52 protein-coding genes (1 of these 52 running past the window's edge) are annotated in these 56,387 nt (G+C 69.7%); 25 read left to right on the forward strand and 27 right to left on the reverse strand.

Annotated features, from left to right (window positions below; translation table 11 throughout):
* The 3 genes from PV734_RS42120 to glgB form a co-directional block, all read left to right on the forward strand.
* A partial coding sequence (locus PV734_RS42120) for an alpha-glucosidase C-terminal domain-containing protein (RefSeq protein WP_319294724.1) occupies positions 1-139 on the forward strand: 139 nt, incomplete at its 5' end.
* A 99-nt stretch (positions 140-238) separates the two neighbouring features.
* Positions 239-1,696, forward strand: coding sequence for a maltokinase N-terminal cap-like domain-containing protein (locus PV734_RS42125; protein ID WP_319098019.1), 1,458 nt, complete (start codon positions 239-241; stop codon positions 1,694-1,696).
* A gap of 67 nt (positions 1,697-1,763) precedes the next feature.
* The gene (gene glgB / locus PV734_RS42130; RefSeq protein WP_319294683.1) at positions 1,764-4,313 is read left to right on the forward strand and encodes a 1,4-alpha-glucan branching enzyme; all 2,550 of its coding nucleotides are present in this window, start codon (positions 1,764-1,766) and stop codon (positions 4,311-4,313) included.
* Positions 4,314-4,395: 82 nt separating this feature from the next.
* Here the strand turns inward: glgB and PV734_RS42135 are convergent, their stop codons facing one another.
* From PV734_RS42135 to PV734_RS42165, 7 genes are all read right to left on the reverse strand, one after another.
* Positions 4,396-5,112, reverse strand: coding sequence for an NPCBM/NEW2 domain-containing protein (locus PV734_RS42135; RefSeq protein ID WP_319098022.1), 717 nt, complete (start codon positions 5,110-5,112; stop codon positions 4,396-4,398).
* A 235-nt stretch (positions 5,113-5,347) separates the two neighbouring features.
* Positions 5,348-6,265 (reverse strand): S-4TM family putative pore-forming effector, encoded by a 918-nt coding sequence (locus tag PV734_RS42140; RefSeq protein ID WP_319098023.1) that lies wholly within the window; start codon positions 6,263-6,265, stop codon positions 5,348-5,350.
* A gap of 157 nt (positions 6,266-6,422) precedes the next feature.
* Complete coding sequence (locus PV734_RS42145) at positions 6,423-8,507, reverse strand: hypothetical protein (RefSeq protein WP_319294684.1); 2,085 nt, start codon at positions 8,505-8,507, stop codon at positions 6,423-6,425.
* Between the two features lie 260 nt (positions 8,508-8,767).
* Positions 8,768-10,213: a cytochrome gene (locus tag PV734_RS42150; protein WP_319294685.1), complete on the reverse strand. Its 1,446-nt coding sequence runs from the start codon at positions 10,211-10,213 to the stop codon at positions 8,768-8,770.
* A 108-nt stretch (positions 10,214-10,321) separates the two neighbouring features.
* Positions 10,322-12,622, reverse strand: coding sequence for a HelD family protein (locus PV734_RS42155; protein ID WP_319294726.1), 2,301 nt, complete (start codon positions 12,620-12,622; stop codon positions 10,322-10,324).
* Between the two features lie 139 nt (positions 12,623-12,761).
* A complete protein-coding gene (locus PV734_RS42160) occupies positions 12,762-13,094 on the reverse strand; it encodes a thioredoxin family protein (RefSeq protein WP_319098026.1) in 333 nt (110 codons plus the stop codon).
* Positions 13,091-13,519 (reverse strand): MerR family transcriptional regulator, encoded by a 429-nt coding sequence (locus PV734_RS42165; RefSeq protein WP_319098133.1) that lies wholly within the window; start codon positions 13,517-13,519, stop codon positions 13,091-13,093. The genes PV734_RS42160 and PV734_RS42165 overlap by 4 nt, the downstream gene beginning before the upstream one ends.
* Before the next feature lie 156 nt (positions 13,520-13,675).
* On the opposite strand from PV734_RS42165, the gene PV734_RS42170 reads away from it, so the two are divergent.
* Entirely contained in the window at positions 13,676-14,677 is a 1,002-nt protein-coding gene (locus PV734_RS42170; protein WP_319294686.1) for an NAD-dependent epimerase/dehydratase family protein, read from the forward strand.
* 60 nt (positions 14,678-14,737) lie between these two features.
* Entirely contained in the window at positions 14,738-15,220 is a 483-nt protein-coding gene (locus PV734_RS42175) for an ASCH domain-containing protein (protein WP_319098029.1), read from the forward strand.
* A gap of 30 nt (positions 15,221-15,250) precedes the next feature.
* On the opposite strand, the gene PV734_RS42180 is transcribed toward PV734_RS42175, so the two are convergent.
* Positions 15,251-17,008, reverse strand: a complete 1,758-nt coding sequence (locus PV734_RS42180) for an MFS transporter (RefSeq protein ID WP_319294687.1) — start codon at positions 17,006-17,008, stop codon at positions 15,251-15,253.
* Positions 17,009-17,213: 205 nt separating this feature from the next.
* On the opposite strand from PV734_RS42180, the gene PV734_RS42185 reads away from it, so the two are divergent.
* Complete coding sequence (locus PV734_RS42185; protein ID WP_319098031.1) at positions 17,214-17,831, forward strand: TetR/AcrR family transcriptional regulator; 618 nt, start codon at positions 17,214-17,216, stop codon at positions 17,829-17,831.
* A 324-nt stretch (positions 17,832-18,155) separates the two neighbouring features.
* Positions 18,156-18,665 carry a hypothetical protein gene (locus tag PV734_RS42190; RefSeq protein WP_319098032.1) on the forward strand — a complete coding sequence of 170 codons (510 nt, stop codon included), beginning with the start codon at positions 18,156-18,158 and terminating at the stop codon, positions 18,663-18,665.
* A gap of 606 nt (positions 18,666-19,271) precedes the next feature.
* Here the strand turns inward: PV734_RS42190 and PV734_RS42195 are convergent.
* Entirely contained in the window at positions 19,272-20,702 is a 1,431-nt protein-coding gene (locus PV734_RS42195) for a cation:dicarboxylate symporter family transporter (protein WP_415924361.1), read from the reverse strand.
* A 214-nt stretch (positions 20,703-20,916) separates the two neighbouring features.
* On the opposite strand from PV734_RS42195, the gene PV734_RS42200 reads away from it, so the two are divergent.
* Together PV734_RS42200 and PV734_RS42205 are read left to right on the forward strand one after the other, a co-directional pair.
* Positions 20,917-22,764, forward strand: coding sequence for a sensor histidine kinase (locus PV734_RS42200; protein ID WP_319294688.1), 1,848 nt, complete (start codon positions 20,917-20,919; stop codon positions 22,762-22,764).
* The gene (locus tag PV734_RS42205) at positions 22,761-23,477 is read left to right on the forward strand and encodes a response regulator (protein WP_319294689.1); all 717 of its coding nucleotides are present in this window, start codon (positions 22,761-22,763) and stop codon (positions 23,475-23,477) included. Before PV734_RS42200 ends, PV734_RS42205 begins: the two co-directional genes overlap by 4 nt.
* Positions 23,478-23,508: 31 nt before the next feature.
* On the opposite strand, the gene PV734_RS42210 is transcribed toward PV734_RS42205, so the two are convergent.
* Entirely contained in the window at positions 23,509-24,072 is a 564-nt protein-coding gene (locus tag PV734_RS42210; RefSeq protein WP_319294690.1) for a hypothetical protein, read from the reverse strand.
* Positions 24,073-24,240: 168 nt separating this feature from the next.
* On the opposite strand from PV734_RS42210, the gene PV734_RS42215 reads away from it, so the two are divergent.
* The 3 genes from PV734_RS42215 to PV734_RS42225 are packed head-to-tail and all read left to right on the forward strand — an operon-like array spanning position 24,241 to position 27,357.
* Positions 24,241-25,638, forward strand: a complete 1,398-nt coding sequence (locus tag PV734_RS42215; RefSeq protein ID WP_319098038.1) for an extracellular solute-binding protein — start codon at positions 24,241-24,243, stop codon at positions 25,636-25,638.
* A 35-nt stretch (positions 25,639-25,673) separates the two neighbouring features.
* Positions 25,674-26,522: a sugar ABC transporter permease gene (locus PV734_RS42220; RefSeq protein WP_319098134.1), complete on the forward strand. Its 849-nt coding sequence runs from the start codon at positions 25,674-25,676 to the stop codon at positions 26,520-26,522.
* Position 26,523: 1 nt separating this feature from the next.
* Positions 26,524-27,357, forward strand: a complete 834-nt coding sequence (locus PV734_RS42225) for a carbohydrate ABC transporter permease (RefSeq protein WP_319294692.1) — start codon at positions 26,524-26,526, stop codon at positions 27,355-27,357.
* A 12-nt stretch (positions 27,358-27,369) separates the two neighbouring features.
* On the opposite strand, the gene PV734_RS42230 is transcribed toward PV734_RS42225, so the two are convergent.
* On the reverse strand, positions 27,370-29,526 hold the full coding sequence (locus tag PV734_RS42230) for a tetratricopeptide repeat protein (RefSeq protein ID WP_319098040.1): 2,157 nt from the start codon (positions 29,524-29,526) through the stop codon (positions 27,370-27,372).
* A gap of 126 nt (positions 29,527-29,652) precedes the next feature.
* On the opposite strand from PV734_RS42230, the gene PV734_RS42235 reads away from it, so the two are divergent.
* Both PV734_RS42235 and PV734_RS42240 read left to right on the forward strand, forming a co-directional pair.
* Positions 29,653-30,519, forward strand: a complete 867-nt coding sequence (locus tag PV734_RS42235; protein WP_319294694.1) for a 5'-methylthioadenosine/S-adenosylhomocysteine nucleosidase — start codon at positions 29,653-29,655, stop codon at positions 30,517-30,519.
* 187 nt (positions 30,520-30,706) lie between these two features.
* A complete protein-coding gene (locus tag PV734_RS42240; RefSeq protein ID WP_319294727.1) occupies positions 30,707-32,620 on the forward strand; it encodes a tetratricopeptide repeat protein in 1,914 nt (637 codons plus the stop codon).
* 84 nt (positions 32,621-32,704) lie between these two features.
* On the opposite strand, the gene PV734_RS42245 is transcribed toward PV734_RS42240, so the two are convergent.
* Positions 32,705-33,142: a PPOX class F420-dependent oxidoreductase gene (locus tag PV734_RS42245; protein WP_319098044.1), complete on the reverse strand. Its 438-nt coding sequence runs from the start codon at positions 33,140-33,142 to the stop codon at positions 32,705-32,707.
* 535 nt (positions 33,143-33,677) lie between these two features.
* Between PV734_RS42245 and PV734_RS42250 the strand changes: the two genes are divergently transcribed.
* Entirely contained in the window at positions 33,678-34,367 is a 690-nt protein-coding gene (locus PV734_RS42250; protein WP_319098045.1) for a helix-turn-helix transcriptional regulator, read from the forward strand.
* A gap of 84 nt (positions 34,368-34,451) precedes the next feature.
* On the opposite strand, the gene PV734_RS42255 is transcribed toward PV734_RS42250, so the two are convergent.
* Positions 34,452-35,477, reverse strand: coding sequence for an ATP-dependent 6-phosphofructokinase (locus PV734_RS42255; protein WP_319294696.1), 1,026 nt, complete (start codon positions 35,475-35,477; stop codon positions 34,452-34,454).
* A gap of 256 nt (positions 35,478-35,733) precedes the next feature.
* Here PV734_RS42255 and pta point away from each other — a divergent pair, with 256 nt between their 5' ends.
* The 3 genes from pta to pyk all read left to right on the forward strand — a co-directional run bounded on the left by pta (position 35,734) and on the right by pyk (position 40,657).
* On the forward strand, positions 35,734-37,839 hold the full coding sequence (gene pta / locus PV734_RS42260; protein ID WP_319098047.1) for a phosphate acetyltransferase: 2,106 nt from the start codon (positions 35,734-35,736) through the stop codon (positions 37,837-37,839).
* Positions 37,836-39,065 (forward strand): acetate kinase, encoded by a 1,230-nt coding sequence (locus PV734_RS42265; RefSeq protein WP_319294698.1) that lies wholly within the window; start codon positions 37,836-37,838, stop codon positions 39,063-39,065. Before pta ends, PV734_RS42265 begins: the two co-directional genes overlap by 4 nt.
* Before the next feature lie 161 nt (positions 39,066-39,226).
* Positions 39,227-40,657, forward strand: coding sequence for a pyruvate kinase (pyk, locus tag PV734_RS42270; RefSeq protein WP_319098051.1), 1,431 nt, complete (start codon positions 39,227-39,229; stop codon positions 40,655-40,657).
* 68 nt (positions 40,658-40,725) lie between these two features.
* Here pyk and PV734_RS42275 read toward each other — a convergent pair whose 3' ends face one another.
* Both PV734_RS42275 and PV734_RS42280 read right to left on the reverse strand, forming a co-directional pair.
* Positions 40,726-40,917: a hypothetical protein gene (locus PV734_RS42275; protein WP_319098053.1), complete on the reverse strand. Its 192-nt coding sequence runs from the start codon at positions 40,915-40,917 to the stop codon at positions 40,726-40,728.
* A gap of 9 nt (positions 40,918-40,926) precedes the next feature.
* Positions 40,927-41,778 (reverse strand): helix-turn-helix transcriptional regulator, encoded by an 852-nt coding sequence (locus PV734_RS42280; protein ID WP_319294700.1) that lies wholly within the window; start codon positions 41,776-41,778, stop codon positions 40,927-40,929.
* A 281-nt stretch (positions 41,779-42,059) separates the two neighbouring features.
* Between PV734_RS42280 and PV734_RS42285 the strand changes: the two genes are divergently transcribed.
* Positions 42,060-42,572 carry an ATP-binding protein gene (locus PV734_RS42285; RefSeq protein ID WP_319098055.1) on the forward strand — a complete coding sequence of 171 codons (513 nt, stop codon included), beginning with the start codon at positions 42,060-42,062 and terminating at the stop codon, positions 42,570-42,572.
* Between the two features lie 624 nt (positions 42,573-43,196).
* Here the strand turns inward: PV734_RS42285 and PV734_RS42290 are convergent.
* From PV734_RS42290 to PV734_RS42315, 6 genes are all read right to left on the reverse strand, one after another.
* Positions 43,197-43,580 carry a hypothetical protein gene (locus PV734_RS42290; protein WP_319098057.1) on the reverse strand — a complete coding sequence of 128 codons (384 nt, stop codon included), beginning with the start codon at positions 43,578-43,580 and terminating at the stop codon, positions 43,197-43,199.
* A gap of 44 nt (positions 43,581-43,624) precedes the next feature.
* Positions 43,625-43,846 carry a hypothetical protein gene (locus PV734_RS42295; protein ID WP_319098059.1) on the reverse strand — a complete coding sequence of 74 codons (222 nt, stop codon included), beginning with the start codon at positions 43,844-43,846 and terminating at the stop codon, positions 43,625-43,627.
* Positions 43,847-44,051: 205 nt separating this feature from the next.
* Complete coding sequence (locus PV734_RS42300) at positions 44,052-45,404, reverse strand: hypothetical protein (RefSeq protein ID WP_319098060.1); 1,353 nt, start codon at positions 45,402-45,404, stop codon at positions 44,052-44,054.
* A complete protein-coding gene (locus tag PV734_RS42305) occupies positions 45,394-46,014 on the reverse strand; it encodes a DUF6114 domain-containing protein (protein ID WP_319098061.1) in 621 nt (206 codons plus the stop codon). The genes PV734_RS42300 and PV734_RS42305 overlap by 11 nt, the downstream gene beginning before the upstream one ends.
* Before the next feature lie 134 nt (positions 46,015-46,148).
* Complete coding sequence (locus tag PV734_RS42310) at positions 46,149-46,790, reverse strand: DUF6230 family protein (protein ID WP_319098062.1); 642 nt, start codon at positions 46,788-46,790, stop codon at positions 46,149-46,151.
* A 685-nt stretch (positions 46,791-47,475) separates the two neighbouring features.
* Positions 47,476-48,453 (reverse strand): tetratricopeptide repeat protein, encoded by a 978-nt coding sequence (locus PV734_RS42315; protein ID WP_319098063.1) that lies wholly within the window; start codon positions 48,451-48,453, stop codon positions 47,476-47,478.
* 181 nt (positions 48,454-48,634) lie between these two features.
* Between PV734_RS42315 and PV734_RS42320 the strand changes: the two genes are divergently transcribed.
* The gene (locus tag PV734_RS42320; RefSeq protein ID WP_319294702.1) at positions 48,635-49,252 is read left to right on the forward strand and encodes a TetR/AcrR family transcriptional regulator; all 618 of its coding nucleotides are present in this window, start codon (positions 48,635-48,637) and stop codon (positions 49,250-49,252) included.
* Between the two features lie 3 nt (positions 49,253-49,255).
* Here the strand turns inward: PV734_RS42320 and PV734_RS42325 are convergent, their stop codons facing one another.
* The 4 genes from PV734_RS42325 to PV734_RS42340 all read right to left on the reverse strand — a co-directional run bounded on the left by PV734_RS42325 (position 49,256) and on the right by PV734_RS42340 (position 50,997).
* Positions 49,256-49,594, reverse strand: coding sequence for a DUF3817 domain-containing protein (locus PV734_RS42325; RefSeq protein ID WP_319294704.1), 339 nt, complete (start codon positions 49,592-49,594; stop codon positions 49,256-49,258).
* 88 nt (positions 49,595-49,682) lie between these two features.
* Positions 49,683-50,192 carry a MarR family transcriptional regulator gene (locus tag PV734_RS42330; protein WP_319098069.1) on the reverse strand — a complete coding sequence of 170 codons (510 nt, stop codon included), beginning with the start codon at positions 50,190-50,192 and terminating at the stop codon, positions 49,683-49,685.
* Positions 50,193-50,326: 134 nt separating this feature from the next.
* Complete coding sequence (locus PV734_RS42335; protein ID WP_006377603.1) at positions 50,327-50,620, reverse strand: MTH1187 family thiamine-binding protein; 294 nt, start codon at positions 50,618-50,620, stop codon at positions 50,327-50,329.
* On the reverse strand, positions 50,617-50,997 hold the full coding sequence (locus PV734_RS42340) for a DUF3817 domain-containing protein (protein WP_319098071.1): 381 nt from the start codon (positions 50,995-50,997) through the stop codon (positions 50,617-50,619). The genes PV734_RS42335 and PV734_RS42340 overlap by 4 nt, the downstream gene beginning before the upstream one ends.
* Positions 50,998-51,250: 253 nt before the next feature.
* Between PV734_RS42340 and PV734_RS42345 the strand changes: the two genes are divergently transcribed.
* From PV734_RS42345 to PV734_RS42360, 4 genes are all read left to right on the forward strand, one after another.
* Entirely contained in the window at positions 51,251-51,883 is a 633-nt protein-coding gene (locus PV734_RS42345) for an AIM24 family protein (RefSeq protein ID WP_319098136.1), read from the forward strand.
* Between the two features lies 1 nt (position 51,884).
* A complete protein-coding gene (locus PV734_RS42350) occupies positions 51,885-52,535 on the forward strand; it encodes an AIM24 family protein (protein WP_319098072.1) in 651 nt (216 codons plus the stop codon).
* A gap of 38 nt (positions 52,536-52,573) precedes the next feature.
* A complete protein-coding gene (locus tag PV734_RS42355; RefSeq protein ID WP_415924362.1) occupies positions 52,574-53,329 on the forward strand; it encodes an AIM24 family protein in 756 nt (251 codons plus the stop codon).
* A gap of 92 nt (positions 53,330-53,421) precedes the next feature.
* Positions 53,422-53,898, forward strand: coding sequence for a MarR family winged helix-turn-helix transcriptional regulator (locus PV734_RS42360; RefSeq protein ID WP_319294707.1), 477 nt, complete (start codon positions 53,422-53,424; stop codon positions 53,896-53,898).
* A gap of 63 nt (positions 53,899-53,961) precedes the next feature.
* On the opposite strand, the gene PV734_RS42365 is transcribed toward PV734_RS42360, so the two are convergent.
* The gene (locus tag PV734_RS42365) at positions 53,962-55,380 is read right to left on the reverse strand and encodes a sensor histidine kinase (protein ID WP_319294709.1); all 1,419 of its coding nucleotides are present in this window, start codon (positions 55,378-55,380) and stop codon (positions 53,962-53,964) included.
* Complete coding sequence (locus tag PV734_RS42370; RefSeq protein WP_319098079.1) at positions 55,377-56,042, reverse strand: response regulator transcription factor; 666 nt, start codon at positions 56,040-56,042, stop codon at positions 55,377-55,379. Before PV734_RS42370 ends, PV734_RS42365 begins: the two co-directional genes overlap by 4 nt.
* Before the next feature lie 135 nt (positions 56,043-56,177).
* Here PV734_RS42370 and PV734_RS42375 point away from each other — a divergent pair, with 135 nt between their 5' ends.
* A protein-coding gene (locus PV734_RS42375; RefSeq protein ID WP_319098080.1) for a PepSY domain-containing protein crosses the window boundary here: on the forward strand, positions 56,178-56,387 show its start. The gene runs 420 nt beyond the window's last position; the window shows 210 of its 630 coding nt (coding positions 1-210); its start codon is at positions 56,178-56,180; its stop codon lies off the right edge, out of view.

Consider the following 56,387-nt stretch of genomic DNA (forward strand, 5'->3'; position numbering starts at 1 on the left):
CGCCCACCCGGTCGAGCTGATCGGCGGAGTACGCTTCCCCGCCATCGGCGAGCTCCCCTACCTCCTCACCCTCGCCGGCCACGGCTTCTACTGGTTCCGTCTGCGCAACGACGCGAAGGACGTGCAGGACGCCACGTAACGTGGCCGTACGTGCCGAACCCCGGCGGGCCGGTTTCTCCCGTCCCGCCCGGGGCACGCATCAGTCACACTCCGCCCCACGGGGAAAGGACGCGACGCCATGTCGGAAGCCGCCACCCGCTCCGCCACGACAAGTCCGGACCTCCTCGCGTCCCTCGAACCACTGCTGCGCGAATGGCTGCCGAGACAGCGCTGGTTCGCCGGCAAGGGACGCCCGGTCACCGACTTCTCCCTGGTGGCGGCCACCGAACTGCTGCCCGCCACCGCTCAGGCGGGCCTGTACCACCTCCTCGTACGCGCCCATCAGCCCGCGCTCCAGGGCCCGGGAGACTGCTACCAGCTCCTCATAGGCGCGCGCGAGGCCCTGCCGCCCAGGCTGGCGCCCGCGCTGATCGGACACGTGGACCGGGGCCCGCTGACCGGGCGGACGGTGTACGACGCCCTGTACGACGCCCGGCCCGCCGAAGTGCTCCTGGAGGCGATGCGCACCCGAGCGCGGATCGGTGCCCTGCGCTTCGACCGGGACGGTGACGGTGACGACAAGGGCGGCGCCGGGCCCGACGGGGAAGGCGACATACCGGCGGGGCTGGCGGCCCGGATGGTGACCGCGGAGCAGTCCAACTCGTCGATCGTCTACGGCGACACGTTCATCCTGAAGCTGCTCCGCAGGGTCGCACCGGGCGTCAACCCCGACCTGGAACTGCCCCTGGCGCTGGCCCGCGAGGGCTGCCCCCGGGTTCCGGCCCCGGTGGCGTGGATCTGCGCCGACGCCGCCGGGACGACCGGCCTCGATCCCGATCCGGATCCCGACGCGGAGACGAGCGCCGAGGACCGTTACGTACTCGGTGTCCTCCAGCCCTTTGTGCGGGGTGCCGCCGACGGCTGGGAGCTGGCGTTGCGCGAGCTGGCCAAGGGGGAGGACTTCAGCGCGGAGGCACGAGCGCTGGGGCGGGCCACCGCCGAGGTTCACATGGCTCTCGCCCGCGCGCTGCCCACGGTGACCATGGGCCACGCGCAGCTGAGCCCGCTGGTCGACGGCATGATCGAACGCCTGGACGCGGCGGTCCAGGCGGTACCGGCACTCCACCCGTACGCGCCCGGCCTGCGCTCGGCCTACGAGGCGCTGGCCGACCTCGCCGCCGAGGGCCAGACCTGGACGGCGCAGCGTATCCACGGCGATCTGCACCTCGGACAGTGCCTGCGTTCGCCGTCCGGGGAGTGGTCGCTGATCGACTTCGAGGGCGAGCCGTCCAAGCCCCTCGCGGAACGACGGCTGCCACAACCGGCGGTACGGGACGTCGCGGGCATGCTCCGCTCCTTCGACTACGCGGCCCACTCGATCCGCCCCCGGCTGCCCGACTGGGCGGCGGTGTGCCGGGCCGCGTACTGCACCGGGTACGCGGAGACCGGCGGCCGGGATCCGCGTACCGATCCCGTACTGCTGCGGGCGTACGAGACGGACAAGGCGGTGTACGAGGTGGTGTACGAGGCACGGCACCGCCCCGACTGGCTTCCGGTTCCGATGTCGGCGATACACCGCCTGGCCGCACCCGACTGACCCCCGCGCGTCACCCCGCCCCGCCTCAGCTCTCTCGCCCTGCCTCACCTCCGAAAGGCCCCCGCCCGTGACCCCGCACTCCCCGTCCAGCGGCTCGAAGAACCCGAAGAAGAAGACGTCCTCGAAGAAGGACCCCGGGAAGAAGGACGCCGGGAAGAAGGCGGCGAAGCGGGCGGCGAAGGAGTCGGTGACGGAATCGGTGAAGAAGTCGGTGAAGGAGAACGAGACCACACCGGAGACAGAGCCGGTGACGGAGCCGGGCCCGGTGACGGAGCCGTCCGCCTCTCAGCCCGTCGAGGCCACTCCGATCGAAGTCGCGCCCGTCGAAGTCGCGCCCGTCAAGGCGGCTCCGGTCGGGGCCGCCCCTGTCGAAGTCGCCCCGGTCGAGGCCGCTCCCGTCGAGGTCCCGCCGAAGGAGACCGCTCTGCTCCCCTCCCCCGCTCTGGACGCCGTCGACCGGGAACGGCTGCTCGCCGGCACGCACCACGACCCGCACTCCGTCCTGGGCGCGCATCCGCTCCCCGGCGGGGTCGCCTTTCGGGTGCTGCGGCCCTACGCCGACTCGGTGACCGTCGTGGCCGGGGATCTGCGGGCCGACCTGCACGCCGACGGAGACGGTTTCTTCTCGGGCGCGCTGCCCCTGCGGGGCGTCCCCGAGTACCGGCTCGTCATCGCGTACGAGGAGCAGGTGCAGGAGACCGAGGACGCGTACCGGCTGCTGCCCGCGCTGGGTGACCTGGACCTGCATCTGATCGGCGAGGGCCGGCACGAGGAGCTGTGGCGGGCGCTGGGCTCGGAGCCGATGACCCACCAGGGCGTCACCGGCACCCGTTTCGCCGTCTGGGCGCCGAACGCGCGCGGGGTACGGGTGATCGGGGGCTTCAACTTCTGGGACGGTACGGCGTATCCGATGCGCTCCCTCGGTGGCACCGGGGTGTGGGAGCTGTTCGTGCCGGGTGTCGGCGAGGGCGAGCTGTACAAGTTCGAGATCACGCGCGCGGACGGCTCGAAGACGCAGCGCGCGGACCCGATGGCCCGCCGGACCGAGGTCCCGCCCAACACGTCGTCCATCGTGCACAGTTCACACCACGAGTGGGAGGACGCGGAGTGGCTGGCACGCCGGGCGGAGGTCCCGGCGCACGAGGCCCCCCTGTCGATCTACGAACTCCATCTGGCCTCCTGGCGCCCCGGCCTGACATACCGTCAACTGGCTGAGCAACTCCCCGCCTACGTGCGGGACCTGGGCTTCACGCACGTGGAACTGATGCCGGTGGCGGAGCATCCCTTCGGTGGCTCGTGGGGCTACCAGGTCACCGGGTTCTACGCACCCACGGCCCGGCTGGGCACACCGGACGACTTCAAGTACCTGGTGGACGCCCTTCACCGGGCCGGGATCGGCGTACTGATGGACTGGGTTCCCGCCCACTTCCCGCGCGACGACTGGGCGCTGGCCGAGTTCGACGGCCGCCCGCTCTACGAGCACGAGGACCCGTTGCGTGCCGCCCACCCCGACTGGGGCACCCTGGAGTTCGACTTCGGACGGCGAGAGGTCCGCAACTTCCTTGTGGCGAACGCCGTTTACTGGTGCCAGGAGTTCCACATCGACGGCCTGCGGGTCGACGCGGTCGCCTCGATGCTCTACCTCGACTACTCACGCGAGCCGGGCCAGTGGACCCCGAACGAGCACGGTGGCCGGGAGAACCTGGACGCGGTCGCCTTCCTCCAGGAGATGAACGCGACGGTGTACCGGAGGGTCCCCGGGGTCGTGACGATCGCCGAGGAGTCGACGGCCTGGGACGGCGTCACCCGGGCCACGCACCACACTGGCCCCGGCGGTTTCGGCGGGCTCGGCTTCGGTCTGAAGTGGAACATGGGCTGGATGCACGACTCGCTCGGCTACGTCCAGCACGACCCGGTCCACCGCAAGCACCACCACCACGAGATGACGTTCTCCATGGTGTACGCGTACAGCGAGAACTACGTCCTGCCGATCTCCCACGACGAAGTCGTCCACGGCAAGGGTTCCCTGGTGTCGAAGATGCCGGGCGACTGGTGGCAGCAACGGGCGACCGAGCGGGCCTACCTGGCCTTCATGTGGTCCCACCCCGGCAAGCAACTCCTGTTCATGGGCCAGGAGTTCGCCCAGGGCGCGGAGTGGTCCGAGGCCCATGGTCCAGACTGGTGGCTGCTCGACCCCGCGTACGGCGCGGAGCCGGACCACAGGGGCGTACGGGACCTGGTCCGCGACCTGAACACGGTGTACCGCGACACCCCGGCCCTCTGGCAACTGGACACGAACCCCTCGGGCTTCGAGTGGCTGGTCGGGGACGCGGCCGAGGACAACGTCTTCGCCTTCGTCCGCTACGACGCGGAGGGCACTCCGCTCCTGTCGATCAGCAACTTCTCCCCCGTCGTCCGCGACGACTACCGCATCGGCGTCCCGGACACGGTCCCCGCCTGGCACGAGACCCTGAACACGGACGCGTCCCGCTACGGCGGCGCCGGCATCCACAACCCCGACCCGCTCAAGCCCGACCCCCAGTCCTGGCACGGCCGCGCGGCCAGCATCCGCGTAACCCTGCCCCCGCTGGCAACGGTGTGGCTGCGCCCGGCGTAGCCCCTGCCGCCGCTGCCACCCGTCTTCCCGTGCCGACGCCGTACCGGCGATGGCACGGGAAGGACGCCGTTCAGAACGACATTCAGGAGGTCAGGACCGCGTCGCCGAGGCCGCTCGTCGTCGCGGAGCGGTTCGGATCGCCCGATTTCACCAAGGCGCAGGTGATCCTGATCTGGTCCTGGCCGGTGATGTCGACGGAGAGATCGGCGGTGTCACTGGAGCGGAACTGCACCGCGTCGGCGATCTGTCGCCCCGAGGAGTCGAACACCTTGATCGCCGCCACGGAGCCGATCGCGTTGTCCGCGTCGGACGGGATGCCGAGGGTGGCTTTGAGACGCTTGTAACTGCTCACGTCGTACGTGACGCTGTCGGAGCTTGAGCTGTCGCAGCCGAGCCTGACGCTGTTGGGGTGGTTGGTGCCGAGCATCAGCACGGGGCTGGGATCGTAGTAGCCCGTGTAGGTAACGGCGTTGAGGTCGGAGAGGAAGCTCTGCGCCGGGCGCACCGACGAACCGTCCGTCGGCTCGGGGTTCTCCCCGTCCACCGAACCGTTCTCACTCTCGCCCGCGCCCGCGAGCGGCGACGTCGGGGTCGCATCCGGGGTCGCCGTGACCGTCTCCGTGGCCCGCACGGTCACCGTCGCGGTCGGCTGCGGGGAGTCGGCCTGGTAGTTCTTCTCGCTCACCCGCCCCGTGAAGTAGCCGGTGGCGATGGTCAGAACGCTCACGACGAGCAGTTCCACCCAACGGGGCCCGATCCGCCAGCGGGAACGGGTCGGCTGCTGCTTTTCGAGCTTCACGTGGTCTCCCCTGTTCGTCCGGCCCGGTGGGGACAGCGCGGCGGAGAGCGTTCACCGGCTCCACCCCACGAAGCCCGCTCGTCATCCGCAGCCACACGCGAGCCGAGGTGCCTCACCCTAGGGCGGGCATGAGCGGGCCGGGTCGCGTTCACCAGGCCTTCCGCCGCCAGTGGGAGCGCGCATCACTAAAGGGGGCGCGCAAATGCAGCGCACACCCCCGGGTGATCGACTCCGGTCAGGGCGTGGGGTCGGCGGCCGTTCGGTCCAGTTCCCGCATGGCCCGCACGAAGTCCTCCCGGTCCGAGGTCTGGAACCGGCGGAAGAACCAGTCGGGCACCCGGACCTGCCCGAGCCGGGTCTGAAGCAGCACGTCCTGTCCCTGCCGGGCGAGTTGGAGCAGCCCGGGGACGTCCGCGGCGGGCCGCCCACGCGAGACGTGCTCGCGCATCGCGGCCAGGAGCACCGACTGCGCGTGCTCGCGGGCCCCGGCCGTGTCCCGCTGGGCCGCGACGGTGTCCAGTCCGAGCAGCAGCAGTCCGAGCGAGGGAACGAACCAGTGGAGCAGCAGTTCGGACACGGTCATCGACCGCGCCAGACCTGTCGCGACGCCCGCCGTGGTCCAGAGCGCCAGCGCGCACGAGACGGTCGTGGCGTAACGGCGGCGCACCCGGGCGCCCCAGCCGAGCGTCTGCAGCTGGCAGGCGAAGACGTCCAGCGGGCGGCTCAGCGCGGTGGCCTCGAAGAAGTAGTCGTGCAGCCGCGACTCCGAAGCCGTGTACCGGCGGGCCACCCGGCCCACCTCCTCGGCGGGTGGCGCGGTACCGCCGGCGAGGACGGTGTTCCACGGGAGTCCGAGCAACTGGACGTCGAACTTCTCCTGGAGCAGAGCGGCGCGCCGCATCTCCCCGCGCCCCCACAGCCGGGCACCCGCCGCGTACGCGAGCGCCCACACCAGGCCGAGCAGGGTGCCCGGTGTCCTGAGGACGGGTGCGAACACACCCGCCACCCCCACGGCGGCGAGAAGCACCGAGAGCGAGACGTGCGCCGAGGCGAGCCGCTTGGCCCGGCGGTGCGACACGGAGGCCGCCTTGAGGAGTATGAGCAGGTCGGGATCGTTCTGCCGCTCGAAAATGGGCGTGTTCGATACCGCCACGGTTTCCCCCGATCCGCTGACGCGCCGCCGTGTGCGCGCGGCCAGTGTGCGCGGCGGTCGGCCCGACGGCGTATCGACCGGGTACCGACCGCGTGAGCAGTCATGCCCAGCCGTCGCCGCGGACATGCGCGGGACCCACGGGCGGCGGACGGCAGACCTACAGGTCCCACACCTCAAGCCGCCCCTCGGTGCTGAGCATCGCGATCAGGGTGCCGTCCCGGGCGATGGCGACGTCCGCGCAGGTCCCGGACTGACGCAGCTGGATGCCACCGTCGACGGTCTGGATGGACAGTCGCCCCCGCCTGAGCCAGAACAGGGTGCCCGCCTCGGTGCAGAGCAGGCGCATCCACTTCGCGCCGAGCGCCTCGCGTGCCTCCCGGTCGGCGAGCTTGCGGCGATACACCTCCTGCCCGTTCTCGGTGCTCCACACGACGACCTCCTCGAAGGTGACACACCCGACGTGACTGCCGGACGAGGAGACCGCGAGCTGGAGCCCGGGATCAGGGGTCAGCGCCTGCAGGATCCCGTTCCTGAGGTGCGGAATGCTGTTGGCCACGCTCAACCGGAGCGGCTCGCGGCCCCGCCGGTGGATGTGCACCTCCCGCGCGCGGGCCATGGCGACCACCGAGGCATCGACACTGACCGCGCTCGCCGCCATCGAGGGCGGACAGGGCAGTGCCTCGATCTCCGCCCCGTCCTCGAAGCCGCGCACGGTCAGGTGCTTCCTGTCGTGGGTGGCGAACACGTCCCCACCACTGGTGACCAGGAAGTGGTCGGTGTCCAGCAACGGAACCGACGGAGCGCGGAACGCCCCGCCCCGCTGCGGGAAGTGCACGATCTCCAGCTCCTTCGGGCGGGCCACCACCACGCTGTGCGTCAGGGAGGCCACCAGCGACTGATGGCCCATCCGCTGCCGGGGCGAGCGTCCGCCGGTCCCGGGCAGCGGGTCTCCGGAGACGGTCCAGCGCCGGACGCCGCCCTCGCTGTCGACGACCACCACTGTGTGGTCGGGGCCGAATCCGATGACCGAGCGGTCGTCGGACACCCCGGTCTCCGTCTGCCACCGCTGCCGCCGGGGCTCCTGATCCGGCACGAAGCCCGGTGCCCGGCCACTCCTGGTCGAGCCCGCGTGCCTGAAACCGGGCACGGTGAAGGAGTCCCGGCCCGGCTCCAGGGCCGGTGGCGGGGCCTCGGCACCGTGCTCCCGGCTCCGGGCCAGCACCTCGCCGCCCGCGTGTGCCGCGAGCCGCGCGAACCACGTACGGCCGGCTTCACTGATCTTGGTGTACGTCGTGAACCGCAGGGCCGCCGCCGTCAGCGAGAGCAGGAACTGCAGGTCCCAGGGGTCCTCCCAGCCGGCCATCGCCGCGCGGGCGGTGTCGCGCACGGCCGCCACCCGGGTCGCCGCGCCCGGAACGATGTCGGCGCGATGGTCGGCATCCGGGTCGACGACGAACCGGAGCAGCGCGTGCCTCTGGTCGGGCGGCAGTTCCTGCGGGTGGTTCACGTGGGGCAGCAGAGCGGAGAGAAGCAGGGTGGCGACATCCCGACCGAGATCCGCTTCCCCGCTGAAGGTGCACAGGTCGATGAGGAGGTACTTGTGCGGCTGCACCACCTTCTCCAGGCTCGGAACGAGGATGTTGTCGAGGTGGAGGTCCCCGTGGCCGAGCCCCCGCAGGACCGGCACCGTCGGGTCCGCGAACGCCGGGTGCCCACCCTTGACCAGCAGGTACGGATTGGGCAGCCGCATACCGTCGCTGTAGACCCAGGGCGGCGAGGGGGCGAAGAGGCGCAGGTCTCGGCCGAACGCCTGGAGGGAGCCGCCGCCCGTCCACACGTCTCCCAGTTCGCCGTGGAGAAACTCCGACACTGTCATCCGCACGGGTACGGCGTGCCGCAGGGCAGCTTCGTTCCACTCGGCCAGCAGTCCCCGGACGACCGCCTCGACGACCTGGTTCTGCTCCTGTCGGGGAAGGGATCCCGCAGGGGCGACGTCCCGCAGACTGCCGCCGGCGACCTCCTGGAACATCACCGTTTTGCCGCCGGGAAGGTCTGCCGGCGGATACGGCTGGCCGACGAGGTGCGCCTTTGAGAACGTGTCCACGGCATCCAGTGCCGCCGCATGGGCGGACGCCTCTCGGCCCGGCGCTCCAGCGGGAATCACCTTGAGGACGAGTTGCCGGGGCGGAGGCGCGATGTGGACCACCTGGAGCACCGCGCCGGTGTAACTGCTGCCGGGCATGGTCCACAACGGCCGTCTCAGACGAAACTCGGACCACCCGTACTCCTCACCCTGGCGCAGGAGTTCATCGACAACCTCCTGCCCACAGGTGTTCCGGATCCACGTGATGTCATCGGACGGGATATGCGGCACGAGCAGCCCTTCGACACGGAGGCTTCGGACGGCGGGGAGGTAGTCAGCCTGCCACGGTGAGGAACGCGTGAGCGCGGTATCGGTTGAAACGTCCGCCGGAAAACCACCCCACAGCGCGCACCCGTACCTCACCTCCCCCCGAACATCAACCTCCGCAAAGCCCCCAACAGCCCCTTCACCTGCCGGTCTCCACCAGATCCCACCACCGCCACCACGCCGCCGCCCGTCTCCCCCGGTCCGCTCCCCGCATCCGCACCGACTCCCCGCTCCGCCCAACCCCCGCTCCCGCCCGCGCTTCTCTGCAGCTCATACCGAACCGGCAACAAGCGCAGCCCCCGTACCACCGGCCCCGACCGCCACGGCAACTGGTCTGCCGGCAGTGTGAGTTCGGCCTTGGCAAGGTGGTCGAAGATGCGTCCCACGGCCGTGCTCACGATCATGCCGCCCAACTCCCGTGCCGCGCTGGGGCACTGATGCGGCCCGGCTCCCCACCCCAGGTGCGCCCGTGTGCTCACCGCCGAACCGACCAGGTGGGACGCCCCGATCGCCATCAGGTCCCCGTGCGCCGCCGCGGCCGACGGCGAGACGATGTCCCCGGCCCTGATCCAGAAGTTCCCCAGCGCCACATCGCGCGCGGCGAACCGGAAGCACATGTTGGCGACCGGCGGATTCGCCAACGCCGCCCGGTTCACGGTCTCCCCGAGCTGGCCGGCCGACAGACTGCGCCGTACCGTCGCGTTCCCCCGCAGCACCTCAAGGAGCGTGTTCAGCACCATGTTCCCGGTGATGTCGTTCAGGTACACGGCGTTCATGAACAGCTCACGCCCCAACTGCTCGTCCGAGAGCTCCGGGTCGGCCAGCAGCATGTACGACGTCAGGTCGTCCCCGGGCCGCGCCCGCCGGTGCGCCGCCAGCCGTGTCATCGCGGCCAGCGCCCGTCCCGTGGCCGGCCCGGCGTCGGGTCCGCCGTCCAGCATCCGCCACAGGTCCATGACCAGCTCGTCCCCTAGCTCCACAGGGCACCCGAACAGCTTGGTGGTGACCATCAGCAGCAACGGCCGCGTGTACTGGGCCCCGAGGTCGGCGAACCCCGCCGTGCCCGACTCGGCCGCCAGCATGGCGATCAGCTCGTCGGCGTACCGCGCGACCGTCGCCCGCAGCTCCCAGCCCTGCGGGGTGTGCCCGTCCTGGAACGGCCGCAGCGCCGTGTGATGCGTGTGCCGGGCGGCGAGATGCTCCTCGTCGTCCATGAACATCGTCTGCCGTACCTCGTAGCCCGCGAGCAGCGGCCAGTCCGGGGGCAGCCGGCCCTGCGCCCGGGTCCGCCAGTAGCGCACGTCCCGCCGCCACACACTCTCGTTCCGCAGCACCTCCAGCACCTCGCGGTAGTCGAGAACCAGCCACACCGGTACGCCCATCAGCCCCACCGGCGCCACGGGTCCGTAGGTGCGCCGCAGTCGCGCGTAGACCCCGCCCGGGTCGGCGTCGAACTCCGACGTCAACAGCGGTTCCACGGGCAACGAGTCAAGCGTCGGGCTGTCGGCCGGTGCGGTCGCGAACGGATGGGCTTCCATACGCACACGCATACCGCACCGGCCGAGCACCTGCGGTGACCATGGCGCGAACTGTTACGTCCTGGTTACCCTGGGTGTGCGTGATCCGCCGGTGCTCACGGCCCGTCGTCAGACCCCCTCGGCGACGGCGGTCGCGGCCAACGCCGCCGGCAACTCCCCCCGGTGCAGCACGCCGACGCGCTGCGTGGCCCGGGTGAGTGCCACGTACAGGTCGCTCGTGCCGAAGGCCCCGGGTTCCACCACCAGTACGGAGTCGAATTCCAGCCCCTTGGCCTGCCGGGGGTCGAGCAGCACGACGGCCCGTGTGAGATCGGGCTCCGTCCCCGCCTCCACGTCGTCCAGCCGCGCCGCCAACTCGCCGTGCAGCTCGCGCGGCGCGATCACGGCGAGCCGCCCCTCGACGGGCGCGAGCTCGTGGGCCGCCTTCGCCACGGCTCCCGCGAGATCGTCGTCCGCCACGGCCCGCACCCACGGCCGCACTCCGGTCGACCGTACGGATGTCGGCGGCTCGAAGTCCGACCGCTCCGCCCTGACGACGGCCGCCGCGAGGTCCATGATCTCGGCCGGGGTCCGGTAGTTGACGCCCAGCCGGGCATGTTCCCAGCGGTCCTGGACGTACGGCGCGAGGATGTCCGACCACGCCCCGACGCCACCCGGCTCGGCGGTCTGCGCGGGGTCGCCGACCAGCGTCATCGACCGGGTCGGGCTGCGCCGCATGAGGAGCCGCCACGCCATCGGCGACAGCTCCTGCGCCTCGTCGACGATGATGTGGCCGAAGGCCCAGGTCCGGTCGGCCGCCGCCCGCTCGGCGGCGCTGCGCAGGTCGTCCTCCTCGTGCCGCTCGGCGAACCGCTCCGCGTCGATGATGTCGTGCGCGGAGAGGATCTCGGACTCCTCCGCGTCCAGGTCCTCGAACTCGTACGTCCGGGAGGCGAACGACACGTCCAACACGCCCTGTGCGTAAGCGACTTGACTGCTGCGCTCGCGTTCGGCGCGCGCCCGGGCGACCCGGTCGTCCTCGCCGAGCAGCTCCGCCGCCTCGTCGAGCAGCGGTACGTCGGCCGTCGTCCAACCACGACTCACGGGCCGCCTGATGGCATCCGCGTCGGCCTCGGACACGTACCCCTCGGGCGCCGCGAGGAAGTCCGCGACCAGTCGCCGCGGGCCGATCCTGGGCCACAACTGCTCGATGGCGGACCAGACTTCGCGGTTCTCGGCCAGGTCGTCGCGGATCTGGGTGATGTCGCTGGGGTCGAGGAGGTTGCTGCCGTCGTAGGGGTCGGTGCCGATGCGCTCGGCCACCATCTCGGTCAGGGTGTTGAGGATGTGCCCCTCGAAGTGTTCGCGGGCGACGTTGTGCGGCAGTTTCGCCTCGCGGGTCCGCTCCCGCGCCACGTTCACCAGCCCGGCGTCGAGCATGAGGATGTCCCGGTCGTGCTCGATGGCGATGACGGGGTCGGGCAGCCCCTGCCGGTCCCGTACGACGGCCGCCAGTACGTCGGCCATCTCGGCCCGCCCCTTGACGGCGGCGGCCCGCGCCGTGTCGGCGGCGGTGGCCTTCACGCCGGGGAACAGCTCACCGACGGTCGCCAGCAGCACCCCGGTCTCCCCGAGCGAGGGCAGCACCTCGCCGATGTAGCCGAGGAAGGCCGGGTTGGGGCCGACGATCAACACGGCCCGCTTGGCGAGGAGTTCGCGGTGCTCGTAGAGGAGATAGGCGGCCCGGTGGAGCGCCACGGCGGTCTTGCCGGTGCCGGGCCCGCCCTCCACCACGAGGACACCCCGGTGCGGGGCACGGATGATCTCGTCCTGCTCCGCCTGGATGGTCTGCACGATGTCGTTCATCCGGCCGGTACGGGCGGAGTCGAGCGCGGCGAGCAGTACGGCGTCGCCGGAGGGGTCCTCGTAGCCGGTCCGCGTCTCGTCCCCGAGGTCGAGGATCTCGTCGTGCAGGCCGGTGACGAGCCGCCCGTCGGTGCTGATGTGGCGGCGCCGGCGCAGCCCCATCGTGGTGTGCCCGGTGGCGAGATAGAAGGGCCGGGAGACCTCGGCCCGCCAGTCGATGAGCATCGGGGTGCGCTCGGCGTCGTCGGCGCGCAGTCCGATACGGCCGATGTGGTGGGTGACACCGGAGGTGAGATCGATCCGCCCGAAGCAGAGCGACCCGTCGACGGCGTTCAGCGCGGCGAGCAGCCCCGACCGCTCGGCGACGAGCACATCCCGTTCGAGCCGCGCCTGCATCGGCGTACTGCCCTGCGCGAGCGCGTCCGTGACGGAGTGCTCGGTGTCGCCGCGCAGGGCGTCGACGCGGGCATAGAGCCCGTCGACGAATTCCTGCTCACTCCGCAATTCATCGTGAGTTGATTCCGTGTTTGCGCCCCTGTTTGACAATTCCGCTCCCGCTCGGATATACTCTGCTCATCGACTTCTCGCGACCCGACTTCCATAAAGTCGCGAACCATTGAATATACGCAAAGAAATCCCCCGAGCGCAATCGCTCGGGGGATTTCTTTTGTCGGTTCACGGACCGTTCACCGGTCGGCGTGCGTCAGAGTACGTCGGACAGCTCCTCCAGCAGTCGCCTTTTGGGCCGGGCCCCCACCATCGAGAGCAGCGGCTCCCCGTCCCGGAACACCATGAACGTCGGCATGGACAGGACCCGGTACGCGTTCGTCGTCAGGGGGTTCATGTCCACGTTCAGCTGCACCACCTTCAGCCGGTCGGACTCCTCCGCCGCGAGGGCACTCAGTACGGGAGCCATCTGACGGCACGGCGGACACCAGTCCGCGGTGAACTCCACCAGGACCGGCAACTCTGCCCCGAGCACCTCCGCCTCGAAGTCCTCGTCCGTCACCTCGGCCACACCCGCCGCAATGGTCATCGCGTCCGTCCTCCCCATTCGCATTCCGGTTCCGGACCGCCCGGAACCGTCGCCTCGGCCGCCAACGTGTCGCGCGCCAGCTCGGCCCGCGTGAGCTGTTCGCCGACCTTCGCCCGTACCGACCGCAGCTCGCCGATCAGCGCGTCGAGCTCGTCCAGCTTCCGGCGGTAGACGGCGAGTGACGCGGGACAGGAGTCGCCCTCCGGGTGGCCCGCCCGCAGACAGTCCACGAAGGGGCGCGTCTCCTCCAGGTCGAACCCGAAGTCCTGGAGCGTCCGGATCTGCCGGAGCAGCTTCAGGTCGTCCTCGTCGTAGGCGCGGTAGCCGTTGTCCGTGCGCCGTGCGGGCAGCAGCCCCCGCGACTCGTAGTACCGCAGGGTCCGTGTAGTGGTCCCGGCCCGCGCCGCCAGCTCGCCGATTCGCATGCCGATTCGCATGGGTACGAACGTAGTCCTTGACGTCGACGTCAAGGCAAGGGCGGGTCGGGGCGCTCCGGTGGCAGCGGCTTTTTCGCCACAGGGGAGGATGGCCCGTACGTCAGGACAATTATGATCACGAGGTCCGCAACGGGGAGGCACATCATGCGCGACGTATTGGTCATCGGCGGCAACCGCTATTTCGGAAAGCGGCTCATCGACCGGCTGACAGCGGCGGGAGACCGGGTGACCGTTCTCAACCGGGGCTCCGCGCCCCCGCCCGCCGACGTAATTCACCTCGTCGCCGACCGCGACAACGAGGCCGCTCTGAATTCCGCTCTCGGCGACCGTACCTTCGACGCCGTCGTCGACCAGGTCTGCTATACACCCCGCCAGGCGGCCGTCGCCCGGCGCGTCTTCGGCGACCGTACCCGCCGTTATGTGATGACCTCCACGGTCGAGGTGTACGAGTACGAGGACTCCCTCGTCTACGAGGACACCGTCGTCCCCGTGCGCGAGGACGCCGTCGATCCGCTCACCGTCCCTGTCCGTCTCGAACTCCCCTGGCACAAGCCGGAGTTCCGCGAGACGCACTACGGCGAGGGCAAGCGCCAGGCCGAGGCGGTCTTCGCGGCGGACGCCGTCACCGGCGATTCCCCCGACGCGGGCGACCACGGCGCCACCGCGACCGACGGCAAGAGGTTCCCGTACACCGCCGTACGCGTGGCCCATGTCCTGGGCGGGGCCGACGACTTCACCGGCCGGCTCGACCACTACGCCCAGCGCATCCGCACCGGCACACCGATAGCCGTACCGACCGAGAACCGGCCCGCGACCTACATCCATGTCGAGGAGATCGCCGACTTCCTGTTCTGGGCGGTGGGCGAGGAGTTCACCGGGCCGGTCAACGCCGCTTCCCACGGCCTGCTGACCACCGAGGAGTTGTGCGCGGTCGTGGCCCGGCACATCCCACGCGGCAGGACCGTCTTCCAGAACGTCGACGTCGGCAAGGTCTCGCCGTTCTCCTTCTCGCGCTCGTACGGCATGGACAACTCCCGCGCCACCGAACTCGGGTTCACCTTCGGCCACGTACAGGAGTGGCTGCCCCGAGCCGTCGCCGAGACCCTGGGCGCCGCCCCGGGGACGGGTGCGGGGCCGGGCGGGTGACGTGCGGTTCGGCGCGTAATTGCCGTGCCCGGAAAGGCGGTTTCGCCCTACCGTGATCCCATGACGACCACCGAGCAGCCGCCGCGGCCCGTGAATCGCCCGGCACCCGAGGACCTCCCGACGACCGAGGGGCTTCCCAAGGCCGAGTTCGCGTTTCCCGGTCCGCTGCGCGACCGGCTCGTCGCCGCGATCCTCGACGGTTCGAAGACGTCCACGACCGGGCTCGTGGTCGACTACGAACACGAGGGTGAGGCTCTGCCGGAGGTCGGCGGCCGGTCGGTGGTCGTCGACTCCGGGGACCGGCCGGTCGGGATCATCGAGATCACGGGCGTACGGGTCGTTCCGCTGTCCGCGGTGGATCTCGCCCACGCGCTCGACGAGGGCGAGGGATACACCGACGTGGCCGCCTGGCGGGCGGGCCACGAACGGTTCTGGCACAGCACGGAGATGCGGGCGGCACTGGACGACCCCGGGTTCACCGTGACCGACGCGACCCCGACGGTCCTGGAACGCTTCCGCCTCGTGACCGACCTCCGGCCCTGACGGCTGCCCCACGCACACCGTTGAGGGAGATCACCGACCTGTACGGGTGAACTCGCCAGTCTCGGCGATCTCCTCTGCGTCGTTGTCGGCGTTCTTCTCGGCGGTCTCCTCTGCGCTCCCCTCGGGCTCGTCGGCCTCGACCGGCCCCGCGGGTACGTCCGCCGCCGGCTCCGCGACCTCCGTACGGCCGTTGCCGTGCCCCTTGCCCGGCAGCAGTACAGCGACAAGTACCGTCCCCACGCCCAGGATCACCGCGCCGACCAGGCTGGTGTGGGCCACCGCGTCCGAGAAGGACGAGCCGACCGCGTCTGCCATCTGGCGTGCCCCCTGGGCGAGTTGGCCGGCCTGCGCCTTCAACTCGGCCGCCTGTTCCGGCTTCCCCGCGCTCGCCGCCTGCGACGCCTGGGCCGCGAGCTGCTGGGCCCGTTCGCCGATCGCCTGGGCCACCTGGTAGCCCGCGCCGACCGAGTCCTGGGCCTGGTTCAGGGCGCCCGCCGGCAGCTTGCCGCCGTTGGTCGCGTCGGCGAGGTGGGAGGCGTACGACGTGGAGAGAAGGGAGCCGAGGATCGCGATGCCGAGCGAGCCGCCCAGCTCCAGCGAAGTGTCGTTCACCGCGCCGCCGACGCCGAGCTGCGACTCGGGAAACGAACCCATGATCGCGTCCGTGCACGGGGAGAGGGCGAGGCCGATCGCGAGGCCGAGGACGACGAGAGGGGCGACGAAGGTCCCGTACGACGAGCCGGAGTCCACCTGCGAGAGCAGCGCGAGGGCCGCCGTACCGCCGACCATGCCCGCCGTGACCGTGATCCTCATGCCGACGCGCGGGGTGAAGTAGCCGGTGAGGGCCGACCCGACGAAGACCGCGCCGGCCAGCGGCAGCATGCGCAGGCCGGTGCCCAGGGCGTCGTGGCCGAGCACGAACTGGAGGTGCTGGGTGAGGTAGTAGAACGCGCCGAAGACCGCCAGGAAGAACAGGGCGACCGCGAGGTTCGAGCCCGCGAACCGGCGCTGCGTGAAGCGGCGTACGTCGAGGACCGGGCGCGGGTGACGCAGCTCCCACCCGACGAAGAGGACCAGGCCCAGGCCTGCCACGACCGCCGCCGCGACCGCCTTGACTCCCCAGCCGAAGTGCGGCCCTTCAATGATCATGTAGACGAGCGCGCCGATCCACACGACCGACAGCAGGCCGCCGACGTAGTCGATCCGGTCGTCGTGGCCCGCCTTGGACGGCGGCACGAGGACGAGGGCGCCGACGATCGCGAGTGCGGCGATCGGCACGTTGATCAGGAACGTCGAGGACCAGCCGTGGTTCTCCAGGAGCGCGCCCGCGACCAGCGGACCGGCCGCGATGGCGAGGCCGGCGGTGGCGGTCCACAGGGTGATCGCCTTGGCTCGTTCGGCGCGCGGGAAGGTCGCGGCGAGGAGGGAGAGCGTCGCGGGCATGATCAGCGCGGCGCCCACCCCCATGACGGCACGGGCCGCGATGACCCCCGTCGCGCTGTCGACCAGTGAACCGGCGATCGATCCTCCCCCGAAGACGACCAGACCGAGGACGAGCGCCCCGCGCCGGCTGTACTTGTCGCCGATCGCGCCGAGCAGCAGCATCAGCGCCGCGTACGGGACGGTGTAGCCGTCGATGACCCACTGGAGGTCGGCGCTGGACAGGCCCAGGTCCTGGGTCATGTCGGGGGCCGCGACAGTGAGGGCGGTGTTCGCCATCACGATGATCAGCAGGCTCAGACAGAGCACGAGCAGCGCCCACCAGCGTCGGGCGTAGGGGGCCTTCATCCCCTCGGCGGGTTCCGTACGGACAAGTCGTCCGAGTCGTCCGAGTCGTCCAATTCGTCGGAGTCGCATGGATCGCATGGCTACTGGTCGCCTCCCTGCCTGGCCGGCTGTCGTTGATCCTTTTGCACATTGCCGTGCAGTTGCACAACAATGAGCAATGTACGCCGATGCACAGCACCGTGCAAATAGAAGGAAGGAAGGCACAATGTCAGCCATGACCACGGGTACCTCCAGCCGCGCCGACACCAACCGCCGCCGCATCCTCGACGTCGCCCTCGCCGAGCTGCTGCGGGACCCCGACGCCTCGATGGACCAGATCGCGCGCGCCGCGGGCGTCGTACGACGGACCGTGTACGGGCATTTCCCGAACCGGGAGGCGCTGATCAGCACGCTGCTCGACGGCGCCGTCGAGGCGGTGGCCGCCGCGTTCGCCGAGGGACGTGAGGGCGCGAAGGATCCCGCGGAGTGTGTCGCCAGAACCACGCTCGCGGTCTGGCAGGTCGCCGACCGCTACCGCATCCTCGTCGGGCTCGCCCAGCGCAGCGTCACCGTGCAGGGCATCCGCGACCGGTTCACCCCGGTCCGCGAGGCCTGTGTCGAGGTGCTCGGGCAGGGCCTGGAGCAGGGCGTGTTCAGCTCACCGCTGCCGGCGCCGGCACTGGCGTACGTGCACGAGCAGATGCTGTTCGCACTGATGGAGGCGGTGAACGACGGGCTGCTGGCCGTGCGGGAAGCCGGCCCTTCCGCCGCTGTCACGCTGCTGGTCGCGGCGGGAGTACCGGTACCCCGGGCCACCGCACTGGTGGCCGGGCTGAGCGACTGACGCGGGCCAATGTCCGCCGTAGGGACAGACGGAGAAGGCACAAATGGCCGAGCGGCCAGGCTACGCGGGAGAGCCTGGCCGCTCGGCGCGTCATCGTGACGGACGGCGGTCAGCACCGCGGCCGGACCACTCGTCCGCCTGCAGCCAAAAAGCCCGTTCCGCGGGATTACGCAGGATTGCGCAGAATTCACCTCCCTCCATAAAATCCGCCCCTCACCGAAACTCTCTCTTGGTTAATTATTGATTGCTCTCCCAGGTCGCCCCGGGTAGTGTTCCCATCGCTCTGACCAAGCATTTTTGAAAACGTATGGGGGATTGAACTTCGTGAGCATACGAAGCAAGGGAATTTCCACTCTGATCGCCTTCACCATGACCGGCACCATGTGCGGCATCGGCGCGCAGACGGCATTTGCCGCTTCGGCGGAAGGCAAAGGTACCGCCGCACAGGCGGCGACAGCGGGGCAGCCTCGCGCCGGAGCCGATGAACTCTGCGCGGTCGTGGGGATAGGCAGCGGCGCGGCAGGCCTCACCAAGGCGCTGGCCAAGGGTGCGTCGTGGGTAGGCATCGGCGCCAGCATCGGGTGCTACCTGTACACGAAGGCCAAGGAGGCCACGCCCGCGGAGAAACGAGCCGCCATGATCGCGTCGTACAACAGCTACCAGGCGAAGAGTGACCTCAAGAAGCTCGAAGCCCTCGGTTGGGACTGCCGGAAGATAAGCGGTGGCGGCGGTGGTGGCGGTGATGTCGCCCCTGCCAACACGAAGCTGCGGGTGGGGTTCCGGGACATCAAATTGAAGGGCGTCACGTATAAGTGCAGCGCTATCGGGGACTGACGGGGCGCCGCGACCTCAGCCATGGAGAGAGATTCGCGCTCTCCGTAGCGCTGGTTGTGGTCAGCCTGCTGTGGGTAACACAGGAAACAGCCCAATGGGCGACCATTCTGTGTGGGATCGGTGCGGCTGGAGGAGCGCTGGGCGTGCTCTACTTCGGATGGCGCTGCCTTTCCCTGCGCCGGGACTCGCACTGAAGAATTGAGAGGCGGGTATGCCTGCCGCGGTCAGAGCCGCGGCGGGCGTACCCGCCTTTCTGGGTCCCGCGAACCTTGGCTCAGGCGCACTGTCCTGCCGGGCACGGAAATAGCCGAGCGGCCAGGCTTCGGGGGAGTGCCTGGCCGCTCGGCGTTTTTCGAGGTCCTGAGGCTCCGGCGGACCTGCCGGGGTGCCCCAGGCCGAGTGGCTGGACTGCTGAGGAGTGTCCGCGCCACCCGGGGTTTTCGGGATCTGACTGCTGTTCGGCGCCGCCAGGGGTGCTGTGCCCGGGCGGCTGAGGGACGGGGGAGCACCTCAGCCGCCCGGAGTCGACGGGTCCTGACGGGTCGTACCAGTGCCGAACCGGGCCGTACCGGACCGGGGTCGTACCGGACTCGACCGGGCCTGGGGTCAGGCCTTGGCCAGTTCCTTCTCGCCGCCCTGCTCGGGGACGTCCGCGGAGTCGGCGTCGGCGTCCGGGTGGAAGCCGTCGTTCTCGTCGATGAGCGTCTTCTCGTCGAACGGGTGCTGACCGGCGAGGACCTCCGCGACGCGCTCCTTGTCGATCTCGTTGGTCCAGGTGCCGATCAGGACCGTGGCGACCGCGTTGCCCGCGAAGTTCGTCAGGGCGCGGGCCTCGCTCATGAAGCGGTCGATGCCGACGATCAGGCCGAGGCCGTCCACCAGGGCGGGCTTGTGCGAGGAGAGACCGCCGGCCAGGGTCGCGAGACCGGCGCCGGTGACACCCGCCGCGCCCTTCGAGGCGACGAGCAGGAAGAGGAGCAGGGGGATCTGCTCACTGACCGACATCGGCGTACCCATGGCGTCGGCGATGAACAGGGACGCCATGGTCATGTAGATCATGGTGCCGTCGAGGTTGAACGAGTAGCCGGTCGGGACGGTGATACCGACGACGGGCTTGCTGACGCCCAGGTGCTCCATCTTCGCGATGAGGCGCGGCAGCGCGGACTCGGAGGAGGAGGTCGAGAGGATCAGCAGGAACTCGCGGCCCAGGTACTTGAAGAGCGAGAAGATGTTGAGGCCCGTGAAGATCTTCAGCAGCGCGCCGAGCACGCCGAAGGCGAAGATGAAACAGGTCAGGTAGAAGGACAGCATCAGGATGGCGAGCTGCTTGAGCGCGTCGACGCCGGCGGACCCCGTCACCGCGGCCATGGCGCCGAACGCACCGACGGGCGCGGCCCACATGACCATGCCGAGGATGCGGAAGACGAGGCGCTGAATGTGCTCGACACCGCGCAGGATCGGCGCGCCCGTGGAGCCCATGGCCTGGATCGCGAACCCGGCGAGCAGGGCGATCAGCAGCGTCTGGAGTACCTCGGGCACGGTGAACGCGGAGACGAACGTGACCGGGATGATCCCGAGGAGGAACTCGGTGGTGTCCTTGGCCTCGGCCGAGACCTGCGCGTGGCCGGTCTCCTTGACGGCGTCGGTCAGCGCGAGGCCGGTGCCCGGCTCGATGATGTTGCCGACGACCAGGCCGATGCCGAGCGCGACGAACGACATGAGCACGAAGTAGCCGAGCGCGATCCCGCCGACCTTGCCGACCTTCGCGGCCTTCCGTACCGAGCCGATGCCGAGCACGATCGTGCAGAAGATGATCGGCGAGATCATCATCTTGATCAGGTTGACGAAGCCCGTTCCGATCGGCTTCAGCTCGACGGCGAAGTCCGGGGCGATCAGACCCACGGCGATACCGGCGGCCACCGCGGCGATGACCGCGATGTAGAGGTAGTGGGTACGGTCCCGCTTGGCGGCGGGTGCGGCAGGTGCCGTTGAGGATGAGGTGGCCACGGCTGCCCTCCTTGACGTCGTCGTCGGCATCACCGGCGTGCGGCTCACGTCCGGGGGATGGGGAGAAAGTTGTGCGGGGGATCCGGTGGATCTGGCGGTGCTGCGGGGTCGCGGGCGGCGACCGAAAACAGGCCAAGACCCGTGAATCGCGTCCCTGCGATGCCGTGACTATCCCCCGCCCTGTGAGGGCGGTCACCCTTCCGTTCATTTAGTTCACGCTTATAAGGAGAGGCAGACTGACACCATGCGCTTCCCCCGCGTTCCAGGACCCCGCAGCCTGGCCGCCCAGCTGTTCGCGATGCAGGCCGTACTGATCGCGGTCGTGGTGGCCGGATGTGCGCTGTTCACGTATCTCAGCGACCGCAGCCAGGCCGAGGACGCCGCGGGCCGCCAGGCGATGGCCGTGGCCCGTTCCGTCGCGGACGCCCCCTCGGTACGGGAGGCGATCCTGACCGCCCCGAAGCCGACGACCCTGCTCCAGCCGTACGCCCTCCAGGTGCAGCACCACACGGACGTCGACTTCATCACGATCATGAACCCCGAGGGCATCCGCTGGACCCACCCCGACAAGGAGCAGATCGGTCAGCGCTTCCTCGGGCACCGGGAGCGCGCGCTGCGCGGCGAGTCGTTCACGGAGGTCTTCTCCGGCACGCTCGGCCCGTCGGTCCGCGCGGTCACACCGATCCACGTCGGCGGCGCCGACAGCGAGATCATCGGGCTGGTCAGCGCGGGTATCCGGGTCGAGGAGATAAGCGCCCGGGTCCAGGACCAGGTCACGGCACTGTTCGGGGTCGCGGCGGGCGCGCTGGCGCTGGGCGCGATCGGCACGTACGTCATCAACGCGCGGCTGCGCCGCCACACCCACGGCATGAACGCGGCCGAGCTGAGCCGTATGCACGACTACCACCAGGCCGCCCTGCACGCCGTACGCGAGGGGCTGCTGATGCTCGACGGGCAGTACAGGGTGGCGCTGATGAACGACGGCGGGCGGGAGCTGCTGGGCGTCGTCGACGAGGGCGAGGTCGTCGGCCGGTCGGTGGCCGAGCTGGGGCTGCCCGCGCCGCTGACGGGCGCACTGCTGTCGGCCGAGCCGCGCGTCGACGAGGTGCATCTGACCGCCGACCGGGTCCTGGTCGTCAACACCTCCCCGGTGTCGAGCGGGGAGCGCCGGGGTACGGTCGTCACCCTGCGCGATGTGACGGAACTCCAGTCCCTGATGGGCGAGTTGGATTCCGAGCGGGGTTTCACGCAGGCGTTGCGCTCGCAGGCGCACGAGGCGGCGAACCGCCTGCACACCGTTGTGTCGCTGATCGAACTGGGCCGGGCGGAGGAGGCAGTGGACTTCGCGACGGCCGAACTGGAACTGGCCCAGGCGCTCACCGACCAGGTCGTCGCGGCGGTCAGCGAACCTGTCCTGGCCGCCCTGCTGCTCGGCAAGACGGCGCAGGCGAACGAGCGGGGCGTGGAGCTGGTCGTGTCGGAGGACAGCAGCCTCGACGACGGCCTCCTCCCCGACACACTCCCCGCCCGCGACCTGGTCACCATCCTGGGCAACCTCATCGACAACGCGGTGGACGCGGCACAGGGCAGCCTGGAGAGCGGTATGGGACCGTCCCGGGTGACGGTGACGGCCCTGACGGAGGACGCCCTGCTGGTGCTGCGGGTCTCGGACACGGGCACGGGCGTCGACCCGGCCCACACGGAGGCGGTCTTCCAACGTGGCTTCACGACCAAGCCGGCGGGGCCGGGCGGCCGGGGTCTCGGGCTGGCGCTCGTACGGCAGGCGGTGGCCCGGCACGAGGGGACACTGACGGTGGCCGAGGCCGCGTGCGGCGGGGCGGAGTTCGAGGTACGGCTGCCGCTGCCCAAGACGCCGGCGCCCACGACGACGACGGCCTCGACATCGGCCTCCGCCTCGGCCCCCGCCTCCGCCTCCGCCTCGGCGAGTGCTTCGGGGGGCCGCTCCCCCGCAGAACCCACTGACCCGACCGAACCGACCGAACCGACCGAGCGGACCGAGCGGACCGAGCGGACCGATCCGGCCGAGTCGACCGAGCACGCCGAACCCGCCTTGCCTGGAGGCGACGTATGACCGACCCGAGAGACACCCCGCGCAGGGACACGACGACCGACCCCATCCGCGTCCTCGTCGTGGAGGACGACCCGGTCGCCGCCGACGCGCACGTCATGTACGTGGGCCGGGTGCCCGGGTTCGCGGTCGTGGGCAAGGCGCACACGGGCGCGGAGGCGCGCCGCGCCCTGGACCGTACGCCGGTGGACCTGCTTCTGCTCGACTTCCACCTCCCCGACGGACACGGGCTGCAACTGGCCCGCTCGCTGCGGGCGGCGGGCTACCACGCGGACGTGATAGCGGTGACGTCCGCGCGTGACCTGGCGGTGGTCCGGGAGGGCGTCTCGCTGGGGGTCGTGCAGTACGTACTGAAGCCGTTCACCTTCGCGACCCTCCGGGACCGGCTGGTGCGGTACGCGGAGTTCCACGCGTCAGCGGGCGAGGCGAGCGGCCAGGACGAGGTCGACCGCGCACTGGCGACCCTGCGCGCCCCGGGCCCCGCCGCCCTCCCCAAGGGCCTGAGCGCCCCCACTCTCGAACGGGTCACGGTGACTCTCCGGGCGAGCGCCGAGGGGCTCACCGCGGCCGGGGTCGCCGAGGAAGTGGGCATCTCGCGCATCACGGCCCGGCGCTATCTGGAACACCTGGTCGAAGCGGGCCGGGCGGCGCGGAACCCGCAGTACGGGCAGGTGGGGCGGCCCGAGTTGCAGTACCGGTGGGTGCGCGGGCAGTAGGGGGTCACGTGTCGGAGCGGGGCGTTACGGGTCACATGTGGGGGCGGGCGTAGCCCACCACCTGGGCGGCCAGCCCTGCGACGCCGAGCGCCTCGACGACGGAGAGCACGAGCAGACCCGGGCCGCCGGTGTCACCCGCGCCCCAGTAGACGGTGAGTCCGGCGAGCGGGACGACACAGAACGCGAGGAGATCCACGGCGAGTTGAACGGCCTTGCGGGAGCGGCGCCGGGCGTCGGACCGGTGCGCGGACTCCCAGCCGAAGGCCCCCTCGACCTGGGCGACTTGAGCGAGCCGAGGCCCCAACTCGCCCCTCACATAAGCCCCGATGGCCGAGATCTTCTCGTCGTTGATGAGGTAGGTCCAGCCGAGGACGACACACACGGGCGGGAGCGCGAGCAGCATGACGGGCTGCCCGGCCTGCGCGGCGGCCGCGATGACGGCGGCGACGACGGTGAGGGTGACGTAGAGCAGGTTGTCGCGGAATCCGATACGGGACTTCTGCTCATCCTTGAGGGTCGAGTACTCGGCGAGCAGCAACTGCCCAAGGGTGACGTCTGATCCCGTCGTTCCCGCTGACTCCGGCGATTCCGGCACGCTCTTCCTCCCGTGACCCGCGATGTGTGATGTGCGATGTGCGAACAAAGCGATGCGCAACGTGTGTATGAAGCAAACGGTAGGCGCTGCAGGGTCATTGACCTGACTAGACCACTCCTCTTACGTTCGCGAGGCAGCCATACAGGCTTTCCGAGCCAGTAGGAGGTCGTGCTCGTGCGCCCCACCGCCGCCCGCCCAACTGCACCATTATCCCTGCTCGTTGCCACCCTCACCCTCGCCGCGGGCTCCCTCACCGCCTGCGGCGGCGGCTCCGGAAGTGATCCGGACACGGTGAAGATCTCGTTCAAACAGTCGACCGACAACTCGGTCAAGGTGATGGACGTGTACCTGGCGGACATCAAGAAGCAGTTCGAGAAGGCCAACCCGGGCAAGAACGTCGAGTTGGTCCCGATCAAGGCCCCGGACTCGGAGTACTACACCAAGGTCCAGCAGATGCTCCGCTCCCCCAAGACGGCCCCCGACCTGGTCTACGAGGACACGTTCCTCATCAACTCGGACATCACCAGCGGGTACTTGAAGCCGCTGGACGCCTATCTCGCCAAGTGGCCCGACTGGAACCAGTTCATCGACACGGCGAAGACGGCGGCCAGGGCCGAGGACGGCAGGACGTACGGCGTCCCGGACGGCACGGACACCCGGGGGCTCTGGTTCGACAAGGGCATCTTCAAGCGGGCCGGGCTTCCGGAGGCCTGGCAGCCGAAGACGTGGGACGAGGTGCTGTCCGCCGCCCGCACGATCAAGGAGAAGGTGCCGGACGTCATCCCCCTGAACGTCTACACGGGCAAGCCGGTGGGCGAGGCGGCCACGATGCAGGGCTTCGAGATGCTGCTGTACGGCACGGAAGGCTCGGCGGCTTCGGACCCCCTGTACGACGGCTCGTCGAAGAAGTGGATCGCGGGGAGCCAGGCCTTCAAGGACGCGTTGACGTTCGTCGAGACGGTGTACAAGGAGAAGCTGGGCCCGGACGTGTCGGACGCGCTGGACCCCAACGTGGCCACGCGCGCCAGGGGCGAGTGGCTCCCCCAGGGCAGACTGGGCATCAACCTCGACGGCTCGTGGCTGCCCCAGGACTGGCTGCCGGGCAGCGGCCACGAATGGCCCGAGTGGTCGACGAAGCTGGGCCTGGCGGCGATGCCGACCCAGCACGGCCAGGCGCCGGGCAGGGTGAGCATGTCGGGCGGCTGGACCTGGGCGATCCCGGCGAAGGCGAACAACCCTGACCTGTCGTTCGAGTTCATCAGGACGATGCAGACGAAGGCGAACGCCCAGAAGTGGTACATCGCCAACTCGGGCATCGCCGTCCGCAAGGACGTCGCGGCGGATCCGGCCTACGTCGACGCCCAGCCCGGCATCAGGTTCTTCACGGACCTGGTGGCGAGCACGCACTACCGCCCGGCGTATCCGGCGTACCCGAAGGTCTCGACGGCCGTCCAGGAGGCGATGGAGGGCGTGACGACGGGCGACGCGTCGGTGGCGGAGGCGGCGAGCGCGTACGACGAGGCACTGACGTCGGCGACGGACGACCAGGTGGTAGAGAAGCCGTGAGCGGGGCGAGTGCGACCAGGCACTCCCCGACGCGCATGCTGACCCGTGCGCTTCCGGTGGCACCGGCGGTGGTCCTGCTGCTCCTGTTCCTGGCCGGCCCGATCGCGTACTGCGCCTACATCGCCTTCACCGACCTGCAGTTGACCGGCCAGGCCGCATCTTCCTTCGTCGGCTTCGAGAACTTCCGTACGGCGTTCAAGGACGAGGCGTTCCTGAACGCCGTATGGCTGACGCTGGTCTTCACGGTCGTTTCGTCCCTGCTCGGCCAGAACACCCTGGGGCTGGCGCTGGCGTCGCTGATGCAGCGGGCGTCGAAGCCGGTACGGACCCTGGTGGGCGGGATCGTGATCACGGCGTGGGTGCTGCCGGAGGTGGTGGCGGGTTTCCTGCTGTACGCGTTCTTCCGGCGGGAGGGCACCCTGAACGCGATCCTGGACCGGCTCCATCTCCCCTCCCAGAACTGGCTGTTCACGCTGCCGATCCTGGCGGTGTCGTTCGCGAACGTGTGGCGGGGTACGGCGTTCTCGATGCTGGTCTACTCGGCGGCGCTGAACGAGATCCCGAAGGAGATCACGGAGGCGGCGGAGGTCGACGGCGCGGGCGGCTGGCGCCGGATGTGGCACATCACGCTGCCGATGATCCGGCGCTCGATCGGCACGAACCTGATGCTGAACACCCTCCAGACCCTGTCGGTGTTCGGCCTGATCTGGGTGATGACGAGAGGCGGCCCGGGAAATCGAAGCCAGACGCTCCCCCTCTTCATGTACGAACAGGCCTTCCAGAAAAGCATGATCGGCTACGGCACGGCGGTGGCCCTGCTGTTGCTGGTGGTCGGCTCCCTGTTCTCGCTGGTGTACATGCGGCTGCTACGGACGGAGGTGTGAGATGACGGCGGCATCACGCCGGACGAACCGCCGGTTGGCGGCGGATGCCGGCCTCCTGGTCGTCGCGGCGGCCTTCGTACTCCCGCTCGCGTGGGTGGTCCTGTCGGCGCTGGACCCGCACGCGGACCTGCGACTGAGGGTCCCGGACGGCCTGACGTTCGGGAACTTCGACGCGGTACTGACGGATGAGATCACCTTCACGCCCCTGCTCAACAGCCTTGTCCTGTGCGGGGGCGGGACCCTGCTGACGGTGACGTGCGCGACGCTGGCGGCGTACCCGCTGTCGCGATTCAGGTCACGCTTCAACCGCCCGTTCCTGCTGACGATCCTGTTCGCCACGTGTCTGCCGATCACCGCGATCATGGTGCCGGTGTACGCGCTGTTCGTACGGGTGAACCTGATCGACACGATGCAGGGCACGATCTTCTTCTTCGCCGCGTCTCAACTCCCGTTCGCTGTGTGGCTGATGAAGAACTTCATGGACGGGGTACCGAGGGAGCTGGAGGAGGCGGCCTGGACCGACGGGGCCTCGTCGTTCCAGTCCCTGCTACGGATCGTGCTGCCGCTGATGGGTCCGGGGGTGGCGGTGGTGACCGTCTTCTCGTTCGTGATGATGTGGGGCAACTTCTTCGTCCCGTTCATGCTGCTGCTCACTCCGGACCAGATGCCGGCGAGCGTGAGCATCAACGACTTCTTCGGGAATCGGGGGACGGTTGTCTATGGGCAGTTGGCCGCGTTCTCGGTTATTTATTCGACGCCGGTGATTTTGTTGTACGTGCTGGTGGCTAGGCGAGTGGGTGGGGGGTTCGCGCTGGGTGGGGCGGTCAAGGGCTGAGGGGGTGAGGGGTTATTGCTGCTCCTCAGCCCGCGTGCGGGCCCGGTCGGCCTCAGCGGTATCGCCGGCCCGGGTGAAGGCGTCGGCGGCCTGGAGCCAGCAGACACGGGCCTCCGCGGCACGGCCGGCGGCCTCGTGGGCGCGGGCGAGGTTGTGGAGGACCTGGCCCGTGTTGTGCCAGTCCTCGAACTCCCGGTAGACCTCCAACGCCCTCCCATACCCCCCAATCGCCTCCGCCACCCGGCCCGCCTCCTGAAGGGCGAGGCCGAGGTTGTTCCACGCGCTGGCCTCGCGGTGACGATCCCCGGCGGCCTGGAACAGGTCACGGGCGCGGGTGTGCGCCTCGACCGCCTCCGCCACCCGCCCCGCCTCCCGCAGGGCGATGCCGAGGTTGTTCCACGCGCTGGCCTCGCGGTGACGATCCCCGGCGGCCTGGTACAGATCGCGGGCGCGGGTGTGCGCCTCGACCGCCTCCGCCACCCGCCCCGCCTCCCGCAGGGCGATGCCGAGGTTGTTCCACGCGATGGCCTCCTGGTGGCGGTCCCCAGAGGCCTGGCACAGGTCGCGGGCGCGGGTGTGCGCCTCGACCGCCTCCGCCACCCGGCCCGCCTCCCGCAGGGCGTTGCCGAGGTTGTTCCACGCGCTGGCCTCGCCCTCGTAGTCCCCGGCGCGGACGGCCGCCTTCAGACCAGCCCGGCCCACCCCGACACAGTCATCGAAATACCGCCGCCACTCCAGATAGACCCCCAGACATTCGGCCAGCCGCCAAGCCGTGTCCGCAAACCGCTCCTGCTCCCCCCACCCCACCGCCTCCACCAGCCCCGCACGCTCCCCATCCAGCCACCCCAACGACTCCCCCCGCCCCCCGAACCGCCACGGCACCGGCAACCCCGGAAACCACCGCAACCAGTCATCAGCCGCATCCGCCCACGAGTAATAAAAGTCCAGCACCCGCCCCCGCGCAGCCTCCCCCTCCTCCACCAACCCCGCATCCCCCGCCACCACACCCACCCCGAACACCCGCACCAAGTCATGCAACCGCCACCGCCGGCGTCCGCTCCCCCGCTCGACGAGATGCGCGCGGGCCAGGGCCTCCAGCGCCCGGACCGGAGGTGTGTCCGTCCCGACGAGCGCGGCGACGACCTCGTCGCTCGCATCGGGCCCCGGGGCCAGCGCCAACAGACGCAGCACGCGGGCCTGCTCGGGCGGCAACCGCCTGTACGACAGGTCGAAGGCGGCCCGGACACTGCGCTCGCCGTCATCGAGGTGGTCGAGCCGGTCGCGGGACTCAGTAAGTTCGGTGGCAAGTTCCTCGACCGGTTTACCCCGGTCCACCACCAGCAGCGCCGCCGCGATCTGGAGGGCGAGCGGCAGATGTCCGCAGAGGGTGGCGAGGGCCGTGACCGACTCAGGATCGTCCGCGACACGGCTGTCGGCAGGGTGAGCGATCCGCAGGGCGCGGTCGAGGAGCTCGTACGCCTCCTCCGGCGTCAGTTCGTCCAACGCCATCAGCCGAGCCCCCAGTTGGGGCAGCCGGTCCCGTGAAGTGACCAGGAGCCGGTGCCCCGTGTCGCTGCCCGGCAGCAGGGACCGCACTTGAGTCGGCGAGGACGCGTTGTCGGCCAGGACCAGTACCGGACCCCGTTCCCGGGCACGGTCGGCGAGGGCCGAGCGGTAGAGCGCGGCCCGCTCGTCCGCGCGGGCCGGGATGTGCTCCGGCTCCGTACCCAGCGCCCGCAGCAGCGCCTCCAGAGCCTGCTCGGCGGTGACGGGTTCCTCGTCGTACCCGTGCAGGTCGAGGAAGAGCACCCCGCCCGGGAACCAGCCCTTGGCGCAGGCCTCGTGCCCCGCCTGCACCGCGAGCGCGGTCTTGCCGATACCCCCGAGCCCGGAGACCGCCGCGACCACCACCGCTTCCGGGGCGGCACCGGAATCGGAGCCGGAGTCAGGGTCGGAGTCGGAGTCGGAGTCGGAGTCGGACGGGTCGAACGCGTCGAGCAGCGCCCGCAGTTCACCGTCCCTGCCGGTGAAGCCGACCGCCCGCGCGGGGAGGGCGTCCAGCGCGCTGGGCGCCGGCGCGTGCTCGCGGTACTCCGCCTTCGCCGTGAAGGGACCCGTGAACTTCCCGCCCTGGAAGTCGAGGTGGTCCCCGTCGTACTCGGTCGCCATCGTGCCGTCCGTCCCCCGTGCCGCCTCCGAGGCGCCGCCTTCGAGCCTCGCGTGACATCAAGGTACGCCGCAGCCCACCACTCCAACACGCGCTCCGTACAGGCGCCTTGGCAGTACCTTGGAAGCGTGCCGGAGACAAAACCCACGGTGGCGGTCCTGACCGCACTGTCACTCGAATACGACGCCGTACTCGCCCACCTCGCTGACGTCGAGAAGCTCACCCACCCGCGCTACGGCACCAAGGCCAAGCGAGGCCAACTCGCCGGCACGCCCTGGCAGGTGGCCCTCGTCGACATGGGCGAGGGCACGCTCACGGCGGCCACGCTCACCGAACGCGTGCTGACCTGGCTCGACCCCGAGGCAGTGATCTTCGTCGGCGTCGCGGGCGGCCTGAAGGACGACATCGCGATCGGTGACGTCGTGGTCGCGACCAAGGTGTACGCGATCCACGGCGGCAAGCAGACCCCCGACGGTTTCCTCACCCGTCCGGAAGCCTGGCGCGCCTCGCACCGCCTGGAGCAGGCGGCCAAGGAAGCGCTGCGCGGCAAAGCCCACTTCAAGCCGATCGCCGTGGGAGACGTCGTCCTCGCGGACAGCGACTCCGAGCTCGCCCAGCGCATCCGCACGAGCTACAACGACGCCGCCGCCATCGAGATGGAGAGCTCCGGAGTAGCCCACGCGGTGCATCTCGCCGGTGAGGCGGGCGCGTTGATCATCCGGGGCATCAGCGACAAGGCCGACGCGGACAAGTCCCGTGCGGACGCGCAGGGTTCGCAGCCCCGGGCTGCCGCGAACGCGGCCGAGGCGGCGATCGCCGTACTCCGCGAGCTGGAGCCGAAGCCTGTGCCTGGCCAGGCGGCCACCGACCCTCGGGAGGGTCCTTTTCGCGGCTCCACGTACGGAGGGGACCACATCGACCTCCGGGGAGGCACGTTCAACGGCACCTTCATCGCAAAGCAAGTCGGGCACCGCCCCGACGGCGACGGACGATAGCCCGCACGCGAAACTCGGCACAGGAGTCCACTCCCACGGCCCGGTCCCCCTGGCGACCGCCACGCTCCCGCCCCGCCCCTTCGGCTTCACAGGCCGATCGGCGGAACTGGGCCGCTTGCTGCCGCACCTCGAACCCGCCCCGAACGATGCCGCCGCGCTCCCTCTCCTCATCTTCGCCGTCACCGGCATGGGCGGCATCGGCAAGACTGCGCTCGCCGTCGAGGCGGCACACCAGGCCTACGCGCAGGCCTGGTTTCCCGGCGGCACGCTCTTCGTCGACCTACGCGGTTACGACGACGACCCGGTCACCGCCGACCAAGCGGTCCTGGCCCTGCTCGACGCCCTCGGCGTACGTGGACCGGATCTGCCTCCATCCACCGCACGCCAGTACGACGTCTACCGCCAACTCCTCGCCGAGCGGCCTGACCGCACGCTGCTGATCCTGGACAACGCCTCGGACCCGGCCCAGTACCTCCCTCTGCTTCCCGGCACGGACCACCACCGGGTACTGATCACCTCCCGTGACCGTCCGGACTCCCTCACCGGCGTCCGCCTCATCGACCTGGAGGCGCTCCCTCCGGAGGACTCCGCAGCGCTCATCACCCGCGCCCTCCACGACGCCGACGAACGCGACGACCGCCCGGCCCGCGAACCGGACGCCCTCCACGAACTGACCGCCCTCTGCGGACACTTGCCGCTCGCCCTCCAGATCGCCGCCGCGATGCTGCGCCGCCGCCGTCTCCGCGGTATCGCCTCCCTGGTGACCGAGATCATGCAGGCCGAGGACCCGACTGCCGTACTGGACAACGGCACCCGAGGCACCGACCTGTACGGCCGCGCCCTCGCCCTCCGACCGATCCTGGAGACCTCGTACCGCCGCCTCCCACCCGACCAGGCCCGCCTGCTGCGCCTGCTCGCCCTCGCCCCGGGCCCGGACACCAGCACGGAGGCGGTAGCCGCCCTGACCGACCTCGGCACGGAGACCGCCCTGCGCCTCTTGGAGGACCTGGCCGCCACGCACCTCGTCACCCCGGTCAGGACTGACGACGGTTCGGATGCCGGCGTGCGGTGGCGGTTGCATGACTTGGTGCGGGTGTTCGGGGTGGGTGTGGTGGCGGGGGATGCGGGGTTGGTGGAGGAGGGGGAGGAGGTGCGGGAGCGGGTGCTGGATTTCTATCTCGCGCGGGCGGGTGCGGCTAATGACTGGTTGCGGCGGTTGCCGGGTTTGCCGGTGCCTGGGCGGTTCGGGGGGCGGGGGGAGGCGTTGGGGTGGCTGGATGGGGAGCGTGCGGGGCTGGTGGAGGCGGTGGGGTGGGGGGAACGGGAGCGGTTTGCGGACACGGCCTGGAGGCTGGCCGCATGTCTAGGGGTCTATCTGGAGTGGCGGCGGTATTTCGATGACTGGGTCGGGGTGGGCCGGGCTGGTCTGGAAGCGGCCGTCCACACCGGAAATCGTCACCGCGAGGCCGGCGCGTGGAACAACCTCGGTATCGCCCTGCGAGAGGCGGGCCGGGTAGCGGAGGCAGTGGAGGCGCACACCCGTGCCCGCGACCTGCACCAGGCCGTCGGGAACCGTGACCGCGAGGCCATGGCGTGGAACAACCTCGGCGGCGCCCTGCGGGAGGCGGGCCGGGTGGCGGAGGCGGTCGAGGCGCACACCCGCGCCCGCGACCTGCACCAGGCCGTCGGGGACCGCCACGGCGAGGCCAGCGCGTGGAACAACCTCGGTATCGCCCTGCGGGAGGCGGGCGGGGTGGCGGAGGCGGTCGAGGCCTACACCCGCGCCCGCGATCTGTACCAGGCCGTCGGGGATCGTCACCGCGAGGCCAGCGCGTGGAACAACCTCGGTATCGCCCTGCGGGAGGCGGGCCGGGTGGGAGAGGCGGTCGAGGGGTATGGGAAGGCGCTGGAGATCTACCGGGAGTTCGAGGACTGGTACCGGACTGGCGAGGTCCTCCACAACCTCGCCCGCACCCACAAGGCCGCCGGCCGTCCCGCCGAGGCCGGCGCCTGCTCGCTCCAGGCCGCCGACGCCTTTACCCGGGTCGGCGACACCGCCGAAGCCGACCGGGCCCGCACCTGGGCCAATGAGCAGCAGTAACACCCGCCCCACCCCGGCGTCACGCCCTCCCACCCCCAACCCCGCAAACTCCCGAGTCCCTGCCCAAGAAGAAGGGCACCCCGCTCACACCTCAGGCAGCACCCCCGGCCGGAACGGCTCCACCCCCACAACCCGCCGCACCCGCGTCACCTCGATGAGGAGCATCACGCGCCGCTCCCCCGGCAGCAGCCACGGATAGCGGTCCTCGTTGATGTACTTCTTGGTGAGCCGGTCCATGGAACGTTCCGCCTCCTCGCCCTCCACGAACCGCACCACGCGCCCCCGGATCTCGGCACGGTCGTACGGGTTCTCGGGGTCGTGGTGGGAGAGGGAGACGTTCGGATTGCGGCGGAGGTTCTCCTCCTTCACGCGGCCGATGGCCGTGTTGACCATGACGTGGTCGCCCTCCATGTCCACCCACATCGGCGACACCTGCGGCATGCCGTCGGCGCCGACCGTCGCGAGGTGCCAGAAGTTCGGGGCCAGCAGCCGCTCCCGTATATGCCCCTCCACCTTCCGCACCCCAGCCCCAGTCCCAGCCGCCACTACCGCTGCCGCTGCCTCTTGCCCCTGCTCCGCCTTGCCGCTCACGCGACCACCGCCCTCCGAGGCCGCCCACCCGGCCTCACCGTGTCCGCCATCCCCGCACCGCAAGGATCGCGCCGCAACTACTGGTCAGTACTGGCCAGTTACCCACCCGGCCGAGCCCCCGACCGTACCGCACAGGCCTTCGAGGCACGCCCGAACGCTCGACGCCCCCCGCCACCCGGAAGCACCCCGACACCGCACGCACGGCCGAGGGACACGCGCGCATATGCCCCGCCACCTTGCCGTTCGCATGATTCCTCGCCGCGGGAGCTCCGGCCGAGTCGTCCGGACGGCCGGCACCCCATCACCTTCGGCAACCCCGGAGTACCGCCCACATCACCCCCAGGACCCTCGCCCAGCCGTAGTTTCCTACAATCCGTAATTGTGGCCGAACAGAACGTAGTCACCGCCGCCCCGCGCCCCTAGCTTGTGGCGCGTGCGCCGACCCCCAGTTCCGTCCCCACCGCCCATGCCGCCGACCCCGCCCTTCGACGCCCACGCCGCCCGCAGACTCCGCCTGGCCCTCGGAATGGGCCCCGAACACGTCGCGTACGGGATGCGGGTCTCGTACGGTCTGCCGTACGTCACGCCCGACCACGTGATCGCCTGGGAGCGCAACCTCATGGCCCCGGGAGCGAGTGAACTCACCGCTCTCGCAGGGGTGTTGTGGTGTGCGCCCAGCGAACTCATCGGCCGCCCGCACACCTTGCGCGAGCATCGCGTCGCACGCGGGCTCAGTGCCGAGGACGTCGCCCGGGCCGTCGGGTTCGAACTCCTCGTCTACGCGCGGATGGAGGAGAAGGACGAGTGGCGCGGCACCGAGCGGCAGTCCGCGATTCTCGCCGAGGTACTCGACCTATCGCTCCCCGACCTCATCACCCTCACGGGCCTCGACGGCAGACTCGCCGGACTGCTGCGCGGCGCGGTCACGACGCGCTGGCAGGCGTACGTCCGTCCCGTCAACAAGGTGGTGCCATTGAACCGGCGCCTCCTGGAGAGCACCCTCCAGGAGTTGCACCGCTACTACCAGGGGCAGATGGCCGCCACCCTGACCTGGGCGGACGGCTCCGCGGCGACCGGGGCGAGCCACATCGGACGCGACTTCCTCGACCGGATCGTGGAGCACTTCTGGGCAAGGCTGGAGAGCACTGCTCCCTGAGACCGCAGAACCGAAGACCGCGGAACCGAAGAGCGCGGCCCCTCAGCACCACGCCCAGGTCTCGCGCCCCGTCTCGTCCACCGGTTAGAAAACCGACTCCGCCTCGTCCATCCGGTCCTTCGGGACCGTCTTCAGCTCCATGACCGCCTCCGCCAGCGGCACCATCACCACGTCGGTCCCACGCAGTGCCGTCATCCGCCCGAACTGGCCCTGGTGCGCGGCCTCCACCGCGTGCCAGCCGAACCGGGTCGCGAGCACGCGGTCGTACGCGGTGGGCGTGCCGCCGCGCTGGATGTGGCCGAGGATGACCGGCTTGGCCTCCTTGCCGAGCCGTCGCTCCAGCTCGTACGCCAGTGCCGTACCGATGCCCTGGAAGCGCTCGTGGCCGAACTGGTCGATCGCGCCGTGGTCGTAGTCCATGCTGCCCTCGGCGGGGTGCGCGCCCTCGGCGACGCAGATGACCGCGAACTTCTTGCCGCGCGCGAACCGCTCCTCGACCATCTTCACGAGGTGCGCGGGGTCGAAGGGGCGCTCGGGGAGGCAGATGCCGTGGGCACCGGCCGCCATGCCGGACTCCAGGGCGATCCAGCCCGCGTGCCGGCCCATGACCTCGACGACCATCACCCGCTGATGCGACTCGGCGGTGGTCTTGAGGCGGTCCATCGCCTCCGTGGCGACGCCCACCGCCGTGTCGAAGCCGAAGGTGCGGTCCGTCGCCGAGATGTCGTTGTCGATCGTCTTGGGGACGCCGACGACCGGCAGGCCCGCGTCGCTCAGCATCCGGGCCGCCGTCAGCGTGCCCTCGCCGCCGATCGGGATCAGCGCGTCGATACCGAACTCGTGGATCATGTCGGAGGCGTTCTCGCAGGCCTCACGCAGCCGGTCGCGCTGGAGACGGGAGGAGCCGAGGATGGTGCCGCCGCGCGCGAGGATGCCGCTGACGTCGTCGAGGTCGAGGGCGCGGTAGCGGCCGTCGAGCAGCCCCGCGTAGCCGTCCTCGAAGCCGATGACCTCGTCGTCGTACTGCGTGACCGCCCGGTGGACGACCGACCGGATCACGGCGTTCAGGCCGGGGCAGTCGCCGCCTGCGGTGAGAACTCCGATACGCATCGTGCTGTGTCTCCTGCTCGCTGTGATCGCTGTGAGCGCTGTGACCGCGGTGCCGGCTCGGACAGCCCTGTCGGCTCTGATCGTTGTTGGCTCTGATCGTTCTGATCGCTTTTGATACCTGTGAGCCACTTCAATTGTTCCACGCCCCGGCCGGACCCTCGATCCTCACCGCCCCCACCGGACTGACCGGCGCCTTGACCAGCGGCGCGGGTACTGTCAAGAGGCCCGAACAGTCCAGCTGAAACGGAGAGCACGCGTGACGACCCGCAGCGTGTACGTGACCGGGATCGACCGGGGCGACGGCCGCCAGGTCGTCGAGCTGGGAGTCATGGAACTCCTGACCCGGCAGGTCGACCGCGTGGGCGTCTTCCGCCCCCTGGTGCACGACAACCCGGACCGCCTCTTCGAGCTGCTGCGCGCCCGCTACCGCCTCTCCCAGGACCCGGCGACGGTGTACGGCATGGACTACCCGGAGGCGTCCGCGCTCCAGGCCGAGCAGGGCACCGACGAGCTGGTCTCGACCCTCGTCGACCGGTTCCTGCGCGTGGCTCGCGAGTACGACGTCGTCCTGGTCCTCGGCACCGACTTCGCCGACACCCAGTTCCCGGACGAGCTGGCCCTCAACGCCCGCCTGGCGAACGAGTTCGGCGCGTCGGTCGTCGCGGTCGTCGGCGGGCGTGACCAGACCGCCGAGTCGGTGCTCGCCGAGACGCGCAACGCGTACCGCGCGTACGAGGCACTGGGCTGCGACGTCATCGCCATGGTCGCCAACCGCGTCGCCCGCGAGGAGCGCGACGCGATAGCCGATGGCCTCGGCTCCCGCTCCCCGGTGCCCTGTTACGTCCTCCCCGACGAGCCCGCCCTCGCGGCGCCGACGGTCGCCCAGATCACCCACGCGCTCGGCGGCAAGGTACTCCTCGGCGACGAGTCGGGCCTCGCACGTGACGCGCTGGACTTCGTCTTCGGCGGCGCGATGCTGCCCAACTTCCTGACCGCGCTGACCCCCGGCTGCCTGGTCGTCACCCCCGGTGACCGCGCCGACCTGGTCGTCGGCGCCCTGGCCGCGCACAGCGCCGGTACGCCGCCCATCGCGGGCGTCCTGCTGACCCTGAACGAGCGCCCCAGCGACGAGGTCCTCACCCTCGCCGCCCGGCTGGCACCCGGCACCCCGGTCGTGTCCGTCCCCGGCACCAGCTTCCCGACCGCCACCCAACTCTTCTCCCTGGAGGGGAAGTTGAACGCGGCCACCCCGCGCAAGGCGGAGACGGCACTCGGCCTCTTCGAGCGCCACGTCGACACGACCGAGCTGCTGAAGCGGGTGTCCGCACCCAGCAGTGATCGCGTCACGCCCATGATGTTCGAGCACAAGCTCCTCGAACGCGCCCGCGCCGACAAGCGCCGGGTAGTCCTCCCCGAAGGCACCGAGGAACGCGTCCTGCACGCCGCCGAGGTGCTGCTGCGCCGGGGCGTGTGCGACCTGACGCTGCTCGGCCCGGTCGACGGCATCCGCAAGAAGGCCGCCGACCTGGGCATCGACCTCGGCGGGTGCCAACTGATCGACCCGGCGACCTCCGAGCTGCGGGACACCTTCGCCGAGAAGTACGCCGCCTTCCGCGCCCACCGGGGCGTCACCGTCGAGCTTGCCTACGACGTCGTCTCGGACGTCAACTACTTCGGCACCCTGATGGTCCAGGAGGGCCTCGCCGACGGCATGGTGTCGGGGGCCGTGCACTCCACGGCCGCGACCATCCGCCCGGCCTTCGAGATCATCAAGACCAAACCGGACGCCGACATCGTCTCCTCCGTCTTCTTCATGTGCCTGGCCGACAAGGTCCTCGTCTACGGCGACTGCGCGGTCAACCCCGACCCGAACGCGGAGCAGTTGGCCGACATCGCCATCCAGTCGGCCGCCACCGCCGAGCAGTTCGGCGTCGAGCCGAGGATCGCCATGCTGTCGTACTCAACGGGTACGTCCGGCTCGGGCGCCGACGTCGACAAGGTGCGGGAGGCGACCGAGCTGGTGCGCTCGCGGCGCCCCGACCTCCGTATCGAAGGGCCGATCCAGTACGACGCGGCGGTGGAGCCGACCGTGGCCGCCACCAAGCTCCCCGGCTCCGAAGTCGCGGGCCAGGCAAGCGTGTTGATCTTCCCTGACCTCAACACCGGCAACAACACCTACAAGGCCGTGCAGCGTTCGGCCGGCGCCGTCGCCGTCGGCCCGGTCCTCCAGGGGCTGCGCAAGCCGGTCAACGACCTGTCCCGGGGCGCCCTGGTCCCCGACATCGTCACGACGGTCGCGATCACCGCGATCCAGGCCCAGACCGCCGATTCCGCCCCCACCCAGAAGGCGCCCCACCAGTGACCGCGACCCGCGTCCTCGTCCTCAACTCCGGCTCCTCGTCGGTGAAGTACCAGCTGCTCGACATGCGCGACAGCAGCCGGCTCGCCGTGGGCCTGGTGGAACGCATCGGCGAGGAGACGTCCCGCCTCAAGCACACCCCGCTGGCCACCGGCGGCACGTCCCGCGAGCGCACGGGCCCGATCGCCGACCACGAGGCCGCCCTGAAAGCGGTCGCGGAGGAGCTGGCAAGTGACGGACTCGGCCTGGATTCAACGGAGTTGGTGGCCATCGGCCACCGGGTCGTGCACGGCGGCCAGTCCTTCACCGAGCCCACGGTCGTCGACGAGACGGTCCTCGCGGAGATCGAGCGCCTGATCCCGGTGGCCCCGCTCCACAATCCCGCGAACCTGACCGGCATCCGCACCGCGCGGTCGCTCCGCCCCGACCTCCCCCAGGTCGCGGTCTTCGACACGGCCTTCCACACCACGATGCCGGAGTCGGCGGCGCGCTACGCGATCGACGTGAGGACGGCCGACGAGCACCGCATCAGGCGCTACGGGTTCCACGGCACGTCCCACGCGTACGTGTCGCGGGAGACGGCCCGGCTGCTGGGCCGGGCGCCCGAGGACGTGAACGTGATCGTGCTGCATCTGGGCAACGGGGCGTCCGCGTCGGCCGTGGAGGGCGGCAGGTGCGTGGACACCTCCATGGGGCTGACGCCACTGGAGGGTCTGGTCATGGGAACACGGTCCGGTGACCTGGACCCGGCCGTCATCTTCCATTTGACGCGTGTTGGCGGAATGTCCACGGACGAGATCGACACTCTTCTCAACAAGAAGAGCGGCCTGCTCGGTCTGTGCGGAGACAACGACATGCGGGAAATCCGCCGCCGTATCGACGAGGGCGGCGCGGACGCCCCGGCGGCCCGGCTGGCCTTCGACATCTACATCCACCGTCTGAAGAAGTACATCGGCGCCTATTACGCGGTACTCGGCCGGGTGGACGCCATCGCGTTCACGGCCGGAGTCGGCGAGAACGCGGCATCGGTGCGCGAAGCGGCGGTGGCGGGCCTGGAGGGCCTCGGGGTGGCCGTGGACGGCGCCCTGAACGCCGTACGGAGCCAGGAGGCCCGGCTGATCTCCCCCGCGGGCTCCCGGGTCGCGGTGGCCGTCGTCCCGACGGACGAGGAGCTGGAGATCGCGACACAGACGTACGCGCTGGTGGGAACGGCGAGAACGGACAACTGAAGACACTTAACGGATATTGGACGAACATTGGGAAGACATCGGAGGCACCGCCGGAAGAGCCTCACCTGAGCGCTATCCCGCCCCTTTGTGTTCAGTCCATCCTTCTACGTCGTCCACCAGGCGGAATATTCCGAAGCGAAACAAACCGATAGGATCGCCCCATGCGCCGTTCGAAAATCGTTTGTACTCTCGGCCCCGCGGTCGACTCCCATGAAATGCTCGTCTCGCTGATCGAGGCCGGCATGAACGTGGCCCGGTTCAACTTCAGCCACGGCACGCACGCCGAGCACCAGGGCCGGTACGACCGGGTCCGGGCCGCCGCCAAGGAGACGGGCCGAGCGATCGGCGTCCTGGCCGACCTGCAGGGCCCGAAGATCCGCCTGGAGACCTTCGCGGAGGGCCCCGTCGAGCTGGTCCGGGGCGACGAGTTCGTGATCACCACCGAGGACGTCCCCGGTGACAAGACCATCTGCGGTACGACGTACAAGGGCCTCCCGGGTGATGTGTCGCCCGGCGACCAGATCCTGATCAACGACGGCAACGTCGAGCTGAAGGTCCTGGACGTCGTGGGTCCGCGGGTGAGGTCGACCGTCATCGAGGGTGGCGTCATCTCGGACCACAAGGGCATCAACCTGCCCGGCGCGGCCGTGAACGTCCCGGCCCTCTCCGAGAAGGACATCGACGACCTGCGCTTCGCCCTGCGCATGGGCTGCGACCTGGTCGCCCTCTCGTTCGTCCGCGACGCCGGTGACGTGGACGACGTCCACAAGATCATGGACGAGGAGGGTCGCCGCGTCCCGGTCATCGCCAAGGTGGAGAAGCCGCAGGCGGTGGACAACATGGACGCCGTCGTGGCGGCCTTCGACGGTGTCATGGTGGCCCGCGGTGACCTCGCCGTCGAGTACCCCCTCGAAAAGGTCCCGATGGTGCAGAAGCGCCTGGTGGAGCTGTGCCGGCGGAACGCCAAGCCGGTGATCGTCGCGACCCAGATGATGGAGTCGATGATCACCAACTCCCGCCCGACGCGCGCCGAGGCGTCCGACGTGGCGAACGCGATCCTGGACGGCGCGGACGCGGTCATGCTGTCCGCGGAGTCTTCGGTCGGCGCGTTCCCGCTCGAAACCGTCCGCACGATGTCGAAGATCGTGGTCGCGGCGGAGGAGGAGCTCCTCTCCAAGGGCCTCCAGCCCCTCGTCCCCGGCAAGAAGCCGAAGACGCAGGGCGGCTCGGTCGCCCGCGCGGCCTGCGAGATCGCCGACTTCCTCGGCGGCAAGGGCCTGGTGGCCTTCACCAAGTCCGGCGACACGGCCCGCCGCCTCTCCCGCTACCGCGCGGCCCAGCCGATCGTCGCCTTCACCACCGACGAGGGCACCCGCAACCAGCTCTCGCTGAGCTGGGGCGTCGACTCGTACGTGGTCCCGTTCGTCAACAGCACGGACGAGATGGTCTCCCTGGTCGACCAGGAGATGCTGAAGCTGAACCGCTTCAACGTCGGCGAGATCGTCGTCATGACGGCCGGCTCCCCGCCCGGCGTCCCCGGCACGACGAACATGGTCCGCGTGCATCACTTGGGCGAGGGCGAACACGCCTGACGGCAGCACGCTTGTACGACCGCGAGGGCGTCCCCTGTTGTACGTGACGGGGGGCGCCCTCGTTTTCGCTAGAGGAGGTGGTCGGCCTTGCCGGCCTTGATCTCCTGGATGAGGGTGCGGAGGGCTTCCCGGGTGTCGGTGAGGTAGGTGTCTTCCTGGCCTGCGACGGCGATGTAGGCGTTGCCGGTGGGGTCGGTGCCTATGCGGAAGCAGTTGGCGCCTTCGGCGCAGTAAGGCTCTTCCCAGGTGATGTCAGGCATGGAAACTCCTCAGAGTTGGCGGGCGATGCCGTGGATGAAGTCGCGGGACGCGTCGGCCGAGAGTGATGCGGCTTCCATCCAGTCCAATTGGGCTCGGTACTTGTCGAGTTGAGACACCCCGTGGGTGAACTCGGGACCGTGAGCCGAGTCCAGCTCCACGGTGTCGAGCTGGGGGACGGGGCCTTCGGCGTAGATCACCGCTTGACCCGCACCAGGAAACGCTCCCGCCTTGAAGGGGATCACGCGTACTCCGACGTTGTTGCGCTCGGACACATCGCACAGGCGCTCCAACTGGCCGCGCATCACCTTGGCTCCGCCGTACTCGACGCGCAGCGCGGCCTCGTGCACGTATCCGACGTAAGTGATCGGCTCGTCCCGGTAAAGCACCTGCTGTCGTTGCAGGCGAAGGGCCACACGCAGCTCGACCTCTGCTGGTGAAAGGGGCGGCAGTGCGGCACCGAACAGGGTGCGGGCGTAGCCGTCGGTCTGGAGCAGGCCCGGCAGGATCAGAGACAGTCCGACTCGCACGCTCCGGCAGTGCCATTCCAGTTCCGCGATGTCGAGGAGTCCTGCGGGGATTTGCCCCCGGTACACCTCCCACCAGCCGCGCGTACGCGTCCCGACCATGTCGACCAGAGCGTCGATGTACGCCTCGTCGTGACAGGCGTAGTTGCAGGCCAGGGTCCGCAGTCGGTCCGCGCTGATGGCCCGGACCCCGGACTCGATGTTGGACACCTTCGTCCGGTCCAGCCCGAGCAACCCGGCGGCGTATTCCGTGGTCACGTCTGCTGCGAGACGCATCTTGCGCAGTTCGGCGCCCAAGCGCTTCTGGCGTTCCGTAGGTGTTGACCTCGGCGGCATGTGTCATTTCCTCCTGCGGGTGCGGCGCAAGTCTGCCCTCTGGGCACCGTATTGGTCCACCAGGCTAGTGGTAATTCTGGAGAATAAGCGGCAAAGAGCCACCTCATGCATCTACAGTCAGTGATGCGTCGCTTACGCCCGGCACCGAACGGAAGCGCATCGCGCGAGCCTGCCCGGGTTCTCACTTCCCTGGGAGGGGCGGGCTCGCGCCAGGGAGACAGGCCACTGGTCGGGGTTGCAGGCGTGCACATCAAGTCCGTTGTCCAGCAAGGGAGTCAGCCATGTCCGCATCGGTCACCGTCTCGGCCTGCCCCATCTCCACCGACCTGACGGAGACACCACCACCGTCGCCGGACACCCTCGCCTACAGCTTCACCGTGCCCGCCGGAGCGGTGAGTTCGCGGGTGGTGCGGGACACGACACGGGTCGTCCTACGCGCACACGGACTGACCGGCATGACGGACGCCGCCGTCCAGGTCGTCGCCGAACTGACCGCCTGCGCCTGCCGCTTCGCGGCCAACGACTCCGTGTACGTGTCGCTGCGCTTCCGGGACGGAGAGTTGCGCGTGATCCTCTACGACGGCCACCAACTGCACGATCATCCCCGGCTGGCTGCGGCTTGCGACGAGCGGAGGGGAGATGCGCTACGGGTGTTGGGGTGCGTGGTGGAGGCGTGCGGCGGGGAGTGGGGGTTCGGGGAGGCGCGGGAGCCAGGGGGCGGGACGCGGATGTGGGCGGTGTTGCCCTGGCAGGGGGCTCGGGAGTTCGCGGCTGCTGACGCCGCCCCCTCCTAACCTCGCCCGCCTCATCGGAACACCCACGGCCCCGCCCCACGCCAGCCATTCAAGAGAGGCAACCGTGGGGGCTCAGCACTACGGCGCCAACCATGGAGACTGCCTCAACGACCCTTCGGAGATACGCTGTTCATGATGATCAGCACCCTGTGTTCGCATTCCCGAACCGGACACGCTTCTGATCCCGGCAAGGGCGTGATGATAGGCCGGTCCCGCCGAGATGGCCGCAGCCTGCTGGAGCCAGCAGCGTAGCCGTCCAGACCGCGGTCCATTCACCTCCGGCAAAGCCGACCTGCACATACGGTTCTGGCAGTACAGAGGACAGCAGCCGTTCCGGCCGGGCCGGTCGGACTGCCCGGCGTCTGCCAGCAGGCCGACTGCTCAGCGGAACTGTCTGCTTCGAGTTCGAGTCGCGTTCGATGCGGGACCATAAGCGACAAGGTGAGGGCGGCACCCGCGATACGGGGTGCCGCCCCCACCTTGTATGTCCGCAGCGCCGAGGCGTCAGGCGACGACGCACGACTTCGCTCGCCGAGGAGTCGAAACCCAGCGGGACGAACTGAACAAACAGCGTTTGGCCACAGGGAAACCCCTCAACGCCGTACAGGACGCTTCACACATGCATCAGGCGCGGACGTCGATGTATATCGACTGACCCCTGACGGTTCCCACCACCGGCGTAACGATCATGCGGTACGACTTACCCTCGGTGAGGCCGCCCTTCCAGGGGGTGCAGTAGGGGGCGGCCTGACCGCGGGTGTCGACCACCAAGTCCGGCTTGTTGTCGGCGGCCGGGAAACGGAGACGGGCCTCGATCCCCCAGCCGTCCCCCGCGGTGTCGCAGGCTCTGAAGGTGTTGGTGTCACCGTTGAACTGTGCGGTCCCGCCGCCGCCGGACGCTTCGATAGTCACCGTGGCCGCCCATGCCTGGCCCTGAAGTGCGGCGACCAGGCCGGCCGCGCACGCCCCCGTCGCCACTGCCCGCGCCACTGTCTTCCGATTCCTCATGAAACTTCCTCCCCGATGCAAAAATACGTTCGAGTATGAAGATCTCACACAGCGATCATCTTCGAAAGCGCTTTACTCCGGAACGCGTGCGGTCGATTGCTGCCGCCGGGTGTCACTCCTCGGCCGCCGCACTGAGGGACGGCATACGCCAAGGCGTCGCGGTTCTCCCGGTAGAAGCCCAGCCGGATGTTGAACGGCTCCTCCAGGAAGGCTCCTTCGCGCCCAGTGAAACTGAGGGGCACGGCGGTCAGCGCGTTGTGCACCATGGGGAGTTTCTCCACAGTGAGGCGGAAGCGTTTGGCTCCGGGTGCCGTCCGGCCAGGCGTTCTACGAGCGCGCCGATCGTCTCCCGCCCCGCACCGCGTGGTCCGCGGCATCAGCCGCCGCACAGACCTGTGGCCCGACCCCCCGCCAACAGCGGTGGGCCGGGCCACAGGTCTCGGTGCGGCTCCCGAACAGGGTGGTGATTGCTCAGGTCGTGTACTGGTGCAGGCCCGGGATCGTCAGCGTGCCGCCGAACTGGCCGGCCTGAATGACCTTCACGTTCGTGAAGTAGATCCACGGGATGTTCAGGGGCGGCGGGCTCTTCGGGCTGAACGTCACCGGGATCAGACCGAGCAGGTTGCCGGAGATGCTCTCCGTGTACATGATCGTCTTGCCCCCCTCGATCGTGGAGTCCGTGCCCTTGGCCGCCTGCGCGTGGTAGGTCTTGCCGGAAAGAGGGTCGTTCACGATCTGGTGGAGGTCGTGGATGGTCGTGCCGCCGGATATCACGTACTTCAGGACCTCCTTGACCGTGCCGTCGGCAGTGCGCACCTTGACGATGCCCTGGTAGTCCGCGCCGTTGAGCGTCAGCGAACTGGCCTGCAGGATCCACGGGTCGACAGGCAGCCTGGTCGAGTTGTCGACGCCGCCCTCGTCGTCGGTGGCTTCGGCGGGGCAGTCCTCCGGGTCCACGGTCGAACTGGCCGAGGGGCTCGGGGACGCGGCAGCGGCACTGACCGCCTTCTCAGCCGTCTCCGTGGTGGTCTCGGCCGCCTTGGTCGTGTCCTTGACGGTGTCCTTGAGGACCCCGGTGACCTTCGGCTTCGTGTCCTTCACCGTGGTGGTGCCGGTCGTGCCCTTGCCCGCCGCATCCGCGGTCGGCGCGGGTGACGCCGTCGGCGTCGGACTGGCACTGTCGGCGGTCTCGGTGGTCTCCGTCGACGTCGTCGTGGACGCCGCGTCGCTCGACGAGTCGCTGCCACCCGTGAAGATGCCCGTGATCGCGTCGCCGATGGTCTCCAGCAGGCCGCCGCCGCTCTCCTCGGTGGCGCTCGCGCTCGCCGAGGGGGTGGGCGTGGCCTTGTCGCTGCCGGTGCTGCCACTGGACGTCGTCTTGCTCGCGGACGGCGTCGGAGTCGGCTCGGCCGCGTCGTCGGAACCTGAATCCGACGAGTCGTCCGAGGAACCGGAACCCGAGTCCGTGGCCGAGGGGGACGGCTTCGTCGTGTCCGCATCGTCGGACGACGACGAGGAACTGGTGGCCGCGGAGGGAGTCGCCGCCGTGTCCGTACCGTTCGCGACGCCGGTCACCACCTCGACGCACTTCTGGTATTCCTCAGCCGTCATGCTCTTCGCCGGCTGGCCATCGGCACGTGCGAGCGTCGGCGTGAACCCCATGCCCATGAGCACCGCGGTGGGCATGGCCGCCAGGGCTATCGCCTTTCCGGCAGGCACATGGAACCTGGTGAACAGCGGCTTCCTCGGGGCCGCGTGCCTCGGCCCGGTTCGCCCGCGGGACTCTTCCACATCAGTCCCGTGGGTCACCTTGTCAGCCGGCACTGCGCCTCCCGTTCGCCCCGTTCACCGGGCTCGTTCCTGACAGATCGTTCAGCTCGTACGGCTCGTTCGACTTGCTCATGTCCAGCCCGCCCGGCTCGACCGCCGTATCCGTGCCGTCGGTGGCCTCGGCGGACACCGGGAGGACAGGCTCCGCAGCGGTGGGTGCCGCATCTGTGCCGTCTCCGGCGGGCACCCCGTACCTCGTCGACTCCTCCGGCACCCCGGGTGCCCAGGCGATGGCCAGCGCGCCGCCGACCAGGGCAAACAAGAAGCCGACGATGAACCCGCCGAAGTTGGAGACCGGGAGGGACACCAGTCCCAGCAGGATCGCGGCGGTGCCGGCGAAGGTTCGTACGTGCTTCTGGAACCAGAGACTGATTCCCATGACGACGAGCAGGACTCCGATGATCAGCGATCCCGCACCGGCCGTTGTGGACATGCGGATCGTGAGCTGACCGACCGTGAGGTGCGCGTAAGGGAAGTACATGATCGGGACACCGCCGATCATGACAAACAAGCCGGCCCAGAACGGCCTCGAACCCCGCCAGGCGCGGAACCGCAGCCTCCAGCGAGTGGGCAGACTGGGGGCGGCAGGAGTCTCGGCGCTCATGGAAACAGCTCCCTGGTGCGGTGTTGCTTTGGTGAGAGGGTCGTTCGCCGGTGACAGGCTGCGGTGCGCGAAGACCCGATCGGAGTGGAGCGGGTGGGGGCGCCTCACGGCCTCCCCCACCCGTCACCGAGTGCTTAGTAGCACTCGTGGGTACCCGTGAGTACCTTCATGCTCAGACCCGGCAGCGTGAAGGTACCGGCGGTGGTGGCCCACGCCGTCTGCTTCACGTCGTACAGGTCCACGTGGTCCGCGTCCTGGCCGAATCCGTTGGGGTCCGACAGCTCCTTGCCGCCCTTCATGGGCGGGTTGTCCAGAGACTTGGCAGCGACGCCGATGTTCATGCCACTGAACACGGCCTTACCGGCCTCAAGGCGCTCGACGTCGATGTACAGGTTCTTGGCAGAGACCTGCTTGTCCTTGTCGCTACTGTCGCCCGCGCTCAGCACCAGCGTGGCAGTGCCGAAGAACGGGATCTTCGGCGTGACGACCGACTGGCACATGTTCTGGATGCGCGCGTCGGAGAACGCCGACACCGCAACCGGGTGAGTGCCCTTATCGGTCTTCGAGTCGTCCATGTCGACGGCGCCGTACTGCGAGAAGCCCGTGCCTTCGATGTAGTCAGCCCTGACCTTGAACGACTGGCCAGAAACGCTGAACGACGCGGCAAGGGCACCCTGCGCGAGGGCAACACCTATACATGCCGTAGCGGCGACGCTGGGCACCATGACCACAGCGAAGCGCTTCCATCTTGTCCCGCCACGCACCTGGGACTCCATATTTCCTCCTTCTCGGACGTACATCTCCTGGCCCTGACTGCCCCAATGACGGCGGCTCAGCCGGGCAGGGATGGGAGAAGTGCTACGTCCTCGGTATAGGAGAGCGCCCGCGCTCGACGGCGCGAACAGCGCCCGAGTCACCGGCGATCACCCCCGAGCGACAACCACTGGTCGCGCCTGACGCACATCACGCACAACCTTGCCGGACAGGCTCCACCCAGAGGGCGAAGACCCCCCTGTCCGAGAGCCGGCGCCACTGCCGCCGACTCTGCCCGGTGGGGACCCAACAACTCCCGTCCGCCCGACTGGCTGTCGGTGTACGGGATAGGACCGAGCGTCGCCGATCGTGGTGCATTCTGGCCGCCCGCACAAGGGGGTTCGTTACTGGCTAGTAACGGGCAGATAACCGAGCGGCGACCCGCGGGTGTCGTTCGACAACGCTGGGTGGCCTTCGGCGGGGTGACAAAACGTTCACTTCCCACCCCAACTCCGACAGTGCGACGCCCTTGGCTTACTCCAAGTAACAGCGGTCGCGTTTACCAAGATTTGGTAAAGTGCGACCGCTTGCGCACTCGATCGGCAAATTCTTCACCTGGACAACACCTGCCGCAGTGTTTAGCGACAGGTCAGACCACTGATCGAACAGCGACCCACCGGCTGCCCGGCCCGGCCGTCGTCCGACGGCTCAGAACAACGCCCTCGCCAGCGCCCGCCGGGCCAGCGTGACCCGCGGATCATCCGCGCCGACGACCTCGAACAGCTCCAGCAGCCGCAGCCGTACGGTGTCCCGGTCGTCGCCCGCCGTACGCGCCACCGTCTCGATGAGCCGGCCGAACGCGTCCTCGACATGGCCGCCCACCAGATCCAGGTCGGCCGCGACGATCTGCGCCGTCGGGTCGCCCGGCTTCTCGGCGGCGTCCTTGCGCACCTGCTGCGGGTCGACGTCCTGCACCCGCTGAAGCAACTCGGCCTGCACGAGCCCGAGTTTGGCCTCCGTGTTGCCGGGGTCGTCGCTCAGTACGTTCTTGTACGCCTGCACCGCGCCGCCCAAGTCCCCCGCGTCCAGGGCCTGCACGGCGGCTTCGAGGAGCGCGTCGTAGGGCCCCACCGGGGCCTGCGGGGCGGCGACGGGCTGGGCGCCGGGTTCGGCGTTCGCGTCGACGACGAGGCCGGTGAGGCCGAAGCGCTGCTCGGCGACCTGCACCAGCTGATCGAGGGTCTCGCGGATCTGCTGTTCACCGGCGGCACCCTGGAAGAGCGGCAGGGCCTGCCCGGCGACGACGGCGAAGACGGCCGGGATCCCCTGGATGCCGAACTGCTGCATCAGCATCTGGTTGGCGTCGACGTCGATCCTGGCGAGGACGAACCGGCCGTTGTACTCGACGGCCAGCCGCTCGAGAACGGGGCTCAGTTGCTTGCACGGCTCGCACCACTCGGCCCAGAAGTCGATGACGACGGGCACCTCGGTGGACCGCTGCAGGACATCGAGTTCGAAGCCTGCCTCATCGACGTCGATGACGAGGTCGGCCGGCGCGACGGCACCTCCCCCACCCTGCCGGGCGGATTCGGCGCGCGCCTGCTCCGCCTTCGACTTGGCCTCCTGGGCCGCCTTCACCGCGGCGAGGTCGACGACCCCGCTCATGGACATGTTCCGTGGCTGCATGCGTCTATCCTCCCCCGTTCGGCGCGCACATGTGAAAGGCGTAGTGAAAAGGGGTCCTGGTCGACGGTCACCGCTTTCGCTACGAGTCGTAGCGTAACGGGAGTGGCAGCCCTCTGGGAAGCGCCTCCGAGTGACCTCCCTCACGGCCTCAATGGGCAGGAACCGCCGTTATGGTCATGCCATGCAGAGCCGCACGCCGGTCAGCCGTACGGGACGCCCTCGCAGCGCCACCGCGGACGCGGCGATCCTGGCGGCGACGCGGGACGCCCTGATCGAACTGGGCTGGTCCAAGCTGACCTTGGGGGACGTGGCCACGCGCGCGGGAGTGGCGAAGACGACCCTCTACCGCCGGTGGCCCGGAAAGAACGAACTGGTCGTCGACGCGGTCGCGGTCCTCTTCGACGAACTGGAGCTGCCCGACCGGGGCAGCCTCGCCGCCGACATCGAGGGCGTCGTCCTCCAGTTCGCGGCGATCCTGGTGCGCCCGGAGACGAAGAGCGGCCTGATGGCGGTGGTCGCGGAGTCGACGCACGACGACGCACTGCGGGAACGCATCCGCGCGTCGATCGTGGACCGCCAGAAACGCCTGGTCCTGGAAGGTCGCGCCCGCGCCCAGCAGCGCGGCGAACTCCCCCCGGAAACAGACCCGGAGGAGGCCGCCCGCACGGTGGACCTGATCTTCGACATGGTGGCGGGGGCGGTGGTGCACCGCACGCTGGTGAGCGCGGAGCCGGTGGACCGGGAGTGGGCGGGGGCGTTCACCCGGGTACTGGTGCTGGGGCTGCGCGGCAGCCAGTAGCGGTTACACCTTGGCGGCCACCGGCGTCGGCTCCGCGAGCTGGTCCGCCAGTTCGCGGCTGACCCTGCGCTCCACGAAGAACGCGGCCGTGGGGACGGTGCCGGCGAGCAGGACCCACAGTTGCTTACGGACCGGCCACTTGGCCTTGGAGCCCAGGTCGAAGGCGAAGACCAGATACACGACGTACAGCCAGCCGTGCGCGATACCGACGACGCTGGTGAAACTGTCGGCGCCGTCGAGCTTCAACGCGTACTTGGCGAACACACCGAGGGTCAGCAGTACCAGCAGGACACCGGTGACGTAGGCCATGACGCGATAGCGGGTCAGCACGCTCTTTTTCATGCCTATGAGCGTAACCACCCGTTTCCGGCGATCTTCCGCCGACCCCGCCCACCCGGGCGACGCCACCGATCGACCCCGGCGACCCTGCCTACTCCTCGGCGAAGTCGCTCGCCGCCACCCGCAACGGCCGGAGCATCGCGAAGATCTCCGCGCACTCCTCCGCGTCGTACGTCCCGAGGCCGAAGTCCATCGCCATCAGGTCGCGGGTCGCCGCGTCGACCGCCTCGCGGCCCTTGTCGGTGATCGTGGCGAGGGTGCCGCGGCCGTCGTTCGGGTTGGGGCGTCTGGCGACCAGGCCCGACTTCACGAGGCGGTCCACGGTGTTCGTCACCGACGTCGGGTGGACCATCAGACGCTCACCGATCTTGGACATCGGCAGCTCGCCGGCCTTGGAGAACGTGAGCAGCACCAGCGCCTCGTACCGCGCGAACGTCAGACCGTACGGTTTCACGACCGCGTCGACCTCCGCGAGCAGGATCTGCTGCGCGCGCATGATCGAGGTGATCGCGGCCATGGACGGGACGTTTCCCCAGCGCTGCTTCCACAGTTCGTCGGCGCGTGCGATGGGGTCGAAGGGGAGACTGAGCGGCTTCGGCACGGCACCAGACCTTACCGGCCGGTCACATCGTGGTCAGCCCCGTCTCGCCCTTCGGTCCGGTCCGGTCCGGACCGCGCTCGGGCTGCCACAGGTGTCCCGCCCGGCCTCCCGGGGACCGTCGCCCACGGATGCGGTCAGGGGGCGAGGTGGCGTTCCACCGTCTCGACCTTGGAGGTCAGACCGTCGGTGACGCCGGGGCGGATGTCCGCCTTGAGGACGAGGGAGACGCGCGGCGCGCGTTCCTCCACGGCTGCGACGGCACGTCTGACGACGTCCATGACCTCGTCCCAGTCGCCCTCGATGGAGGTGAACATGGCGTCGGTGCGGTTGGGGAGGCCGGATTCCCGGACGACGCGGACGGCGTCGGCGACGTACTCCCCCACTTCCTCGCCGACACCGAGGGGCGTCACGGAGAAGGCGACGATCATGCCTTGACCGCCCCGTCCTGCGCCTGACCCCGCTCCTGCTGCTCCTGTCGGGCACGGGCGGCGATGGCCGTGTCGACCGCGTTCTCCGACTCGCGGCGCAGCTTGCGCTCGGCGAAGAACCCACCGGTCGGCAGGACGGAGAGGACGAAGTAGAGGACGCCGGTCTTCACGGACCACTTGGCGCGGCTCCAGGCGTCAGCCCAGAAGATCACGTAGAGGACGAAGAGAACACCGTGGACCATGCCCATGACGGGCACCGCGTTGAAGTCCGTGGTCCGCTTCAGCACCGAGCAGACCAACAGGAGGAGGAAGGAAACGGCTTCGGGGGCCGAGACCAGCCGCAGGCGGCGGAGGGCGGAGGCGGTCTTGATGTCCACGGGTCACCTTCGGTGGGTGCGAGGGGGTACGAGGGGTGCGCAGGGGTCGCTTTGTGAATGGATGCACAAACGTTCGTCCATTGTGACAGTCGCGGCCGGGGCGGACGGGGCGGGGGTGTGGGCGGCGGTGCGCACGGGGGTGAGGGCCGAGGTGCGGACGGAGGCGCGGCCCCTAGGGGGAGAATCGGGGGCGATCTCCGCCTTCGGGATCTGTTGCCGGGGGCGCCCGGCGGGCTACCTTCGCCACGTGGCGATGTTTCGACTTCAAGGCAGCAAGGTGCTGGCCATCGACATGACCGGGGACGCCGTGAAGGCGAAGAACGGCTCGATGGTGGCGTACGACGGCCAGATGGACTTCAAGAAGCTCAGCGGCGGCGGTGAGGGCATCCGGGGGATGGTCACCCGGCGGATCACCGGCGAGCAGATGACACTGATGGAGGTGAAGGGGCACGGGACGTGCTGGTTCGCCGACCGCGCCTCCGAGATCAACCTTGTCGGCCTCCAGGGGGACAAGTTGTACGTCGAGTCGAGCAACCTGCTGGCGACCGACTCGGGCCTGCGCACGGGCACGTCGTTCACCGGGCTGCGCGGCGCCTCGCAGGGCAACGGCCTGTTCACGACGACCGTCGAGGGGCACGGCCAGGCGGCGATCATGTCGGACGGGCCGGCCGTGGTGCTGCGCGTGAGCCCGCAGTTCCCGCTGACGGTCGACCCGGGGGCGTACATCGCGCACCAGGGCAACGTCAGGCAGTCCTTCCAGTCCGGCGTGACGTTCCGCACGTTCATGGGTGAGGGCGGCGGCGAGGCCTTCCAGATCCGCTTCGAGGGCGACGGCCTGGTGTACGTCCAGCCCAGTGAGCGCAACACGATCGCCGGGGACGTGTGACATGCCCTTCCGTGAGATCAACTCCAAGATGGTCGAGGCGACCGTCATGCCCGGTCAGCGCCTGTTCAGTCAGCGCGGGGCGATGCTCGCCTACAAGGGCGAGGTGTCCTTCACGCCCAACATGCAGGGCGGCCAGGGCGGGATCATGTCGATGATCGGCCGCCGGGTGGCCAACGAGGCGACCCCGCTGATGACGGTCGAGGGCAGCGGCACGGTCCTCTTCGGGCACGGCGGCCACCACATCCAGGTCATCAACCTCGCCGGGGACACGCTGTGCGTCGAGGCGGACCGCCTCCTCGCCTTCGACGGCACGCTCCAGCAGGGCACGATGTTCATGGGCTCCCAGGGCGGCGTCATGGGCATGGTCCGGGGCCAGGTGACGGGCCAGGGGCTGTTCACCACCACCCTCAAGGGACACGGAGCGGTCGCCGTCATGGCCCACGGTGGGGTCATCGAGGTGCCGATCACCCCCCAGCGCCCGGTCCATGTCGACCCGCAGGCGTACGTCGCGCACCACGGCGACGTCCGCAACAAGCTGTCCACCGCGCTGGGCTGGCGCGACATGGTGGGCCGCGGCTCGGGCGAGGCCTTCCAGCTGGAGCTCAGTGGCAGCGGTGCGGTGTACGTCCAGGCGTCGGAGGAGAAGCTGTGACCACCTACCCGGGCGGCGGCCCCGTCGTCCATGACCCGATGACGCTGCCGTCCGACGACAACGTCAACAAGTACACCTTCTGCGTGGAGCTCAAGGGGAGCCAGTGGTTCCTGCAGAAGGGGAAGATGATCGCCTACTACGGGACGGTCGACTTCAACGGCGTGGGACACGGCCGTCTGGACCGTCTTGTCCGTACGTCCTTTCATTCGCCTCTGCACGCGAGCGACTGGGTCGTTGCCGAGGGTTCGGGCAAGATGCTCCTCGCCGACCGGGCCTTCGACGTGAATTCATACGATCTGGAGGAGGGCAACCTGACCATTCGCTCCGGCAACCTTCTCGCTTTTCAGCCAAGTCTCGCGCTGAAGCAGTCGATCGTGCCGGGCTTCCTCACCCTCATCGGTACGGGCAAGTTCGTGGCCGCCTCGAACGGCCCGGTGGTGTTCATGGAACCCCCGATCCGGGTGGACCCGCAGGCCCTGGTCGGCTGGGCCGACTGCCCCTCCCCCTGCCACCACTACGACCATGGGTACATGACAGGTCTCATGGGCGGTCTACGTGCGATGACGGGCATCGGCGGAGCCTCCGGCGAGGAGCACCAGTTCGAGTTCGTCGGGGCCGGCACGGTGCTGCTCCAGTCGAGCGAGACTCTGATGGCGGAGCAGGCCACCGGGGTGGTTCCGCACGAGCCCGGGGTGCCCGGTGGCGGCGGGGCTCCCGCTGGGCATCCACAGCAACCGGGCGCACCGCGCCTTCCCGGACAGCTCGGTGACCTCCAGCGTCGCTTCGGGCTGTGAGCGGTAGTCTGCGGAGTGTGACATCGAACATGTGCACGCCGTCACACCACCCTCACTAGTTCGCCTTTCAACCTTTTAGGTAGACTTCATTCATGGAGACCGAGACGGCCACAAGCTGGCTGACCGACGCGGAGCAGTGTGCCTGGCGCACCCACCTGGAGGTCAACAGGCTGCTGACCTACCAGCTCGAAAGGGACCTGCAACCGTTCGGCCTGACGATGAACGACTACGAGATCCTCGTGAACCTCTCCGAGTCCGAGGGCGTCCGCATGCGGATGAGCGACCTCGCGTCCGCCACCCTCCAGTCCAAGAGCCGGCTGTCCCACCAGATCACCCGTATGGAGAACGCGAACCTGGTCCGCCGCGAGAACTGCGAGTCCGACCGGCGGGGCCTGTACGCGGTGCTCACGGAGCAGGGGATGGAGACGATGAACAAGGTCGCCCCCCATCATGTGGCGTCCGTGCGGCGGCACTTCATCGACCTGCTGGCCCCCGAGGCACTGGCCGAGCTCAGCATCTCGCTCAAGCCGATCGCCGAGCACCTGCGCGGCCACCGGGGCCGTCCATAGGGCCTGTTCGAGGGCCCAGACCGATCAGACGGGCCATACGACAGGTCAGGCGCGGCAGACCGATCAGGTGACAGGCAGGCGGAGCTCGAACAGGGCTCCGCCTGTCGCCGTTTCACCCACGGTCAGTGTGCCGCCGTGCCGTACGGCGACGTCCCGGGCGATGGCGAGGCCGAGGCCCGCGCCCCCGTCGTCGCGGCTGCGGGCGGCGTCGAGCCGTACGAACCGCTCGAACACCCGCTCCCGGTCCGCCTCGGGCACCCCGTCCCCGTCGTCGGCGACCTCGACCACGGCTCGCGCTCCCTCCCGCCGCACGGACACGGTGACCGCCGACCTGGCGTGCCGTTGCGCGTTGTCCAGCAGGTTGGCGACCAGTCGCCCCAACTGCCCCCGGGACCCGGCCACTTCCATGCTCTCCACGCCGACCGTCACTCCCGCCCGGCCTTCCGCCTGCTCCCGGACCAGCTCCGCGAGGTCGAAGCGCGCGTCGGCGGGCCGCTCCCCCGCGTCCAGCCGGGCGAGCAGCAGCAGGTCGGCGGCGAGGCGCTGCAGCCGTACGGTGTCCTCGACCGCGCCCTCGACGTCCAGCAACTCCGGGTGCGCGGCGCCGACTTCGAGCTGGGTGCGCAGGGAGGCGATGGGGCTGCGCAGTTCGTGGGAGGCGTCGGCGACGAACCGGCGCTGGCGTTCCACGGAGGTCTCCAGGGCGGCCAGGGTCTCGTTCGTGGTCCGGGCGAGCCTGGCCACCTCGTCGTGGGTGTCCGGCACGGGGACGCGGCGGGCGAGGTCCTGGGAGGCGGTGATCGCGGCCATCTCGGCCCGAATGCCCTCGACCGGGTGCAGCGCGCGCCGGGTGACCAGCCAGGTGACACCGGCGACGACACCGAGGAGCAGCGGGAATCCGATCAGCATGACGGTCAACGCGGTGCTGACGGCGCTCTGTTCGGCGGAGAGCGGCGCTCCCGCATACACGGTGAGCGTGCCTCTGTCGTCGACCTCGACCCGTACGGCGGCGAACCGGTAGTCGGCCTCGTCGCCCTCGACGGTCGCGGATCCGTCGGTGAAGGAGACGTCGTCGTCGATCTCGCCGGGCGAGAGGGAGCCGTCGTCATCGTCGTCCCCGGCTCCGCTGTCGGTACGGCCGCCGTCCGCCGCCGCCCGCGGACGCACAGCCGTCACCGCCGTCACACCTGTGCCGCTGATCCGCTCCAGGTCCTCACTGGCCGCGACCAGCCGCCCGGACGCGTCGACGACCTGGACGGGCCGGTCGTCGGCGTCGAGCGACAGCTTCTCGTACGCCGTCCCGGCCGCGAGGTCGGCGGCGACCGCCCGAGCGGTCCGCTCGGCCTGTGTGCCGGCCTGGCCGCTGAGGTTGGACCACAGGGAGAGCAGTACGGCGGTCCCGGCGGCGACCAGTGCGACCGCGACGACGACGGTGGCGCCGAGCGTCGCCCGGGCCCGTACGGAGCCGAGCGCGCGCCTCACCGCGGCACCTCCAGCCGGTAGCCGGCGCCGCGCACGGTCCGGATCAGCGGGGCGCCGAGCTTGCGGCGCAGTGTGCTGACGTACACCTCGACGATGTTCGGGTCGCCGTCGAACGCGAAGTCCCAGACGTGCTCCAGGATCCGCGCCTTGGACACCACCTCGCCGGCCCGCACGACGAGTTGCTCCAGGACGGCGAACTCCTTTGCCGTGAGGGTGACTTCCTGCTCGCCGACGTGGACGCGGTGGGCCGCGGTGTCGACCGTCAGCTCGCCGACCACATGGACGGGCGAGGCCCCCGCCGGCCCGCTCCGGCGCAGCAGCGCCTTAACCCTGGCGACCAGGACGACGTAGGAGAAGGGCTTGGTCAGATAGTCGTCGGCGCCGGTGTCCAGGCCCTCCGCCTCGTCGTACTCGCCGTCCTTGGCGGTGAGCATGAGGATCGGTACGTCGTGGCCGGCGGCGCGCAGGGCCGCGCAGACGCGGTAGCCATTGAGGCCGGGCAGCATGATGTCGAGGATCACCAGGTCGTACGGCGTCTCGGTGGCCCGGTGCAGGCCCTCGCGGCCGTCGTGGACGACGTCCACGGCGTATCCCTCGGCCGTCAGGCCCTTGGCGAGCGACAGGGCCAGTCGCTTCTCGTCCTCGACGATCAACAGACGCATGCGTACAGCGTCGCAAACCGAAGCTGAAGGCGCCTTCAGGTCGCTTCAGCCCTGCTTCAGCCATCGTCGGGCAGCTTGGTCCTCGTCATCGAAGCGAGCGAATCGCCACGAACCGAACCAAGAGGCAGGAACCCCATGAAGCGGAACATCGTCATCGCCACCCTCACCGCCGCCGCCCTGGCCGGTGGCACCGTCGTGGCCTTCGCGGCGAACGACGGCGGGCCGGCGGCGCGGCCCGGGACGGACACGACCGTGCGGGTCGCCACCGATCGGGACGACGACGCGGACGACCGGAGCGACGGCGCCGAGGACCGTACGGCCGTTCGCGGCAGCGGTGTCTCCGCC

This window comes from Streptomyces sp. AK08-02 (assembly GCF_033795085.1).
In the GTDB taxonomy this organism is placed as follows: Bacteria; Actinomycetota; Actinomycetes; order Streptomycetales; family Streptomycetaceae; genus Streptomyces; species Streptomyces echiniscabiei.

What these genes read in the sequence shown, in the direction of transcription:
- PV734_RS42125 (WP_319098019.1), top strand. Translation starts at nt 239, where the DNA reads ATGTCGGAAGCCGCCACCCGCTCCGCCACGACAAGTCCGGACCTCCTC.
- PV734_RS42145 (WP_319294684.1), bottom strand. Translation starts at nt 8,507, where the DNA reads ATGCCCGGCAGCAGTTACACCGGCGCGGTGCTCCAGGTGGTCCACATC.
- PV734_RS42150 (WP_319294685.1), bottom strand. Translation starts at nt 10,213, where the DNA reads ATGGAAGCCCATCCGTTCGCGACCGCACCGGCCGACAGCCCGACGCTT.
- PV734_RS42160 (WP_319098026.1), bottom strand. Translation starts at nt 13,094, where the DNA reads ATGACCATTGCGGCGGGTGTGGCCGAGGTGACGGACGAGGACTTCGAG.
- PV734_RS42165 (WP_319098133.1), bottom strand. Translation starts at nt 13,519, where the DNA reads ATGCGAATCGGCGAGCTGGCGGCGCGGGCCGGGACCACTACACGGACC.
- PV734_RS42170 (WP_319294686.1), top strand. Translation starts at nt 13,676, where the DNA reads ATGCGCGACGTATTGGTCATCGGCGGCAACCGCTATTTCGGAAAGCGG.
- PV734_RS42175 (WP_319098029.1), top strand. Translation starts at nt 14,738, where the DNA reads ATGACGACCACCGAGCAGCCGCCGCGGCCCGTGAATCGCCCGGCACCC.
- PV734_RS42180 (WP_319294687.1), bottom strand. Translation starts at nt 17,008, where the DNA reads ATGAAGGCCCCCTACGCCCGACGCTGGTGGGCGCTGCTCGTGCTCTGT.
- PV734_RS42185 (WP_319098031.1), top strand. Translation starts at nt 17,214, where the DNA reads ATGTCAGCCATGACCACGGGTACCTCCAGCCGCGCCGACACCAACCGC.
- PV734_RS42195 (WP_415924361.1), bottom strand. Translation starts at nt 20,702, where the DNA reads ATGCCGACGACGACGTCAAGGAGGGCAGCCGTGGCCACCTCATCCTCA.
- PV734_RS42200 (WP_319294688.1), top strand. Translation starts at nt 20,917, where the DNA reads ATGCGCTTCCCCCGCGTTCCAGGACCCCGCAGCCTGGCCGCCCAGCTG.
- PV734_RS42205 (WP_319294689.1), top strand. Translation starts at nt 22,761, where the DNA reads ATGACCGACCCGAGAGACACCCCGCGCAGGGACACGACGACCGACCCC.
- PV734_RS42220 (WP_319098134.1), top strand. Translation starts at nt 25,674, where the DNA reads ATGCTGACCCGTGCGCTTCCGGTGGCACCGGCGGTGGTCCTGCTGCTC.
- PV734_RS42225 (WP_319294692.1), top strand. Translation starts at nt 26,524, where the DNA reads ATGACGGCGGCATCACGCCGGACGAACCGCCGGTTGGCGGCGGATGCC.
- PV734_RS42230 (WP_319098040.1), bottom strand. Translation starts at nt 29,526, where the DNA reads ATGGCGACCGAGTACGACGGGGACCACCTCGACTTCCAGGGCGGGAAG.
- PV734_RS42240 (WP_319294727.1), top strand. Translation starts at nt 30,707, where the DNA reads ATGGGCGGCATCGGCAAGACTGCGCTCGCCGTCGAGGCGGCACACCAG.
- PV734_RS42250 (WP_319098045.1), top strand. Translation starts at nt 33,678, where the DNA reads ATGCCGCCGACCCCGCCCTTCGACGCCCACGCCGCCCGCAGACTCCGC.
- PV734_RS42255 (WP_319294696.1), bottom strand. Translation starts at nt 35,477, where the DNA reads ATGCGTATCGGAGTTCTCACCGCAGGCGGCGACTGCCCCGGCCTGAAC.
- pyk (WP_319098051.1), top strand. Translation starts at nt 39,227, where the DNA reads ATGCGCCGTTCGAAAATCGTTTGTACTCTCGGCCCCGCGGTCGACTCC.
- PV734_RS42275 (WP_319098053.1), bottom strand. Translation starts at nt 40,917, where the DNA reads ATGCCTGACATCACCTGGGAAGAGCCTTACTGCGCCGAAGGCGCCAAC.
- PV734_RS42280 (WP_319294700.1), bottom strand. Translation starts at nt 41,778, where the DNA reads ATGCCGCCGAGGTCAACACCTACGGAACGCCAGAAGCGCTTGGGCGCC.
- PV734_RS42285 (WP_319098055.1), top strand. Translation starts at nt 42,060, where the DNA reads ATGTCCGCATCGGTCACCGTCTCGGCCTGCCCCATCTCCACCGACCTG.
- PV734_RS42290 (WP_319098057.1), bottom strand. Translation starts at nt 43,580, where the DNA reads ATGAGGAATCGGAAGACAGTGGCGCGGGCAGTGGCGACGGGGGCGTGC.
- PV734_RS42295 (WP_319098059.1), bottom strand. Translation starts at nt 43,846, where the DNA reads ATGGTGCACAACGCGCTGACCGCCGTGCCCCTCAGTTTCACTGGGCGC.
- PV734_RS42305 (WP_319098061.1), bottom strand. Translation starts at nt 46,014, where the DNA reads ATGAGCGCCGAGACTCCTGCCGCCCCCAGTCTGCCCACTCGCTGGAGG.
- PV734_RS42310 (WP_319098062.1), bottom strand. Translation starts at nt 46,790, where the DNA reads ATGGAGTCCCAGGTGCGTGGCGGGACAAGATGGAAGCGCTTCGCTGTG.
- PV734_RS42315 (WP_319098063.1), bottom strand. Translation starts at nt 48,453, where the DNA reads ATGCAGCCACGGAACATGTCCATGAGCGGGGTCGTCGACCTCGCCGCG.
- PV734_RS42320 (WP_319294702.1), top strand. Translation starts at nt 48,635, where the DNA reads ATGCAGAGCCGCACGCCGGTCAGCCGTACGGGACGCCCTCGCAGCGCC.
- PV734_RS42325 (WP_319294704.1), bottom strand. Translation starts at nt 49,594, where the DNA reads ATGAAAAAGAGCGTGCTGACCCGCTATCGCGTCATGGCCTACGTCACC.
- PV734_RS42335 (WP_006377603.1), bottom strand. Translation starts at nt 50,620, where the DNA reads ATGATCGTCGCCTTCTCCGTGACGCCCCTCGGTGTCGGCGAGGAAGTG.
- PV734_RS42345 (WP_319098136.1), top strand. Translation starts at nt 51,251, where the DNA reads ATGTTTCGACTTCAAGGCAGCAAGGTGCTGGCCATCGACATGACCGGG.
- PV734_RS42350 (WP_319098072.1), top strand. Translation starts at nt 51,885, where the DNA reads ATGCCCTTCCGTGAGATCAACTCCAAGATGGTCGAGGCGACCGTCATG.
- PV734_RS42355 (WP_415924362.1), top strand. Translation starts at nt 52,574, where the DNA reads ATGACGCTGCCGTCCGACGACAACGTCAACAAGTACACCTTCTGCGTG.
- PV734_RS42360 (WP_319294707.1), top strand. Translation starts at nt 53,422, where the DNA reads ATGGAGACCGAGACGGCCACAAGCTGGCTGACCGACGCGGAGCAGTGT.
- PV734_RS42370 (WP_319098079.1), bottom strand. Translation starts at nt 56,042, where the DNA reads ATGCGTCTGTTGATCGTCGAGGACGAGAAGCGACTGGCCCTGTCGCTC.